Below are 56662 nucleotides of genomic sequence, written 5' to 3'. Positions count from 1 at the left end.
CATGTGGCGCTCGGTATGGAAACGGTTGCCGTCGAAGGCGGCGATGCCGCAGGCCTCCTGGCCGCGGTGCTGCAGGGCGTGCAGACCCAGGGCCGCGATGGCCGCCGCGTCCCGCGCGCCGAACACGCCGAACACGCCGCATTCGAGGCGGAGGGTGTCGTCGTCCGCGTCACGGTGCGGCGGCGTCGAATAGCGGTCGGTCGATTGGCCCAGGAAGCTCATCGCGATTTCTCCACCAGGTCGTCGAGCTGGCGACGCTGGTCCTCATCATAGCCCTGTCCGCGCGATTTCTCGCCGGACCGATTGTCGCCGTTCGTCTTGGTTCCGTCGTGGACGGCCTCGGTGATCGCGGGCGCCAGCTTGCCGGCCAGCGCCTTGCCCTTCGGCGCGAAGACCTTCAGCACGGTCCCGCTGACTTCGGACACGGGATAGAACATCGAGTTCTCGACCCAATGCGGCATCCGGTCCGGCGGCGTCGCCAGATGCAGCAGCAGGTTGAAGACGCCCAGCACCACGCAGGCGCGGATCAGGCCGAACGTCGCGCCCACCGCGCGATCCAGGGTTCCGGCCGAACTGTCCTGCAAGGTGGCGGTGATCCGACCGCCGATCAGGCGGAAGATCAGGAAGAAGATCACGAACACCACCAGCACCGCCGAGGCCGTGGCCGCCCAGTCGGGGTCCATGAGCTTGCGGAAGATCGGGCCCGAGATCCGCAGGCCGAACAGGGCGATGGCGGCGGCGAAGATGAACGACAGGGCCGAGGTCAGCTCGCGCGAGGCGCCGCGCATCCAGCCGGTGACGCCGGAAATCAGCAGCAGAAGCCCGGCGATGATGTCGAACGGCGTCACGCGTGACTGCTCCAGATCTCGTCGCCGATGCGCCGCACCGCGTCGGTCAGACGCGCGACCCCCGCCACGGGCAGGGCGCCGCCGCCTTCCGGGAGGCCGGCCAGCGGACCGAGCGCCCGGCCAAATCCCAGTTTCGCGGCTTCCTTCAAACGCGTCTCCATCCGACTGACGGGCCGAACCTCGCCCGACAGGCTGAGCTCGCCGAACACGACGCAGTCCTGGGGCAGGGCCACGTCGAGGGCGGAAGAGGCCAGGGCCGCCGCCGCCGCGAGATCCGCCGCCGGCTCCGTGATGCGCAGACCGCCAGCGACGTTCAGATAGACGTCCTTGTCGCCAAAACCAAGGCCGCATCGGGCCTCGAGCACGGCGAGCACCATGGCCAGGCGGCCGGAATCCCAGCCGACGACCGCCCGGCGCGGCGTTCCGTAGGCGGACGGCGCGACCAGGGCCTGGAATTCCACCAGCACGGGCCGGCTGCCCTCGATGCCGGCGAACACCGCCGCGCCCGCCGCCCGCTCGCCGCCTTCGTTCAGGAACAGGGCCGAGGGGTTCTTGACTTCGCGGAGGCCGACATCGCCCATCTCGAAGACGCCGATCTCGTCGGTGGCCCCGAACCGGTTCTTCGCCCCGCGCAGGATCCGGAACGGATAGCCGCGCTCGCCTTCGAAGCTCAGCACCGCGTCGACCAGATGCTCGACGACGCGCGGCCCGGCGATCTGGCCGTCCTTGGTGACGTGGCCGACCAGCAGGATCGCCACGCCCTTCTTCTTGGCCAGTCGCACCAGCTCGGTGGCGCAGGCGCGGACCTGGGTGACGGTGCCGGGCCCGGCCTCGTGGGCGTCGCTCCACAGGGTCTGGATCGAGTCGATGACCACCAGGTCGAAGCTGTCGCGCTTGAGCCCGTCGAGGATGTCGCGCAGCGAGGTCTCGGCGGCCAGGCTGACATTGGCCTTCGCGAGCCCCATGCGGTCGGCGCGGCCGCGGATCTGCTCGACCGCTTCCTCGCCGGAGATGTAGGCGCAGGAGACGCCGCGCGCGGCGGCGCTGGCGCAGACCTGCAGCAGCAGGGTGGACTTACCCACGCCCGGATCGCCGCCGATCAGCAGGGCCGAGCCCGGCACGACGCCGCCGCCGCAGACCCGGTCGAACTCGTCGACGCCGGTCAGCAGACGCGGCGGCGGGGCCGTCTCGCTTTCCAGGCCGGTGAATTGCAGGCCGCGCACGCGCGTCGCCTTGGTCGTGGCCAGCGCGCCCGGCGGCCGCGAGCCGACCTCCTCGACCAGGGTGTTCCAGCTCTGGCAGGCGGGGCACTGTCCCGACCACTTGGTCTGGACCGCGCCGCAGGACTGGCAGGCATAGACGGCGCCGTCGCGGGCCATGGGATCTCCTGATTCTCGGATGCGTGGAGACTACAGGCTGCCGGCCCCCTGCGCCAAAGCCGGACGTGCATCCTAGCGAAGGACGCGGGTGGCTCGGGCCGAGGTTCGCGTCAGCAGCTCATAGGCCGAGGTGCCCGCCGCCTCGGCCGCTTCGTCGACCGGCAGGTGGGGGCCGATGAGCTCGACCATGGCCCCAGGAAGCGCGGCGTCGCAGTCGGTGATGTCGACGGCGATCAGGTCCATCGAGACGCGACCCAGCATCGGGCGCCGCGCGCCGTCGAACCACACGGCGCCCTTGGGGTAGGCCGCGCGCGGCACGCCGTCGGCATAGCCGGCCGCGACGATGGCCACCCGCGTGGTGTCCGGCGCGGTCCAGCCCGCGCCATAGCCGATGCTTTCGCCGCGCGGCACGACCCGCACCTGCAGGATCGGGGCCTCGACCGTGGCGACGGCGCGGATCTCAGGGTGGGGACGCCCTTCCGGTCCGCCGCCATAGAGGCTGATCCCCGGCCGCGCCTGGTCGAAGCGATAGGCTTCGCCGAGGAACAGCCCCGCCGAATTGGCCAGGCTGCGCCGCGCGTCCGGCAGCAGGGCGACCGCCTCCTGAAAGCGCTCGAGTTGGCGCGCGTTCAAAGGATGATCGGGCGTGTCGGCGCAGGCCAGGTGGCTGACCACCAGATCGATCTCCAGGCCCTTCAGACGGTCGACCGCCCCGACCAGCACCTTCAGTTCCTCGAGCCGAAGCCCCAGGCGGTTCATGCCGGTGTCGATGTGCAGGGCCGCCTTCAGCCGGCGTCCGCGCGCGCGGCTGTTCCAGGCCTCGACCTGTGGCAGGCTGTTGAGCACGGGAACCAGGTTCGCGCCCTCCAGCGCGTCGCCAGAGCCCGGCGTCGCGCCGTCCAGTACGTGGATCGTCGCCGCCCGATCGCCCAGCGCCGCGCGCAGCGCCACGCCCTCGGAGAGCCGCGCGACATAGAAGCTCCGCGCGCCCTCGGCCCACAGCCGATCGGCGACCGCCGCGGCGCCGAGCCCGTAGCCGTTGGCCTTCACCGCCGGCGCCACCTCGGCCCCGCCGGCCCGCGCGCGCAGCGCCGCGTGGTTGGCGGCCAGGGCGTCGAGATCAACGAGGATGCGACTGTCGGTCATGGGGCCGACCTAGCGGACCCCGGCGGGCCGTTCAATGGCCTAGCCGTGATGCGCCGCCAGGAACCGCGCCACCAGGTTCTCGGCGCCCGACGCGATGATCTGGACGCCGATGCACAGCAAGAGGAACGCCACCAGGCGCGACAGCACCCGCGCGCCGGCGGGCCCCAACAGGCGCATCACGCGCTCGGAGGCGCTGTAGAGCAGCCAGACCATGATCGCGACCAGGGCGGCGGCCAGGCCCGCGCCGATGAAGAACGGCGCGACGGCGTCGCCCTCGGTGGGGCGTTGCGAGGAGAGGGCGATCGCCACCGAGATCGAGCCCGGTCCCGTCGTGAACGGCATGGTGAGGGGAAAGAACGCCACGTCCTCGTGGGTCTGGGCCGGTTCGGTCTGGCTGGTCTTGCGCTCCTCGTTCTCCTGCGGGTCCATCAGGAGGCCCCAGGCGCGGATGGCCACGACCAGGCCGCCGGCCACCCGCAGGGCGCCCAGGCTGACGCCGAAGAAGTTCAGGATGTAGCCGCCCAGCAGCAGCGACCCCAGGAGCACCAGGAAGGCGTAGAAGCCGATCTGGCGCGCCAGCTTCAGCCGCTCCAAGCGCGGTCGTCCTCCCATCGCCTGATGGAAGATCAGCGACGCCCCGACCGGATTGACGATCGAGAACAGCGCCGGGAACGCCAACAGGAAGGCGCCGACCAGGCTGGAGGTGGGCAGGGGGCCGAAATCCATGCGACTCGTCTGGGCTAGGGGAGACTTTAAGCGTGGCCCGAGGCGGCGGGGCTCGTCAAACCGTTCGTCCCAAGGCGCGATCCGCAATGTCGGCGTCGCTCACGCCGAAAGCATCCCGATCGTCCGCAGCCATGTCTCGACCAACCGAGGCCACGCGGATACGGGAAGCTTCTTCTCCCGCAGGCCGAAGGCATGGCCGCCTTGGGCGTAGGCGTGCAGTTCGACCGGAACGCCCGCCTTCTTCAATCCCATATAGTAGCTGAGCGCGTCCTCGACCCTGTCCACGGGGTCGTCCTCGTTCTGCAACAAGAAGGTCGGCGGCGTGCGGCGCGTGATGGCTTTCTCGATATTGGGATTGAGCGCGATGCTGTTCTTGGCCATCGCCAGGTGCCCTGGATAGACGGCGATGGCGAAGTCCGGGCGGGCGCTTTGTCGGTCGGCCGCGTCCACGGGCGCATAGAGGCGATCGTCGAAATGGGTGCTGGCCTCGGCGGCCAGATACCCGCCGGCGGAGAACCCGATCACCCCGATCTTGCGCGGATCGATCTTCCACTCGGCGGCCCGAGCCCGCGTCAGCCGCACGGTCCGCAGCACGTCCTGCAGCGACGGTGTCGAAATCTCCTTATTCTGCGGGCGGCAGCGGCACTGCCAGCGGTACGGGATGCTCGGCACGCGGTATTTGAGCAGCACGCAGGTGACTCCCTTGGAGGTCAGCCAGTCGCAGATCTCCGTGCCTTCCAGATCCATGGCCAGCAGCTGAAAGCCGCCGCCGGGGATGACGATGACCGCGGCGCCGCTGTTCACGCCCTTGGGCGAATAGACCGTCATCGTCGGCCGGGTGACGTTGGTCACGCCCCCATCCTTCGCGGTCTCCGGCCCTGGGACAGGCGATAGGCCTGGGGCCGCTCCCGGCCAGATCAGCGTCTGGCTGTGGCCGGGAGACGGCCGCCAAGCGGCCGGCGCGGTGTCAGGCGTCGCCGCCCGCGCCGCCGAGGCGAGAAGCAGCGCGGCCAAGGCCGCGGCGCGAACAACTCTCATGATGTTCCCCTAAGACGTGACCAAGGCGCCCGCGACACATCGTTTTTCCTCATGTCGGGACGACGCGTTAGAGGGTCATCGCAGCACGTCCGCGTCGCAAGCGATCAAAATTGGCGATAGCAATAAAACGAACTAATGCTTTCTGATGGAAAGATCGCGGCTGCCGCTCAACGCCCTGCGCGCCTTCGAGGCGGCCGCGCGGCACCTCAATGTGACGCGCGCCGCGCTGGAGCTGCGCGTCACCCAGGCCGCCGTCAGCCACCACATCAAGCTGCTGGAAGATCAGCTCGGCGCGCTGCTGTTCCGCCGGCTGCCTCGGGGCCTCGCCCTGACCGACGAAGGCGCCGCCCTCGCGCCCATCGTCAGCGACACCCTCGATCGCCTGACCGCCACGCTCGACCGCTTCGCGGGCGGACGTCTTCAGGAGACCGTCAGCATCGGCGTCGTCGCAAGCTTCGCCACCGGATGGTTGCTGCCGCGCCTGCCCGATTTCACCGCGCTCCACCCCGGCGTCGACCTTCGGATCATGACCAACAACAACCGGGTGGACCTCGCGGGCGAAGGGCTGGACCTAGCGATCCGCTACGGCGACGGCGCCTGGCACGGAACCGACGCCGTTTCAATCCTAGAAGCGCCGCTGACGCCGCTGTGCGCGCCGAGCCTGGCGCGGCGGTTGCGGACGCCGGCCGACCTGCCAAGAGAGATCCTGCTGCGGTCCTATCGTCGCGACGAATGGAAGGTCTGGTTCGACGCCGCCGGCCTGACCCTACCGGCGATTCGGGGCCCGGTGTTCGACGCCTCGTCCAGCCTAGCGGCAGCGGCGGCGAGCGGCCTGGGCGTCGCCCTGCTGCCCGCTCGGTTGTTCGAGCAGGACCTCGCGAGCGGCCGACTGGCTCAGCCCTTCGGTCTTAGCGTCGACGCCGGCCGCTATTGGCTTACCCGACTGAAATCACGCCCCGAAACGCCGGCGATGGCGGCGGTGAGGCAATGGCTTCAGGACGGCGGCTGACTCGATGATGAGGCTGTTTGGTTTCAGAGGACCAGGGCCAAGCGCCGCTCCCCGAACGCCGCCTTCACTCGCTGGACGGAATGTTCCGCGCCTGGGCGAAATAGTGGTCCTTGGCCAGGTTGCCGAAGCGGGTGGTGTCGCTGTTGAACGACAGGCGCACGGTGCCGATCGGGCCGTGGCGCTGCTTGGCGATGATCACCTCGGCCAGGCCCTGCAGGCGATCCATCTCCTCCTGCCAGGTCAGGTGCTCGGGCGTGCCCTCGCGCGGCTCGGCGCGGCCCACATAGTAGGCCTCGCGATAGACGAACCACACCATGTCGGCGTCCTGCTCGATCGAGCCGGACTCGCGAAGGTCCGACAGCTGCGGCCGCTTGTCCTCGCGGGCTTCAACCTGACGCGACAGCTGCGACAGCGCGATGACCGGGCAGGAGAGCTCCTTGGCCAGGGCCTTCAGCCCCATGGTGATCTGCGAGACCTCCTGCACGCGGTTGGCGTTGGCCCCGAGGTCGGAGCCGGTGACCAGCTGCAGGTAGTCGACAACGATCAGGTCCAAGCCCACCTGCCGCTTCAGGCGACGCGCGCGGGCGGTCAGCTTGGCGATCGAGATGCCGCCGGTGGCGTCGATATAGAGCGGCGCTTCCTGCAGCTCCATGGCCGCGTCGCGCACCCGGCCGAACTCGCTGGCGTCGATCTCGCCCTTGCGGAGGCGGTCGCCCGACACGCCCGAGGCGTCGGCCAGCATACGCAGGGCCAGCTGCTCGGCGCTCATTTCCAGCGAGTAGAAGGCCACCACGCCGCCCTGGACGGTCTTCTTCGTGCCGTCCGGCTGGATCTCGTAGGCGTACTTCTTGGCGATGTTGAAGGCGATGTTCGTCGCCAGGGCGGTCTTGCCCATCGACGGGCGGCCGGCCAGGACGATCAGGTCGGAGGGGTGCAGGCCGCCGATCTTCTGGTCGAGGTCGATCAGGTCGGTGGCCACGCCCGACATGCCGCCGTCGCGGCTGTAGGCCTCGGCGGTCATCTCGACCGCGCCGCGCAGGGCGTCGCCGAACGAGACGAAGCCCGACGAGGCCGCGCCGCTTTCGGCCAGGCTGTAGAGCTGCTGTTCGGCGGCCTCGATCTGGTCGCGGGCGGCGCGCTTCTCGTCGCCGCCGCCCTGGGCCGCAGTGGCGATGTCGCCGCCGATGCGGATCAGTTCGCGGCGCAGCGACAGATCAAAGATCACCCGGGCGTAGTCGCCGACATTGGCCGCCGGCGGCGCGCGGTCGACGAGGTCGGCCAGGTAGCGCAGGCCGCCCAGCTCCTCGAACGCGGGGTCCTTCTTGAACTCGTCGGCCAGCAGGATCGGCTCGGCCAGCTGGCCCTTGCGGACGTGGGTCTCGATCGCCTGGAACAGGCGCTGGTGGAAGGGCTCGTAGAAGCAGCGGGCCTGCAGGTTGTCGCTCAGCCGCTCATAGGCGGCGTTGTCGTACAGCAGGATGCCGAGCAGGGCCTGTTCGGCCTCCATGTTGTGCGGCGCCACGTTGATCGTGGGCTCGGGAGGGGCAGGCGAAATCAGATCGAGCGCGGGTACGAGGGACATCGGCATAAGTTAACGCGACGGGCGGGCGGAGGCTTGGGTCAGATCAACGCGGGGGTCAGATGAACGGGGATATTCTGTGTATGTTCTCGCCGCCGCCGCGCGCAAGCGCCGGGGCGCCTGCCTGCGTCCGCTTCTGACGCAAAAGGGCCCGGAGTTGTGCTCCGGGCCCCCGCTTTTCACGTGGTTTTCGTCCGCGGTCCTACCAGTTGTAGGCCAGACGCGTGTAGAGGAACCGGCCGTTGAAGCCGAACGGCGAGAAGCTCGAGAAGGCGGTGACGCCGGTCGTGTTCACCGCCGCCGGCGCCTTGTTCGGATAGGTGTCGAACAGGTTGCTGACGCCCACCGCCCAGGTGACGTTCCGGGCGAACGCGTAGCGGCCCTCGAGATCCCAGATCGACTTGGCGCCGGTGCGGTAGTCCAGCGTCTGGTTCGAGTTCGGAACCAGCACCGAGCCGTAATAGGCGCCCTTCAGGGTGGCGCTGAAGGGACCCTTCGACCAATCGCTGCTGGCCACGAACTTCTTGTCCGGCGTGCCTTGCTCGAAGATCGCGACATTGACGCGCGAGAACAGGGCTGGAGGGACGGGCAGGGACGAGATCGTGCTGGTGGTGGGCACGCGCTCGACCTTGGTGTCGTTGAAGTTCGCCGCCAGAGTGAAGTCGAAGCGGCCGGCCGCCTCGCTGTCCAGGCGGTAGCGGCCGACGACGTCGACGCCCTTGGTCTTGGTGTCGACGCCATTGATGAAGAACCGCGCCGTGGTCACGCCGAACGGCTGCAGCAGACGGTAGATCGCCTGCTGGGTCGCCGTGCCGGTGGCCGAGCCCTGGATGTTCTCCGACAGAACGATCCGGTTGTTCAGATCGATCTGGTAGGCGTCCACCGTCAGCTCGAACGGACCTTTGTGGAAGACCGCGCCCAGCGAGTAGTTCTTGGACTTTTCCGGCTCCAGCGGCTTGGCGCCCAGGGCGCTGGCCGTGGCGCTGGTGGCCGGGAAGGTGCCGACGTCCACCGCCGCCCCGCCGATGATGTTGATCGAGGTGGTGGTGAAATACTGCTGCTGCAGGGCCGGGGCGCGGAAGCCCGACGAATAGGCCCCGCGGATGGCGAAGCTGTCGGTCAGGTCATAGCGCGCGGCGATCTTGCCGGTCGTGGTCGAGCCGAAGTCCGAATAGTCCTCGTAGCGGACGGCCAGATCGACGTCGAACTTGTCGGTGATCTGGTTGTCCAGGTCGGCGTAGAGGCTCTTGGAATTCCGGCCGACGTCCACCTCGTTGGACGGCCGGAAGCCCGGGAAGCCCTGCGCGCCCGCGCCCTTGCCGTTGCCGCCATTGGTCCAGGAGGCCGTCTCGCCAGCCCGGATCCTGTAGCTCTCGTCACGGTACTCGGCGCCGAAGGCCAGGGTGCTGGGCTTGGCGAAATGGAACAGCTCGAGCGGGCGGGTGAAGTCGAGGCTCGCCACCCACTGGCCGTACTGCATCGACCCGTCCTTGAACGCGGTCGGCGAGCTCGGGCCGAGCGAGGCGTTGAGGGAGTTGATGGTGCCGTAGGCGACCTTGTTGTTCCCGTAGTTCACCGAAGCGTCGACCGTGAAGCCGGCCACATCGCCCTTGGCGCCGAGCGCCAGGTTGTAGTCGTCGATGTCGGTGGTGATCTTCGGCACGTAGCCGTTCGGGTAGACGGATGTGTAGTTGTTGGCGTTGTCGGCCAGGCGCGGGAAGGCGGCGCTCTCGCCCTTGCGGTTCTGGTAGCCGGCCAGGCCGTACAGCTTCCAGGAGTCGTTCAGCGGCAGGCCGAAGTTGGCGTAAAGCGTCTTGGTCTCGACCTGGGGGTCGCCGAAGATGCCCGTGACCTTGTTGGGCGTGACGCGCGGGTCGAGGTCGGCGCGGTTGGTCGGGTTGCGGTACGAATACTCGCCCGTCACGGTCAGGAAGCCGTCGTTGGGCAGCGCGAAGCCTTGCCAGACCGAGGCGCTGTAGACCGGGCCGTCGTGCGCCGTGCGGCCGTCGGGATTGCGGGTGGTCTTCACCTTGGTGTTGTAGACGCCGTAGGTGGCGGTCGCGCCGCCGCCGCTGCTGGCTTCACGAAGGCGCAGGTTGATGACGCCGGCGATGGCGTCCGAGCCGTACTGAGCCGCCGCGCCTTCGCGCAGGATCTCGACGCTGGACAGGGCCGCCGTCGGAATGGTGTTCAGGTCGAACGGCGCCGAGCCGCGGCCGATCGAGCCGTTGATGTTGACCAGCGCCGAGGTGTGGGCGCGGTGGCCGTTCAGCAGGACCAGGGTCTGGTCGGGAGCCAGGCCGCGCAGGGTCGCCGGACGCACCGAGTCGGTGCCGTCGGTCACGGCCGGGCGCGGGAAGTCGATCGACGGCGCCAGATTGGCCAGGGCCTGGGCCAGTTCCGGCGTGCCCTGGCGGGTCAGCGACTTGCTGTCGACCACGTCGACCGGCGAAACGGTTTCGAGGCGCGAGCGCGCCACGCGGGTGCCGGTGACGACCACCTGTTCGACCGCGGTGGTGTCGCCAGCCGGCGCCGTCTGGGCGTGGGCCGTGGCGGAAAAGGCCGTCAGCGATGCCGCGGCCAGAAGCAAGCTCTTGTAGTTCATGCGAAATCCCCTGTTGTGACCAGGGCGACGACACGTGCGCGCGGCCCCGGGGCGGGGGTCTTCAGCGCCCCCGACCGTTACATGGGCGCTCGTCACAAAACCTACAAGCTGAGCATTTCTATAGCAGCGATGCAGAAAAAAACGGCGCGGATCGCTCCGCGCCGTTCTCTGGAAACCGTAAGGTCCCTGACGGGATCAGGCTTCGGCGTAGTCGCCTTCCTGCGAGCCGGCGCCGCCTTCCAGGAGGTCCTGGGCGGCTTCGGCCTCGGCCAGACGCTCTTCCTCGAACTGCGAGGCGATGACGTTCTCGCCGCGCGCTTGGCGTTCGGCTTCGTCCTGGCTGCGCGCGATGTTGAGGGTGACCGTGATGGTCACTTCGGCGTGCAGCTTCACCTTCACTTCGTGGACGCCGAGCGTCTTGATCGGCTTGTCCAGGACGACCATCGAACGGTCGACCTTGCCGCCTTCGGCCTTGATGGCGTCGGCGACGTCGCGACCGGCGACCGAACCGTACAGCTGGCCGCTTTCGCCGGCCTGACGGATCAGGACGTATTGCGTGCCGTCCAGCGACTCGCCGTTCTTGGCGGCGGCTTCGCGGTTCTTGACGTTGCGGGCTTCGATCTCAGCGCGCTGAGCGTCGAAGGCGTCCAGGTTCGCCTTGGTGGCGCGCAGGGCCTTGTGGCGCGGCAGCAGGAAGTTACGGGCGAAGCCGTCCTTCACCGTGACCACGTCGCCGAGGACGCCGGTGCCTTCAACGCGTTCGAGCAGAATGACTTTCATCGTGGCGTCTCCCTTACTTCACGACGTAGGGGAGCAGAGCCAGGAAGCGGGCGCGCTTGATGGCCTTGGCCAGTTCGCGTTGCTTCTTGGCCGACACCGCGGTGATGCGCGACGGCACGATCTTGCCGCGCTCGGAAACGTAGCGCTGCAGGAGCTTGACGTCCTTGTAGTCGATCTTCGGCGCGTTGGCGCCCGAGAACGGGCACACCTTGCGGCGGCGGAAGAACGGGCGGCGGGCGCCGCCGGCGGCGGCCGGCGCGCCGGCTTCGGGAGCAGTCGTATCGGTCATGATCTCTCTTCTCCCTTACGCCGCGAACTCGTCGCGCGGACGCTCGGGGCGGTCGCCGCGATCGCGACGGGCCAGCACCGGCGACAGCTCGAGGTCCAGCTCTTCCACGCGGATGGTCATGAAGCGCAGCACATCTTCGTTGATGAGCAGCTGGCGCTCCATTTCCTTCACGGCCGGCGCCGGGGCGTCGATCGCGAGCAGGGAGTAGTGGCCCTTGCGGTTCTTCTTGATGCGGTAGGTGAGGTTACGCAGGCCCCAGTACTCGATCTTGGCGATGTGACCGCCATTCTCTTCGATCAGGGCTTTGAGTTGCTCGTTCAGAGCTTCGGCCTGTTGCGGCGAGATGTCCTGCCGCGCGATGACCACGTGTTCGTAGAATGCCATGTTTTCCTTCTTCCGTTGTGGAAGGCGGCGCGGGCGACGACGGAAGTCCGTCGACCACGATGGATCCTGCGCGCCGAGCGGGGAAATCCCCGGTCCCGGATGGGTGCGTGCAAGACCGCCTTCCGTGAGAACGCGCGCTACTACAGGAGACGGCGGCGAAAGGCAAGGAAGCTTTGGTCTTGCCGCTTGAGGTTGAGCCCCGGTAAAGCTTGCGACAGCTCATGGGAGACGGGGTGATGCGGAAGATCCTGACGTGCTTCGCGCTGGCGTGCGCCTTGGTCGCCTCGACCGCTCACGCTGAGCCCTCGGCCAAGGCGCTCGCCCTGACGCGCCGCATGGTGGCGGCCATGCATATCGAGGAGACCATGACGCCGGTCATGCGCTCGATCGTCGCCCAGGAATACCAGATGGCCGTGGCGCAGGAGAAGGGCCTGACCGAGCAGCAGCGCTCGCAGCTAAGCGGCGCGATGATCGAGACCATGGACGAGATCCTGGCCGGCGGCCTGATGAGCGACATCATGGAGAAGCTCGTCCCGGCCTATGCGGCGGTCTACACGGAGGACGAGCTCCAGGCGCTGGTGGACTTCTATGAGAGCCCGATCGGCCAGCGGGTCTTGCGCAAGATGCCTCAGCTGGGTCCGGCGGCGACCAAGGCGATGGCCGAGATCACGCCGAAGCTGCAGGCCGAGATGACCGAGAGGCTCACCAAGAAGCTCGAGGGCCTCAAGGCGCTGGGCAAATAGTCGGCCGTCTTGCCGTTGTATGTGCTTATGGTAGGAAGGCCGGGATGAAGGGCGGCGCTCTGATTGCTTGCGGGATTCTGACGGCCGTGGCGCTGGGCGGGGTCGCGCGCGCCGAGCTCGTCCAGAAGCCGGCCATGTCGGTCTCGGCCAAGAACGGCCGCTTCGCCGGCTATTCGGCGGCGCTGCCGCTGGATCTCTCCACCGACACCGAGAGCGTGACCCTGACGGCCAAGTCGTCGGGCGCGCTCCAGAACCCGACCTACGACCTCGACCTGCGTCTGCTGGAAAAGCCCGACGAGGACCGCGTGGGCCAGCGCTCGCTGGCGCTGGGCGCGTCGTGGAACGCGCGCGAGGCCAAGCTGCGCTCATCGATGTCGCGGATGTTCGGCTTTGGCCTGACGCCGCGCGCCAGCTATGTGCGCCTATCGATGGACGTCGACGCGAGCCAGCCGATCGCCATCGCCGGCAAGCCCCCCGTGGCCCGCGCCAACCTCCGCTCGTCCCTGACCCTGGAAGGTCGGCCGATCGGCTCGATCGCCTTGGGCGGCGGTTCGACGGGGGACGAGGGGCTGGATCTATCCCTGACCCGCCCCTTCGACCTGCCCGCCGAAGTCACGGTCAGCGTGCGGGTCGCCGCCGCGCGAAGCATGGACTCGCGCGACGAGTGGCGACTCCGCGACGCCCGCGCCATGGTCAAGCTGGTGAAGGCGAACTGGTAGCGGCCAGCTTGCGGTCCTTCCGCGCGACGACGGCCGCGAAGCGATCCAGATACGCCGGGTGCTCGGTGCCCATCAGCTTGTCCCACCAGGTGAAATAGAGGCCGTAGTTCCAGCCGGCCTGGGCGTGATGCAGGTCATGGTGCGTCACGGTGGTCAGGAACGGGATCAGCGGCCGGCCGTCCTTGCGGGCGGGGAACAGCTCGTAGCCCGAGTGGCCGATCGTGTTGCGGACGATCTGGTGCAGCATGAAGATCCCGACGACCGGCCACTGGGTCGGGACCAGGATCATCCATAGCGGCACGAAGATCCCGTTGATCAAGGCCTCGCCCAGATCGAAGCTGTAGGCCGTGAACGGCGAGGGATTGTTCGACCGGTGATGCCGCCGGTGGAAGGTCCGGAACAGCCGCCGGTCGTGGATCAGCCGGTGGGTCCAGTAGAACCAGGCGTCGTGGGCGACGATCATCAGGACAAGGCTCGTCCAGAACCACATCGGTCCCCAGCTCTTGGCGATCAAGGGGCCGGGCAACCAGCCGGCGCGGAACAGGGCGAAGGTCAGAAGACCCACCGTCGAGAAGATCGCGATCGAGCGGATCGACGTCAGGAACTCGATCAGCAACTGGCGGGCCGGCGGGCGGCTGTCGCGGATCTTGCGTCCGGCCAGGGGCGCGGCCAGCACGACCCACAGGGTCAGCCAGACGCCGACCGAGAAGATCACGTAGCGGGTGACGTCGATCTGCATGCCGCCCAGCCAGTGTCGGGCGAAGGCGAGAAGGGTGTCGAGCATGAGGGGCTCCTGGAGGTAAGAGACCCGGTCAGGAATAGGACGGGCCCTCCGCGCGTCTCGCCGAAGGTGAAATCACGCCGACTTGCCCGATTTCGGCGCGCCTTCGCGGGTTTCGATAAGCCTCAGGCGCGGATGCGCCGGGGTCGCCTGCTGCCGCCAAGCCGTGGGCGTGACGCCGGCGGCGGCGCGGAAGGCGCGGTTGAACGGGCCGAGCGAAGCAAAGCCCAGTTCGTAGGCGATGGTCGAGACCGACTTCAGCGCCTGTTCGGGATCGGCCAGCGCGATCTTGGCCGCCTCGATCCGCCGGCCATTGACGTAGTCGGCGAAGTTGCGGTGGCCCAGCGTGCCGTTGATCAGCTTGCGCAGCCGGTGTTCCGGCGCGCCGACCAGGGCGGCCAGGGTCCCGATCGAGAGGTCCTCGCCGCGCCAGACCTCGGTCTCGTTCATCGCCTTGTCGAGGCGCGCCAGCACCAGGCGGTCGGCGGGGGTGAGGTCGAGAGGCGTGTCGATGGGCTTGGCTGTATCAAGAGCGGGCCCGGCCGGCGCCGCCATCAACAGCGGTTCGGCGCGCAGGAAGGCCAGGGCCGAGCCAAGGCCCAGCCCCGCCATCACTAGCGCCTGCATCAGCGGCGGCAGGGGCGGGTGGCCCAGGACGCCGAAATTGCACAGGGTCTGGATCAGCATATAGCCAGCGGCCGCGGCGGCGAGGGGGGCGCGCAGCCGTCGCCGCTGGTCGACCAGATCGCTGCGCCAGCCGCGCCAGGCGGTCAGCAGGATGTGGCCGACCAGGCCGGCCGAAAGCAGGGCGTAGGCTTGCCAGATCGGCATCCGCGCCGGGGTGTCGCGAAGGGCCACGGCGGCCGCCCACAGCGCCAGGCAGGCGGCCGGGGCCGCGTAGCGCCAGGCCGGGATCGCGGGCTCGTCCTCGAACAGCACCGCGCAGAACAGCCACAGCACACCTGGCGCGCAGACCGAAAGGGCCCAGAGGAGGGTGAAGGGGTGGCGTCCGCCATAGGCGCTCTCCACCCCGTGGGCCACCGCGCAGACGAACAGAGCCACACCAGTCCAGCGCGCGGGCGTCAGTCGGCGGCTGGCGGCCATGGCTATGCCGGTCGCGGCGAAGGCGCCTATGGCGACGCCCCGCGCGATGGTCTCAAGGTCGATAGGATCGGTCATGCCCGATCATGAGCGCCAGCGCGCGCGAGCCTCAACCCGCGCGGCTGGTCGAAAACGCAAAAGGCTGGCTACTTCGTCTTGCCGGCCTTGAACGCCTTCACCGCGTCCATGGTCTGGGTGACGTGGCCCTGGAAGTTGCCGTCGGTGTAGCTGAGCAGGATCTTGTGATCCGGGGCGATCACGTACGAGGTGCGGTTCGACCAGTCCGGCTTCACCATCAGCGCCACGTCATAGGTCTTGATCAGCGCCTTGTCGGCGGCGGCCACCGCGAACTTGTCGCGGCAGTGCTCCTTGGAGAAGTCCTTGATCCGGTCGACATTGCCGGCGGTGACGCCGATCACCGTGGCGCCCAGCTTCTCGAACTCCGGCGTGGCCTCGGCGAACTCGTGGGCCTCGGCCGTGCAGCCCGAGGTGTAGGCGGCGGGGAAGAAGTACAGCACCACCGGACCCTTCTTCAGGGCCTTGGCCAGGTTGAAGTCGAAATCCTTGCCGGCCAGGGCGGCCTTGGCCGAGAAGTCGGGCGCCTTGTCGCCGACCTTCAGGGCGGCGAAGGCGGGGGAGGCGGCCGCGAGGGCCAGGGCGGCGGTGGCGGCAAGAACGGTCTTCATCGCGCGTCTCCAGAGGCAATGGATGGCTTCGATACGGGATCGCGGGCACTTTGGACGCGGTGACGCTGATTGCAAGCCCTGGCCGCGAACCGGCGCCCTTGCCGGGAAAGAGCCTTTCCCCTAACCCTCGCGGCCCTGAATCTAAAAACACGGAGCGGGCTTCGATGAGCATCGCCTTCATTTTCCCCGGACAGGGCAGCCAGGCGGTCGGCATGGGCGTCGATCTGGCCGAGGCGTTCGGCGCGGCGCGCGAGGTCTTCCAGGAGGTCGACGACGCCCTGGGTCAGAAGCTGTTCGCCCTGATGAAGGACGGTCCCGAAGGCGACCTCACCCTGACCGAGAACGCCCAGCCGGCCCTGATGGCCGTCAGCCTGGCCGTGACCCGCACGCTCGAAAAGGAGTTCGGCGTCGGGATCGACAAGGCCGCCTTCGTCGCGGGCCACTCGCTGGGCGAATATTCGGCCCTGGCCGCCGCCGGCGCCCTCAGCCTGTCGGACACCGCGCGCCTGCTGAAGCTGCGCGGCCAGGCCATGCAGCGCGCCGTGCCGGTGGGCGAGGGGGCCATGGCCTCGCTGATCGGCCCCAAGACCGATCTGGCCCTGGCCGAAGCCGCCGCCCAGGCGGGCTCGGAGGTCGGGGTCTGCGTCGTCGCCAACGACAACAACAACGGCAATGTCGTGATCTCCGGCGCCAAGGCCGCCGTCGACAAGGCCATCGAGAAGGCCAAGGAACTGGGCGCGCGGGCCATCCCGCTGAACGTTTCGGCCCCCTTCCACTGCCCGCTGATGCGGCCGGCCGCCGACGAGATGGCGGAAGCCCTGGCCAAGACTACGATCGTCGCCCCGCGCGCCCCGCTGGTCGCCAATGTCACCGCCGCGCCGGTCCATGACCCGGACGTCATCCGCGAGCTGCTGGTCGAGCAGGTCACCGGCCGCGTCCGCTGGCGCGAGAGCATGGCCTGGCTGGCCGGCGAGGGCGGCGTCACCCGCTTCGCCGAGGCCGGCGCCGGCAAGGTGCTGTCGGGCATGGCCAAGCGCATCGCGCCCGACGCCGAGGCGGTTCCGCTGAACACGCCCGCCGACCTCGAAGCGTTCGCCAAGTCGCTGTAGACGTCGCGCGACGCCCTCGCCCTTCGACAGGCTCAGGGTGAGGGCCATGGCCCGGCGGCTCGTCCGAAAGCCTCATCCTGAGCTTGTCGAAGGACGAGGATTTCACCCACCTTCCTCCGAAATGGAGATCTCGGAATGTTCGACCTCACCGGCAAGACCGCCCTCGTCACCGGCGCCACCGGCGGTATCGGCGGCGCCATCGCCCGCGCCTTGCACGCCCAGGGCGCCCACGTGGTCCTCTCGGGCACCCGCGAAGCCGCCCTGGCCGAGCTGAAGGCCGAACTCGGCGAACGCGCCTCGACCGTCGTGGCCAATCTCTCGGACGCCGAGCAGGTCGACGGCCTGGTCGCCAAGGCCGAGGAAGCCGCCGGCGCGCCGCTGGACATCGTCATCGCCAATGCCGGGGTCACCCGCGACGGCCTGATCGTCCGCATGAAGGACGAGGACTGGGAGACGGTGATCAAGGTCAATCTGGAAGGTTATTTCCGCCTGGCCCGCGCCGCCGCCAAGGGCATGATGAAGCGCCGCGCCGGGCGCATCATCGGCATCACGTCGGTGGTCGGCGTCACCGGCAATCCGGGCCAGACCAACTATGCCGCCTCGAAGGCCGGCATGATCGGCTTTTCCAAGGCCTTGGCTCAAGAGCTGGCCAGCCGCGGCGTCACGGTCAACTGCGTCGCGCCGGGCTTCATCGCTAGCCCGATGACCGACGCCCTGAACGAGCAGCAGAAGGCCGGCATCCTGTCGACCATTCCCGCCGGCAAGCTGGGCGAGGGCGCAGACATCGCCGCCGCCTGCGTCTATCTCGCCAGCGACCAGGCCGGCTATGTCACGGGCCAGACCTTGCACGTCAATGGCGGCATGGCCATGATCTGACCCGGGCGCACGGATCGCGCGGCGCGCCTTCTGGAGCGCCGAATGCCGTCTGTGGTGCCTTGGTTTGGACGATCCGCCCGCGAGACCGCGCGGGCGGAGGATGCGGTCGCTCAAGAGACCCGCGCCCTGGCCGCGCGGCTCGAGAAACTGGAAGCGCAGGTCGTCATGACCGAGCGCTATTTCACGGAAGCCTTCTGGACCGCGCTCGACGCCGCCTACGAGGCGATCCTCCCCGAGCGGGTCCTCGCCTGCATCGTCTGCGGCCGTCAGGGCCGACGGGACGCCTTCGAGGTTCGCGTCGATCACTGCCTGTTCGGCGGCGGCAGGCTCGAACGGTACGTCTGTCCCGACTGCGACTGCGTCTTCGGACCCCAGAAGTATCTGGATCTGGGCGAGGCCTTCGTCGGCCGCGACTATCAGGTGCTCTATTCACGCTATTCCGAGGCCGACTCCACGGCCCGGGAGCTGCGCGCGTTCCGGTCCCTGGAGCCCGAGAAGTCCGGTCGCTATCTGGACTGGGGGGCCGGCGGCGGATGGAATCGCACGCTCGAGACCCTGCGCGCCGAAGGCTGGGACGTCGCCGGACACGAGCCGCACGCGCTGGAGCCCGATCCCTCGCGGCCGCCGCTGACCGGCGGCGCGTTCGACGGTCTGTTCTCGAACAATGTCATCGAGCATTTCCGCGACCCGATCACGCAGTTCCAGCAGTTTCACTGGCTGTTGAAGCCAGGCGGCAAGATGGCTCACGCTTCGCCCTGCTACGACTACTGCTTCGCCTACACCCGATTTCACACGGTATTTCTGCTGGGCCGCTCCCCATTTGTTTTGGCGGAGCGAACCGGGTTCGCCGTTGTTGCCGACGAGCGTGACGGCCAATACATCAATTACGTCTTTCAACGCCTGTGAAACGGCGGTTCGCCGCCGGTCTCCGGCGACCCGGCGGGCGGCGGGCTCCGGCGCCGCTGGTCACCCGAAAAAGAACGTGATAGGCGGTGGCCGACGAACCATCGACGACCTCCGCGAGAGGCGTCGGGTTTAAGAATTTGATCAAGAGGGACTGAACAGAATGTCCGACATTCTCGAGCGCGTGCGTAAGATCGTCATCGAGCATCTGGATGCCGATCCCGAGAAGGTCACCGAGAAGGCTTCCTTCATCGACGACCTGGGCGCCGACAGCCTCGACAACGTCGAGCTGGTGATGGCGTTCGAAGAAGAATTCGACATCGAAATCCCGGACGACGCCGCCGAGCACATCCAGACGGTCGGCGACGCCGTGAAGTTCATCACGGAAAAGACCGCCTAAGAGGCGCGGTTCGCACTCCATTGGCGAACCGATCTTATCCGCCGCGCCGCACGGGCTCTTGCCATCGTGCGCGCGGCGGTTTTCGTTTGAGGCCAAGATTCGCGGCTGGCGCTGGCGCGGGGAAATGCCCACGTACCGCGTCCCGCATCGAAGGTTGGGAGTGATCCATGCGTAGAGTCGTCGTCACGGGTATCGGCCTGCTGACCCCTCTGGGCCAGGGCGTTGACATCACCTGGAAGAACATCCTGGCGGGCAAGTCCGGCGCCAATCGCATCACCGCCTTCGATCCGACCGACTATTCCTGCCAGGTCGCCTGCGAGGTGCCGCGCGTCGACGGCCGCGGCGGCGGCGGTCCGGATGTCGAGGGCAGCTTCGATCCGGACCAGACCATGAGCCCGCGCGACCAGAAGCGCGTCGACGACTTCATCCTGTATGGCGTCGCCGCCGCCGACGAGGCCGTCAGGGATTCGGGCTGGGTCCCCCAGACCGACGAGGACCGGTGGCGCACGGGCGTCATCATGGGCTCGGGCATCGGCGGCCTGTCGACCATCGCCGACACGGCCCTCGAGCTGGAGGCCAAGGGGCCGCGCCGCGTCAGCCCGTTCTTCATCTCCTCGGCCCTGATCAACCTGATCTCGGGCCAGGTGTCGATCAAGTACGGCTTCAAGGGGCCGAACCACGCCGTGGTGACCGCCTGCGCGACCGGCGCCCACGCCATCGGCGACGCCGCGCGGCTGATCAAGTACGGCGACGCCGACGTGATGGTGGCCGGCGGCGCCGAAGCCGCCGTCTGCAAGACCGGCATCGCCGGCTTCATGGCTTGCCGCGCCGTAGCCACCGCCTTCAACGACACGCCCGAAAAGGCCTCGCGTCCCTATGACAAGGACCGCGACGGCTTCGTGATGGGCGAGGGCGCCGGCGTCCTGGTGCTGGAGGAGTACGAGCACGCCAAGGCGCGCGGGGCCAAGATCTACGCCGAGGTCGTGGGCTACGGCCTGTCGGGCGACGCCTATCACATCACCGCCCCGTCGGAAGACGGCGAGGGCGGCGCGCGGGCCCTGGCCGCGGCGGTCCGCGACGCGGGCCTCAAGCCGTCCGACATCGACTATGTCAACGCCCACGGGACCTCGACCATGGCCGACGGCATCGAGGCCAAGGCCGTGGAACGCTTCCTGGGCGACCACGCCAAGAATGTCGTCATGTCCTCGACCAAGTCGATGACCGGCCACCTGCTGGGCGCGGCCGGCGCGATCGAGGCCGCGTTCTCGATCCTCGCCATCCGCGACCAGATCGCCCCGCCGACCATCAATCTCGACAATCCCGACGTCGAGGTCGCCATGAACCTGGCTCCGCACAAGGCCGTGCCGATGAAGATCGACGTGGCGGTGTCCAACAGCTTCGGCTTCGGCGGCACCAACGCCTCGGTCGTGTTCAAGAAGGTCTCGTGAGCAAGAAGCCGTCGCCCTCTCGCCGTCCCCGGGCGGCCCGTCGCGAGACCGCGTCCCTGGGACGACGGCTGTTCCGCGCCTTGTTCGGCGCCGCCCTGACCCTGGTCGTGGTGGGCGTGGTCGCCGTCCTGGGCGCGGCCTTCGTCTATAACGGCCCCGGTCCGGCCGCCAAGGACGGCGACAAGACCACCGTGGTTCTGCGCAAGGGCGCCAGCCTGCCCGAGATCGCCGCCAGCCTCCAGCGAGGCGGCGTGATCCGCTCGTCGTCGGTCTTCATGACCGCCGCCAAGCTGACCGGCGCCGCGCGGGGCCTCAAGGCGGGCGAGTACGAATTCAAGTCGCGCGCTTCGATGGCCGCCGTGCTGGACGCCATCCGCCACGGCCGCATCGTGCGCCACTGGATCACCGTGCCCGAGGGCCTGACCTCGGACATGGTCATGGACATCCTGAACAAGTCCGACGTCCTGACCGGCAGCGCCGCCACGCCGCCCGAGGGGGCCATCCTGCCCGAGACCTACGAGGTCCAGCGCGGCGAGGACCGCGCCGCCGTCCTGCAGCGCATGATGGACGACCGCGACAAGCTGCTGAATCAGCTGTGGGCCCATCGCCAGTCGGGTCTGCCGTTCAACACCAAGGAAGAGGCCGTCACCCTGGCCTCGATCGTCGAGAAGGAGACCGGCAAGGCCAACGAGCGTCCGCACGTGGCCTCGGTGTTCATCAACCGCCTGCGCACCGGCATGCGGCTGGGCTCGGACCCGACGATCATCTACGGCATCTCGCGCGGGCGCCCGCTGGGACGCGGCATCCGCCTGTCGGAGCTGCAGCGCCCGACGCCGTACAACACCTACCTGATCTCGGGTCTGCCCCCGACCCCGATCGCCAATCCCGGCCGCGCGGCCCTGGCGGCGGTGCTGAACCCGGACAAGACCGACGACCTCTATTTCGTCGCCGACGGCACCGGCGGTCACGTCTTCGCCGCGACGCTGGAGCAGCACAACGCCAATGTCGCCAAGTGGCGGCAGATCGAGCGCGACCGCGCCGGCGCCGGCGCGCCGGTGGTCCCCGCGCCGCCCGCCGCCAAGCCGCTGGCCGGGGGCTGAGCCCGTGCCGCTGTCGGGGATGACGGGCTTTTCCCGGGCCGAGGGCGCGCACGGCGCCTGGACCTGGGCGGTCGAGGCGCGCAGCGTCAACGGCCGCAACCTCGAGGCCCGCTTTCGCGGCCCTCCCGGCTTCGAGAGCTTGGAGCGCGTCGCGCGCGACGGCGCCCAGGCCCGCTTCCAGCGCGGCCAGCTGACGATCAACCTGCAGGCCAAGCGCGCCGAGGTCTCGGGCGAAACCCGGGTCAATATCGCCGTGCTCGAACGTTATCTGACCGCCGGCGGCCCCTATGTCGCCACCGGCATGGTCGCCAAGCCCAGTCTCGACGGTCTGTTGGCCCTGAAGGGCGTGATCGAAGCCCGCGAGGACGAGGATGACGCCGAGACCCGCGCGGCGGTGGAGGCGGCGATGGCCGCCTCGATCGTCCAGGCGCTCGACGCGCTGAAGGCGGCGCGACTGGAGGAGGGCGCGGCGCTCGATCCGGTGCTGCACGGCCTCGTCGGCCGTATCGCGGACCTGACGGCCGACGCCGAGCGCGAGGCCGCCGGCCAGCCCGCCGTGCTTAAGGAGCGCTTCGCCCGCCGCATGGCCGAGCTGGTCGGCGAGGGCGCCGGCGAGGAGCGCGTCGTCCAGGAAGCCGCCGCCCAGGCGGTCAAGGCCGATGTCCGCGAGGAGCTCGACCGTCTGACCAGCCACGTCGCCGCCGCACGGTCGCTGCTGGCGGGCGAGGGCGCCTCGGGCCGCAGGCTGGACTTCCTGTCCCAGGAGTTCATGCGCGAATCCAATACCCTCTGCTCGAAGTCGGCCCTGACCGCCCTGACCGCGATCGGTCTGGAGCTGAAGGCCGTGATCGAGCAGTTCCGCGAGCAGGTTCAGAACGTTGAATAAGCCCCATCACCCCACGCGCGGCCTGCTGCTGATGGTCGTGGCGCCCTCGGGCGTCGGCAAGACGTCCCTGACCCGTCGCCTGGTGGCCGACCACAACGACCTGCACCTCTCGATCAGCGCCACGACCCGCGACCCGCGCCCCGGTGAGCATGACGGCCGCGACTATCACTTCGTGACCAAGGACCGCTTCCAGGAGATGATCGAGGCCGACGCCTTTCTCGAATGGGCCGAGGTCTACGGCAATTTCTACGGCAGCCCCAAGCCGCCGATCATGCAGGCGCTGGAACGCGGCGACAGCGCCCTGTTCGACATCGACTTCCAGGGCGCCATGAAGGTCCACGCCCAGGCGCGGGAAGACAGCGTGCTGGTCTACATCCTGCCGCCGTCCCTGGCCGAGATGAGCCGACGCCTGCACGCGCGCAGTCAGGACAGCGAAGAGGTCATCCACCGCCGGCTGTCCCGCGCCAAGGACGAGGTCGCCGACTGGGAGCGCTTCGACTACGTCATTCTGAATGATGATTTCGACCGCGCTTACGCGGACCTGGCCCACATCTATCACGCCGAACGGCTGAAGCGGGCGCGCAACCCGTGGATCGGGGATCTGGTGGGCGATCTTCTGAAGGAAGAGATTTGAACCTGAAAGCGCTCATCCCCGCGAAGGAGATGAGCGCTTCGGAGACGCCAAGCGATGCTGGGCGCTGCTTTCCTAGACCGCGCGGCGGCCGAAGATCAGGTGGTACAGCGCCAGGATGACGATGGCGCCGACCGTGGCGACCAGCAGGCTGTACAGGTTGAAGCCCGAGACGCCGCTGTTGCCGAACTGGTTGAACAGCCAGCCGCCGACGAAGGCGCCGACGATGCCGAGCACGATATCCAGCAGGACGCCGCTGCCGGTGCGGTTGACGAGTTTGCTGGCGATGAAGCCGGCGATCAGGCCCAGAAGAAGCCAGGCGAGAATGGACATCGTAAGGACTCCATGAGCGGTGGTCGCCCTGCGCGACCTGCCCAATCAAGGCCTGAACGCTGCCGTTAGTTCCCGCGAATTCGCTCTTGGACCAGAGTGATCAGCTTCTCGGCCGGCGCGCGGCCGAACGTGATGAACAGGCCCGAGCCCAGAACGGCCCCGATCAGGAAGGTCAGAGTCATCGTCATATCCCCTACGACTGGCGGGGAGCTATTGCAGATCGACCATGGCCAGGCCAAGGCGACAAGAGGGCGCTGCGACGATCGGTCTTGCCTTGCCGGCTCAGGCGGCGCCGCGCGCGGGGGCGATGATGCTGAGCACGCAGGTCAGGCCCTCGGGCGCGTAGTCGAAGGTCGCCGAGCCGGCGAGATCGCCCCGCAGGCTGGCGGCGATCAAGCGCGAGCCGAAGCCGCTGGTGGCCGGCGGCGTGACCCGCGGGCCGCCGCGCTCGCGCCATTCGATGGTCAGAAGGGCGCCGGCGCCCAAGCTCCAGGACACCGTGACGCGACCGGCGTCGGTGGACAGCGCCCCGTATTTCGAGGCGTTAGTGCCCAGCTCGTGGAAGATCATCGTCAGGGCCACCGCGGCGTTGGGCGACAACGGCACCGGCGGCCCCTCCAGCTTCACCTGGCTGGCGTAGGGTTGCAGCGCCTCGGCGAGCAACTCGCCCAGATCGGCGCCTTCCCAGTTTCGGCGCGTCAGCAGGTCGTGGGCGCTGGCCAGGGCGAAGATCCGCTCGTTGAACTGCGAAAGGCCCCAGTCGCCGCCGCTACGCAGGCTGTGTCGCGCCAGCGACTGGACGACGACCAGCGTGTTCTTCACCCGGTGGTTCAGCTCGTTGATCATCAGCTGCTGGCGCTCGGCGGCGCGCCGCGCTTCCTCGTCCCGCGCCCTGAGAATGTCGGCGGCGGCCCGCAGCGAGCCGCGCACCTCGGCGATTTCCTGCAGGTGCGAGGCGGCGGGTTCCAACGGGCGTCCAGCGGCGAGCGCCTCGGCCTCGCCGACCAGGCCGCGCACGTCCCGGGAGATCGGCCGCGCGAAGGCGAGGGCGGCCGTCACGCCCAGGGCGACGAGCAGGGCCGCGCCGGCCAGGGCCGGCCACAGAGATCCCAATACCGCCCGATAGAGCTCGTCCCGCGGCACGCCCACGATGAAGGTCCAGCGCGACTTCTGCGACCGGCTGAAGGCCGACAGGGTTTCGATGCCATCCAGGGTGTGGGTGTAGACGACCCCCTCGGCCGCCCGGGACATGGCCTCGCGCATGTCGGGGCTGGCGTGCTTGCCCATCATCGCCTCTTGATCGCGCGAGCGGGCCACCAGGGCGCCGTTGCGATCGACGATGCTGGCCGTCCAGGTGCTAGGGAAACCTTGCGCGGCCATCAGGGCGTGGAAGGCCTCTGGCGACTGGATGTAGCCCAGCACGTAGAGCTTGCCGTTGACCAGCACCGGCAGGTCGAAGCCGACGATCGGTCCCAGGCCGCCGGGCCGGGGGATCAGGTCTGACACGGTGGTGCGGCCGCTGCTCATGTCGGCCCAGTCGGAGTCGGGCAGGTTCGTCGCCGGCAGCGGCTGTCCGTCGGGGATGCGGGTATTGAGCAACTGCCGATGCTGGCTCATCAGCACGATCCAGGCGTCGCGCCCCTTGACGGCCTCGCGGGCCTGCTGCTCGAACGTCTCGATGTCGCCCTGGGCCAGGGCTGGGGACACCGAAAGGCCTTGCAGGATGCTCTGGCCCTGGCCGATCTGACGGTCGGTGGCCAGCGACAGGGCCCGGGTCATGGCCGTCAACTGGGTGGCGAAGCGGCGCTGGCCTTCGGAAAACTGCACGGCGACCAACGCCGCCATGAGCAGAATGGCGGGGGCGGCCAGGGTCAGGGCCATGAAAAGAAGGCGCCGCGCCACCGTCGAGGGCGACTTCACCGCACTGTTGGTCACGTTCGCCCCACCCATCCGGAAAGCGACTGGAAGGCCGCGTCCGCAGCGTCAATAGACAGACCGGCGTTCGGCGGTCAACGGCCTGGCTTGCCGCGACGCCAGGCGCCCGGCGCCTCCAGAACGCGTCTAGGCCTCAGCCGCGCTTGCGCAGGGCGCGGACGAAGCGGGCTCCGGCTGGCGCGAAGCCGGTCGCCTCGCAGAAGGCGCGCAGATCACTGGCCTCGGGTGGGACGTCGAGGGAGAGTTCGCCGCAGCCCGCCGTCCGCGCCGCCTGCGAGGCGGCCTTGAGCAGCAGCCGCGCGATGCCGTTGCGGCGCCGTTCGGGGGCCACCAGCAGGGTCGAGATCGTTCCCTGCTTCAGATCGGCGGTGAGAACCGAGCGCCAATGCGCCGCGATCAGGCCGGCGGGCGGTCCCCACTCGTCGGCCAGGAGCAGCGCGCCGGGCTGATCCAGGCTGGCGGCCAGACGAGCGGCCATCGCTTCCCGCGTGACCGACGCCCCCGCGCTGGCGAACAGCGCCGCGACGCCTTCGGCGTCGCTCGGGTGAGCGGCCCGGATCGCGAGGCCGTAGCGGTTCGACATGGGCCTCAGGCCATGGACGCCCTGGCCAGGGCCAGGAAGCCCGCCAGGTCGATCACCTCGGCCCGCGCGTCCGGGTTCACGCCCGCCCGCTCGCACAGGCTCGCGCCGCCCAGGGCCTTGAGGCTGGACCTCAGCATCTTGCGCCTTTGACCGAAGGCTGCGGCGGTGACGCGTTCCAGGGCGGCGATCACCTCGGCGGGCGGCGGATCGGCCTTGGGGACCAGCCGAACCACGGCCGAGGCGACCTTGGGCGGCGGGGTAAAGGCCTTGGCCGGCAGGTCCATGACCGTCCGCGCCTCGCAGAGGGTCTGGGCGATCACCGCCAGCCGGCCATAGGCCTCGTCGTCGGCCTGGGCCACGATCCGGTCGGCGACCTCCTTCTGGAACATCAGGGTCATCGACAGCGGCCTGAACGGGCCGGTCAGCCAGTTGATCAGCAGCTGGGTGCCGACATTGTAGGGCAGGTTGGAGACCACGTGGGCCGGACCGCCGGCCGCCTTCGGGCCGTCGACCTTCAGGGCGTCGCCTTCGACCAGCGTCAGGCGACCGTCCGCCACCTCGGCGACCTCGGCGAGCAGGGGCAGGAAGCGGCTGTCCTTCTCGATCGCCACGACGCGGGCGCCGGTCTCCAGCAGGGCTCGGGTCAGGCCGCCGGGACCCGGACCGACCTCGACCACCGTGTCGCCTTCGCCGACCTGGGCCAGGCGCGCGATCTTCCGCGTCACGTTCAGGTCCAGCAGGAAGTGCTGACCGAAGCTCTTGCGCGCCATCAGGTCGTGGCGCTCCAGGGCCTCGCGCAGGGGCGGCAGGTCGGCCAGGCTCATCGTCTACTTTCTCAGGGTCTACTTTCTCAGGCGGCTCGGCGGGCGGCGATCTCGGCCGCGAGACGGATCGCGGCGATCAGGCTATCGGGCCGCGCGAGCCCGCGTCCAGCGATGTCGAAGCCGGCGCCGTGGTCGGGGGAGGTCCGCACGATCGGCAGGCCCAGCGTGACGTTCACCCCGCCCCAGAAGTCGAGCATCTTGACCGGGATCAGGGCCTGGTCGTGATACATGCAGAGCACCCCGTCATAGCGCGTCCGCGCCTCGGGGTGGAACAGGGTGTCGGCGGGGCTTGGACCCGAGGCCTCGACGCCCAGGTCGCGCAGCGCGCGGACGGCCGGCTCGATGATCTCGATCTCCTCGCGGCCCAGCGCGCCGCCTTCGCCCGCGTGCGGGTTCAGCGCCGCGACGGCCAGGCGCGGGCGGGCGATCCCGAAATCCTTGCGCAGCGCCTGGGCGGTCACGAGGCCGCTGTTGACGATCGCCTCGATCGACAGCGCCCCGGGGACCTTGGCGAGCGCCGTGTGAATGGTCACCAGCGTGGCGCGCAGATCGCCGGCCGTCAGCATCATCACCGGCCCCCGCGCCCCTTCGTAGGTTTCGGCGGCGGTGAGTTCGGCCAGGAATTCGGTGTGGCCCGGAAACTTGAACCCGGCCTCGTAAAGCGGCGCCTTTGCGATCGGCGCGGTGACCAGGCCGCTGACCGCGCCGGACAGGGCCAGGCCCACACCGGTCTCGATCCAGCGGATCACCTGTGGCGCGTAGGCGGGCGAGGGTCGTCCGGCCACGACCGGGGCGAGCAGGGGAATGTCCAGGACCGGCAGCGCCTCGGCGAAGGCCGATAGCGCGTCCTGCGGGCGCGTCACCACGCGGGTCTTCACGCCGCCGCCGGCCGAGGCCAGCGACTGGGCGTCGCCGATCGCCACGAACGGCGGCCCGTCATGCCGCAGCGCCGCCCAGGCCTTGGCTATGATCTCCGCGCCGACGCCGGCCGGATCGCCGGCGCTGAGGGCGAGCGGGCGGATCACCGGGTCTCGATGGTGGCCTGGTTGCGCAGGTCGCGCAGATACCGCTTGGAGATCAGCGCCAGCTGCTGGCCGCGCAGGCGGTTCTCGATCTGGTCGTGCGTCGGGGCGTTGGCGCCGCCCTGGCGCTTGCCGCAGACGGCGATCAGGTGCATGCCCGCGTCGGTGCGGATCGGGTCGGAGACCTGACCGACTTCCAGCTTGTTGGCCGCGTCCTGGAAGGCGGGGGCCAGATCGGTGATCTCGGCCTCGCCCAGGTCGCCGGCGACCAGACCCTCGACCTTGCCGGCGGTGGCTTCCAGCGACTGGCAGCTGGTGATCTTGGGCTTCAGGTCGGTCAGCAGCTTGGTGGCCGCGGCGACCTGCGCCTCGCTGGCGTCGGCGGCCAGGGGGGCGGCGACCTGCTTCAGGTCGACGATGGCGGTCTTCGAGCCGGCGCGCTTGTCGCGCAGATAAATGATGTAGACGCCGTCCTTGACCTGGATCGGGCGCGACAGCTGGCCTGGCCGCAACTGCTCCAGCGCGGCGTCGACCTCGGGCGGCATTTCGCCCTGGTTGACCCAGCCCACGTCGCCGCCATTGGCCGCGGTGGCCGAGCCCGAGAACTGCCGCGCGACGGCCGCGAACGGCGCGCCCTGCTGCATTTGGCCGATCAGTTGGTTGGCGCCGTTCAGCGCGGTCTCCATGCCGCCGACGCGCGAGGCGTCCAGGAACACCTCGCTGATCTGGTACTGGGGCTTAGCGGCCGAGTCGGCCAGGCGCCGCTGATAGGCCTTGATCTGGTCCTCGCCGATCCGCAGACGCGAGCCGTAGCGGCCCTGGATCCACGACTGCCAGCTGGAGTCGGCCCGCAGCTGGGCGCGCCAGGTCTCCAGGCCGATCCCCTGCGAGACCAACTGCTGCTTCAGCTGCTCGGGCGGCAGCTTGTTGGCCTGGGCGATGTCGGCGATCTGCTCGTCGACTTCCTTGTCGGTCGAGATGATCGTGATCTTCTGCTGCTTCTCGACGCGCTTCAGCTCCTGCATCTGCAGACGCTCGTCGATCAGCGAGCGCAGGGCCTCCTGCTCGATCTGCGGCAGGTTCTCCTGAGTGGGCTGCATGCCCGAGGTGGCCATCAGCAGGCGCATGCGCTGCATCAGGTCGTAGCTGGAGATGATGTCGTCATTGACGACCGCGGCCACGCTCTCCGACAGCGGATTGGCCGGCGCCGCGGGCGCGGCCGGCGCGGGGGCGGGAGCCGCCTGAGCCGGAGCCGCTTGAGCCGGCGCGGCCGTCCGGGCCTGGAAGGCTTGCGCGGGGAGGCCAAGGCTCGCCACGGTCAGGGCGAGAATGGACGCGGCGCCGGCCGCGAAAGTCGTCACGCTACGCGCAGACCGCATGGATAGTGTCGTTCCTCTAGACCTGGCCTCGAACGAGGCGCGCGGTCGATTATCACGTTTTCGGAAGCGACGGTCGCCAAAACTCGATTGGCCTCGACCGCGGCGTCCATGAACGCGCCGAGGGGCATGCGGCCAGGGCCGCACGCCCCCAAGCGCGGCTAGTACTTACCAATCCCGTATCTTCTATCGCCCAATGTGGCGAGCGTTAGGCCCACCGCGATCGTGCGATCCGGCTGCAGGCGCAGGCCCGTCGCCGTGGAGGCGTAGCGGTCTTCCTGCTGATAGACCACGTCGATGCGAATGCAGTCGTCGATATAGGCCACGCCCAGGTCGCGGCGGCGCCAGACGTTCTGCACCATGTCGCGCTGGCCAAAGGCGGTCAGGGCCCACTTCTTGGTGATGTTCAGTTGGCCGCGGGCTTCCAGGTTCTCCTGGCGGTTGCCGTTGGCGTCCACCTCGTCCTTCAGGTACCGCAGCGAGCCGGAGATGCGCTTGGTGTACGCGTCGACGCCGGTCTCGATCCGATGGATTTCCTGGCTTTTCGAGTCGAGGCGCGTGCGGGCGAAGGCCGTGATCCCGACGATCGGGGTCACGGTGGCCGAGACGATCCAGTCCGAGGACCGGCTCTGCAGGCCCGTGCGCGCCGGCAGCAGCGGGTCGAATTGCGAGCGGAAGCTGCGGCCCACCAGAATGCTGCCCCCGCGGCCGTCGGCCGTGGCCATGGTCGCCCGCCCGCCGACGTTCACCCGTGTTCCGCCCTCGTAGAGGTCGAAGCCCGGCGACTTGTTGGCCTTGAACAGGTTGGTCTCGTCGAACTCCAGCGTCGCGCTGTCTTCGTTGTAGAGGTAGGTCTTGGTCCCGTCGCGGGCGACGATCACCGGCACGCGCGAGCTGTCCGACCCGCTGGCGATCTGAGCCAGCGGCTCCAGCACGACGCTGCCGCCGTTCTTGAGCGGCTTGTAGAAGGGCAGGCTGAAATCGACGCCGCCGACGCCCAGGGCGCGGGTGTAGGTCTGCTTGGCGTCATCGCCGAGGGCGGCCGCCGCGGGCGTCAGATACGTGTTGATCGAATAGGCGTCGCCGCGCGCCTGGGCGAAGGGCGAGACCTTCAGGCCGGGGCCGACGATCGTGCTGGAGCGCCAATCGGCCTGAAGGCTGGCGCGGCTGGAGTCGACGCCGCCGCGTCCCTTGTAGGCGCCCAGGAAGTAGGGCGCTTCGCCGAACTGGGACTCCGAACGGGTCAGGACGACGCCCGAGCCTTGCAGGCGCACGCGACCGCCGAGCACCGGCGAGGCCGGCTCCCAACGGCCTTCCACCAGCGGGCCGATCAACGGAAAGGCGCCGCTGTTCTCGAAGGCGTTGGCCGACTTGGTCGTCGGATCGATGCCGACCACGCGCAGGCCCTGCACGGAGACGGCGGACACCGACAGCCACGACCGCGCGTCCTGCCGGGTGGCGTAGATCTGCGACATCAGGCGGTGGTCGTCGCTCGTGAACAGGCCGCGCTGCTGATAGACGTCGTTGACCTTGTACTTGTCGAACAACAAGGCGTCCGAGACACGCTCGGCCGAGAAGCCCCACTTCCACTTCCGATCGATATCGAACCGCCCGTCGGCCAGCAGGTAGCTGCGGAACGTGCCCTGTCCGAAGCGATCGCCCCGGATGTCGAAGTCCTTGTCATAGGTGAAGCCGCCGCGCGCCTCGAGCACGCCCGAATAGAAGCGCTTGCGATAGTTGGCGTTCAGAAAGGGGTTCACCTTGGTGTTGATCTGCGGGGTCACCACCACGTCGGACGAGGGCGAGATCACATAGAGATAGGGTTGGCTGTACGAGATCCCGCGACCCTTGGAGAAATCCAGCTTGGGCGCCAGGAAGCCGGAGCTGCGCTCGGCCTTGGGGTCGGGGTGCCAGAAGATCGGCAGGTACAGCACCGGCGCGCCCCACATGTGGATCACCGCGTGCTTGTAGTAGATCAGCTGGCGCTTCTTATCCTCGACGATCTTGTCGGCGGAGACGGACCAGGTCGGGGTCGGCTTGGTCGCGCACACCTCGCAGGGCGTGTAGATCGCCTGGTTCAGTTCCTGGATATTGGCGTTGCGCTTCACCGCGGTGACCGCCGCCACCTTGATGTTCTTGTCCAGACGGGCCGAGAAGTTGCGGGCGAAACCCGCCTTCATGTCCTTGTCCAGCTCCAGGTGGTCGGCGAACTCGGCCGTGCCGTCGGGATCGATCAGCTGCACGTGGCCGTTGGCCGTCACCGCGCCGGTGGCGCTGTTGTAGACCACCTCGTCGGCGCGCAAGGTGCGGCCCTGATAGCGCGCCTCGACCGAGCCGCGGGCGGTCATGATCTTGTTGACGTCGTCCCGGATCAGCAGGTCCGACTCCAGATAATACCCGTCGTCGCCCAGGCCGTCGGACGGCGCGGCGGGAACGACCGGCGCGGGCGGCACGGCGGCGAGGCTCTGCGCGTGGGCCGCGCCCGCGCCGGCGAGCGCCAGCCACGTCGCGCCGCTCAGGAGCAGCGCGCGACAAGCGGTGCTGGAACGCGTTTCAGGCATGAACGACCTTGGCAGCAATGACTCACCCATCTTCCGTATAGCAAAGCAAAGTGACGCCGGCCAAAAGCGCGATCGTCGGTGGGATCCAGGCGGCGATGAACGGGGCCAGAACGTCCGCCTTGCCCAACGTGCTGCAAAGCTCGTTGAAGAAAAAGAACCCGAAGCCCAGCGCCACGCCCGAACCGGCGAGCGCCGCCAGGCCCCCAAGCCGCATCAGGCGGAGGGAGAAGGCCGCCGCCAGCACGGACATCGCCGCGAACAGCAGCGGCGTCGCCAGGTCCTGCTGCAGGCGCAGCTTGAACGGCGCGGCCGAGAAGCCGGCGTCCTCGGTGCGCTTGATCGTGGCCGGCAGCCGCCACAGCGCCACGGCCTGGGGCGTGTTGAAGCGTTCCGAGGCCGTGCGGTCGTCGAGGTTCGACGGGATCGACAGGCTGTCGGAGCGGATCGCGCCGGCGCCGGGCGTGGCCTCGCGCACGCCGGAGAGGCGCCAGAAGCCAGGCTCCAGCCGCGCCTCGTTGGCCTCGATCCGGCGGGTGAAGTCCATAACGCCCTTGGCGTTCAGGCTGTAGACGAACAGCGACACGCCTTTCAGCCGCACCGAGCCGTCGATCACGTCGCGGGCGCGGGCGCGGATGACGATCTGGGTCTTGTCGTCGCCCTGACGCAGCCAGATGCCCTTGGGAGCCTCCTTCAGATAGCCGTTCATCAGCGCGTCCCGCTCGCTCTCGAACTTGGCGGTCATGGCCGTCGTCAGCGGGTTGAGGAGGGTGATGGTCAAGAGGCCGATGAAGAAGGCGGCCACCGCCGCCGGCGTGATGAAGCGCCAGGCCGAGACCCCGGCCGCGCGCATGGCGATCAGCTCGCTGCGGCGGTTCAGCTCGACGAAGGCCCACATGGTGCCGAACAGGAAGACGAACGGCGCCAGCACCAGGATGGTGGCCGGGGCCTGCAGCAGGGTCAGATAGAGCAGTTGCAGGAAGGAGGCGTCGGCCCGCGTGCCGACATTGCGCGCGATGTCGACGAAGGCGATCAGCATCACCATCGCCGCCAGCACCGACAGCGCGCCGATCAGGGCGCTCATCGTGCGTCGCAGGACGTAGCGCTCCAGCATGCCCATGGTCAGCATCAGGCCGCTCCCGTCCAGGCCGGGCGGGCCTTGGCCAGCTTGGCCCCGCGGCGGGCCGAGACCTTCTGACGGAAGATCTGGGCCATGCCCCACCAGGCGGCCGCCAGGGGCGTCGCGTACTGGATGATGTTCAGCCACGGCGTGTCCTCGCACGCGGCCTGAACGCCGAAGCCGACGATGCGGACGATGGCCGCGGCCGCGCCCACGGCGGCGATGCGCTTGACGTAGCCCATGCGGCTGAACGGACCGCCGATCACGGCCGCCAGGGCCATGGCCATCAAGGCGATGTTGTAGAGGGGGCTGGAGAACCGCGAATGCCCCTCGGCCAGCAGCTTGTTCTTGTTCCGCTGCTCCCAGTCCTGGGTCAGGTCGGGAAAGAACAGCTCGTGCGGATAACGGTCGGCGATCTTGTAGTGCAGCAGTTCGTCGGAATGGAACAGGCTGGACAGATCGAAGGTGTATTCGTCGAACGAGGTGTACTGCAGCACGCCCTCGCGCGAGAACTGCTGGTTGGAGCCGTGCCGCATGATCAGCACCGGCTCGCCCCTGCGGGTGGCGATCTCGGCCTCGCGCGACGAGTAGGTCGAGGCGGCGCCGTTGGGCAGTTCCTGGTGGATGAACAGGTTCTGGATCTTGTTGTCGCGGTCGATCGACTGGGCGTAGACGGTCAGGCCCGGGCCCGGCTCGGTGAACTGCCCCGGCTGCACCAGGGTCGAGGCGACGTCGGTCTTGATGGTGAAGGCCGTCTCGCGCAGCTGACGGGCGCTCCACGGCTGCAGCCACAGCCCCGAGATCAGCGAGATCAGCGCCGCCATCACCGCCAGGCGCATGGCCGGCGAGATGACCTTCCAGCGACTCATGCCGCCGGCGAAGCAGACGACGATCTCTTGCTCGGTGTGCAGACGGTTCAGCGCCACCAGCGCGGCCACGAACAGCGCCAGCGGCATCATGATGCCCAGCAGCTGCGGCAGGGCCAGCAGGATGATCTTCAGGAACACCAGCGCGCTCTGGCGCTGCTCCACCAGCACGTCGAACTCCGACAGGCTACGCGCCAGCAGGGCAAGCGCCACCAGGGCCACCGTCGCCAGAAGCGTCGGACCCAGCAACTGGCGGAAGAGATAGCGTTCGATGAGGCGCATGAAGAAACGTTCGGGGCGGATGGACTCGTGGGACGAACCCCGAAGATGCGCCGTTCTACACGGGCCGTTCGCATCGGCACAACCGGGGACCTGACTTGGCCGTCCCGACTGGGGCCGAACGGAGCCTTTTCTATGGCGCGGCATTGGACTATGCCGCCTAGTCGAAGCAAGCGGTCGCGCCGTCGCGACGCGTCCGCGAACGGTCGAAAAAATCAGGAGCGCGGCATGCGTATCGAGTTCGTCCCCGTCGACACCCAGGCCGGCGCCAACGCCGCGCTGGCGGTCCTGGCTCACGAGGGCGCGGCCCTCTCGCCCGAGGCGCGGGCGGCCAACGAGGCCACCGGCGGGGCCCTGGCCCGCGCCATCGCCGGGGGGCGTTTCACCGGCGCCAAGGGCCAGACGCTGGACCTCGTCGCGCCGCACGGCCTGGAAGCCGCGCGCGTCGTGCTGGTCGGCGTCGACGGCTCGGGCGCGGTGGAGCCAGAGGCCGTCGAGACCGCCGCCGCCGCCGCCTACCAGGCCGTGAAGACCACGGGGGTGTCGGAACTGGTGCTCAAGCTCGGCGCCGACGCCGAGAGCGCCGCCCGCGCCGCCTTCGGCGCCCGCCTGGCCGCCTATCGCTTCGACAAGTATCGCACCACCGAAAAGGCCGAGAAGAAGCCGTCGGTCACCCTGGTCAAGATCGCCGCCGCCGATCCGGTCAAGGCCCAGAAGGCCTATGAGCCCTTGGCGGCCCTGGCCGACGCCATCGTCTTCAGCCGCGACCTCGTCTCCGAGCCCGCCAATATCCTGCACCCGGAGGAATTCGCCGCCCGCGCCAAGAGCCTCGAAAGCCTTGGCCTCGAGGTGGAGATCCTGGGCGAGGCGGAGATGGCCGAGCTCGGCATGGGCAGCCTGCTGGGCGTGGGGCAGGGCAGCGTTCGCGAGAGCCAGCTCGTCATCATGAAGTGGCTGGGCGCGCCCGACCCTTCGGCCCAGCCCGTCGCCTTCGTCGGCAAGGGCGTATGCTTCGACACCGGCGGCATCTCGATCAAGCCCGCCGACGGCATGGAGGACATGAAGTGGGACATGGGCGGCGCCGCCGCCGTGACCGGCGTCATGCACGCCCTGGCCGGCCGCAAGGCCAAGGTCAACGCCATCGGGATTCTGGGCCTGGTGGAGAACATGCCGGACGGTAACGCCCAGCGCCCCGGCGACGTGGTCACCTCGATGTCGGGCCAGACGATCGAGGTCATCAACACCGACGCCGAGGGCCGCCTCGTGCTGGCCGACGCGCTCTGGTACTGCCAGGACCGCTTCAAGCCCAAGTTCATGATCGACCTGGCCACCCTGACCGGCGCGATCATCATCTCGCTGGGTCATGACTACGCCGGTTTGTTCAGCAATAACGATGGCTTGTCGGAAAAACTTCTCGCTGCGGGCAAGGCCGAGCGCGAGACTCTGTGGCGACTGCCGCTGCCGGCCGCCTACGAGAAGCAGATCGAAAGCCCCATCGCCGACATGAAGAACATCGGCGGCCGTCCGGCCGGTTCGATCACGGCGGCCCTGTTCCTGCAGAAGTTCGTCAACGGCGTGCCGTGGGCGCACCTCGACATCGCCTCGGTCGCCTGGAAGAAGCCGTCCGCGGATCCGACCGTCCCGGACGGCGCGGTCGGCTTCGGCGTGCGCCTGCTCAACCGCCTCGTGGCCGACGCCTACGAAGGCTGAGCATGACCGCCGCCGCGCCCTGCGAGGTCTGGTTCTATCACCTGGAGCGCTCGTCGCTGGAACAGGTGCTGCCCGAGCTTCTGGAGAAGACCTTGGGGCGGGGCTGGAAGGCGCTGGTGCGCGGCGGCGACCCGCGGCGGCTGGAGGCTCTGGACCAGCACCTGTGGACCTGGCGCGAGGACAGCTTCCTGCCGCACGGCCTCTCGAGCGAGCCGATGGCCGAACGGCAGCCGGTGCTGCTGACCGCCGAGGCCGGGAACCCCAACGCCGGCGACGCGCTCTTCCTCATCGACGGGGCAGAACCTGGCGATCTTTCAGGGGTTTCGCGCTGCATCCTGCTGTTCGACGGCAAGGACGATCAGGCGCTCGCCCAGGCGCGCGGTCGGTGGTCCCTGTTCAAGAAGGCGGGTCATCCGGTGTCCTACTGGCGCCAGGGCGCCGAACGCGGTTGGGAGAAGCAGGCATGAGGCGCGCGGCGCAAGGTCTTGTTTTAGCGGTGCTCTTGGCCGGCTGCTCGAGTTCGCCCGCGCCCGAGCCCGCGCCGCCTCCGCCGCCGACCACCCCGACCGCGCCGCCCGCCATCGCGCTGCCGCCCGCGCCGCCGCGCGGCGTCAACGAGGAGCCCAAGGACCAGTGCGGCCTCAAGGAGGCCCGGGCTTTCGTCGGCAAGCCGCGCACCAGCCTTCCGGCGCCGGTCGACCCGTCGCGCTGGCGGGTGGCCTGCACGACCTGCCCGGTGACCATGGACTATCGCGCCGATCGCCTGAACATCCTGTTCAACGCCGACACCGGCGTCGTCCAGGAGGTCAAATGCGGCTGAGGCCGCGCCATGCTCAAGCTCTTCTGGCCTCTCGCGCGGTGAGGTGAAATAAAGACTCGGCCGGCCGCTTCCGACCGGCTGGTTTGAAGCATGGACGACGACCCGATCGGATTCGCGCCGCGCGAGGACTGGGCCAAGACGCTGTCGATCGGCGGCGCCGCCGCCGTCGGCGTCGCCTTGCTGGCCTATCTGTGCGTCGAGGTTCCGAGAGCCTACGGCCAGGTGACGCCGATCTGGCTGGGCAACGGCTTCCTCGCCGCCTTGCTCCTGGCCTCGCCGGGCCGCCGCTGGCCCGTCCTGCTGATCGCCGGGCTGGTGGGCGGCGTCGCGGCCGCGGCCCACGCGGGCGACGCGCCGGCCACGATCGCGCTGCTGGTGCCTGCCAACGTGATCCAGGCCTGGCTCGCCGCTTACGCCGTTCGACGCGTCACCGGCGAGGCGATCGACCTGGGGCGTCCGCGCGACATGCTGGCCTTCGTCATCGTGGGCGGCATCGCCGCGCCGCTGATCGCCGCGCCGCCCGCCGCGCTGATCCATACGCTCTTGCGGGGCGGGGATCCGCTGGCGAACGCGGTCAACTGGACGCTCGGCGACCTGCTGGGCATGCTGACCGTCACGCCCTGCCTGCTGGTGCTGATCCGCGCGCCGGCCTATCTGCGCGAACGTCCGTTGAAGCGCGACGGCTTGCTGTCGATCCTGTTCTGCGGCCTGGTCACGGCCCTGGTGTTCGGCCAGAGCCGCTATCCGCTCCTCTTCCTCGTGCCGCCGGCCATGCTGCTGGCGGCCTGGCGTCAGGAGGTCGTGGGCGCGGCCCTGGCCGTGGTCCTGGTGGCGATGATCGCCGTGCCGCTGACCATGGCCGGAACGGGACCCATTCAACTGATCGGGCCCGACGGCGGCGCCCAGTCGACCGTGCTGCAGATCTTTCTGGCCTTGTCGATCTTCGTCAGCCTGCCGGTGGCCGCGATGCAGCGTCAGCGCCGCGCCATCATGGCCGAGCTGGTCGACACCGGCGCGGCGATGAAGCGCAGCGAGGCCCGCTATCGCCTGCTGGCCGAGAGCGCGCTGGATATCATCGCCCATAGCGATCTGCGGGGCCAGATGACCTACATCTCTCCGGCCGCGCGCGCGATCCTCGGCTATGCGCCGTCGGAGCTGCTGGGCGAGGGCTATGTGAAGACCTTGCATCCCGAGGATCGACCGGCGATCCGCGCGGTCGTGGACGCGCAGCGCGCGGCGATCAAGGGCTCAACGCCGCCGCCGGCCAAGATCATCGAATTTCGCGCGTTCCGCCAGGACGGGGTCATGATCTGGCTCGAGTCGCGACCCACCCTGGCGTTCGACCCCGTCTCGGGCGAACCGTCGGGCATCACCGACATCATTCGGGACATCACCGCGCGCAAGACCTTGGAGATGGACCTGCGCGCCGCGCGCGCCGAGGCCGAGGCGGCCGCCGCCGTCAAGAGCGAGTTCCTCGCCAATATGAGTCATGAGCTGCGCACGCCGCTCACCGCCGTGATCGGCTTCGCCAACCTCGCCGCCGAGGAGCGGGACCTGTCGCCGCGCGCCCGACGTTATCTCGGCCGCATCGCCGCGGGCGGCCGGACCCTGTTGACCACCATCAACGACATTCTGGACTTCTCGCGCCTGGAGGCCGGGCGACTGGACTTGAACCTTCGGCCGACGGCGATCGCCGAGCTCATCGCCGAGGTGCTGGAGATCGTCGAGCCCGAGGCCCGCGCCAAGGGCCTGATCCTGGCCGCCGAGGACCTGTCGGCCCTGCCGCCCTTGCTGATGCTCGATCCCGAACGCGTGCGGCAGGTGATCGTCAATCTGATCGGCAACGCCGTGAAGTTCACCGCGGCGGGCAGCGTGGGGGTGATCGCCGCCCACCAGGAAAACCGTCTGCGGATCGCCGTCACCGACACGGGACCGGGCGTCGCCGCCGAGGATCAGGCGCTGATCTTCGGCCGCTTCTCCCAGATCGACGCCGCTCTCAATCGTCAGCACGGCGGCACGGGGCTGGGCCTGGCCATCTCGCATGGTCTCGTCGAGCTGATGGGCGGCGAGATCGGCGTCGAGAGCGAGGCGGGCAAGGGCGCTCGCTTCTGGTTCGATATACCCGCGCCGGCCCCGGCGGAGGAGCGCGACGACGAGGGCGGCGACCTGGCCGAGGTTCCGCTGCCGCCTCCCGGCTGCCGCGTTCTGGTCGTCGACGACAACGCCGGCAATCGCGAGCTGGTCCGGTCGGTGCTGGAGGCGGTCGGGGTCGAGGTCGTCGAGGCGCGGGATGGGGAGGAGGGCGTCGCCGCCGCCGCGGCCGCGTCCTATGACGCCATTCTGATGGATCTTCGCATGCCGCGCCTGGACGGCGTCTCGGCCGCCCAGCGCATCCGCGCCGAGCGCGGACCCAGCGCCGACGCCCCGATCATCGCCTTCTCGGCCGACGTTCGCCTGGGTCCCTTGGATCCGGTGTTCAGCGGCGCGACGCCCAAGCCGCTGACGGTGGCGTCGCTGTTGTCGACCTTGGCCGAGGCCCTGGAGGCGCCGAGCGCGGCGACGGCCTAAGCAGTCTCCCGGATGGTCGGGCGGGCCGCGCGGGCGCATCCTGACCGCGATGGAGGCGACCATGCGGCGATGGATCCTGACCCTGACGATCACCACGATGCTGGCGGGCTCGGCCGTCGCCCAAACGGCGGAACGCCCCGGCGGCTTGTCCGGAAATCCGGCGGCGGGCGGCGCCTTCGCGCGCAAGGAATGCTCGACCTGCCACGCGGTCGCCAAGGATGGGGTCAGCCCTCGGCTCGGCGCCCCGACCTTCGGCGAGGTGGCGCGCAAGTACGCCGATTATCGCCTGGACTGGGAATTGGAGGCGATCGCCAAGGTCGGCCACTACGCCATGCCGCCCAAGACCATGACCTCGACGCAGATCGCCGACGTCACCGCCTACATCCGCTCGCTCGACGACGGGGGCGAGCGCCGCAAGCGGGGCTCCTAGAGCCTGTCTGTCTCGAATGGGATCATTCGAGACAGATAAAAAGGCTCGATTTCAAACCTTTAGAGCGCCCTGGACGCTGAAACCGCTCACACTTCCGGCTATCACGGTCTAGCGCTTGCCCAGGCCCGGGAACATGGCCACGCCGTCCTCGAACACGCCCAGATAGCCGAGCTCGCCCATCAGCGGCGTCAAGTCCTCGACCAGATCGCCCGATTGGGGCAGGCGGGCGGGGCGGTCCACTTGATCATGCAGGCGATAGACGGTCCACATCTTGCCTTTCGGCGCGGCGGCGCCGGGCTGGATGAAGCGGTGCTCCCAACCGACCAGAGCCGGCTGGCGCCCCACCTCGATGTCGAACGGACGGTCGCGGAACGCCAGGTCCATCTCGATGCGCATGGCCTCGCCGATCCGGGCGTTCACCCAGGTGGCGAACGACTCCAGCACGACCTGCGCGGACAGGCCTTCCGGATTGGCCACGACGTGGTTGCGAGGGTGGGCGGGCGTACTCATGACGCCCATCCTGCGCCCCGACCTGTCGCGGAAGCGCTAAGCGACATGGTTTAGCGGATGTTCACCGTAAACCTTGGGGCGGCGCCATTCCGATTTCCCGGCGAATGCCGGGACCCAGATCCCAGGGCGCTGGGTTGGCGGGAAGAGCGCCATGTTCTTTGGCGTTCATCGCCGCGCTTTTCCATCTGGGCCCCGGCATTCGCCGGGGAGGCGGGAGTCTAAGCTAAGCCTCCGCCTCCGCCAGTTCCTCGGCCAGCGCCATCCAGGCTTCCTCGGCCTCGTCGAGCTTGGCGCGGGCGTTGTCGCGCCGCTTGGTCAGCTCCGGAACCTTGGCCGGCGTCTTCACATAGAGGTCCGGATCGTTCAGCAGGGCCTCGAGCTCGGCCAGGTCGCGCGTCCGCCGGTTCATCACCTGCTCGGCCGCCTCGACCTTGCGGCGCAGCGGCTCCACGGCCGTCTTCCTCGGGGCCGGGGCGGCGGCGACGTGCTCGCGCGCCACCTGGGTCGGCTTGACCGCCTGCTTGGCCCGCTCCAGCACGAAGCGGGCATAGTCGTCCATGTCGCCGTCGAACGGCTTGACCATCCCGTCGGCCGCCAGCCACAGGCGGTCGGCGACCAGCTCCATCAGCGAACGGTCGTGGGTGATCAGGATCACCGCGCCCATATAGTCGTTCAGCGCGTCCAGCAGCGCCCGTCGCGAGTCGATGTCCAGGTGGTTGGTCGGCTCGTCGAGGATCAGCATGTGCGGCGCGTCCATCGCCACGAGGTTCAAGAGCAGGCGCGCCCGCTCGCCGCCCGACAGGCTGTCGACCTTGGTCTCCTGCTTCTCGAACCCCAGGCCGAACTGGGCCAGCTTCGAGCGCCGCGAGCTTTCCGAGGCCTCGGGCATGGCGCGGCGGATGATCTCCAGCGGCGTGTCGTTGGGATCCATCGCCTCGATCTGGTGCTGGTGGAACCAGCCGACCTTCATCTTCTTGTCGCGGTGGAATTCGCCGGCCTGCACGCCCAGGGCCCCGGCGATCATCTTGGCGAAGGTCGACTTGCCCGCGCCATTGACGCCCAGCAGACCGATGCGGTCGTCGAGGTCCATGCGTAGGTTCAGGTTCTTCAGGATCGGTCGGCCCGGCTCGTAGCCGACGCTGGCCTTTTCCAGCCGGATCAGCGGCGGGGGCAGGGGCTTGGGCGGCGAGGGCAGGGTGAAGGGCGCGACGCGCTCCTCGATCGTCGTGGCCACCGGCTCCATCTTGGCCAGGCGCTTCATCCGCGACTGGGCCTGGGCGGCCTTCGAGGCCTTGGCCTTGAAGCGGTCGATGAAGGCTTGCAGGTGGGCGCGCTCGGCGTCCTGCTTGGCCTTGGCCGACAGCTGCAGGCGGGCCTTCTCGGCCCGGCGCTTTTCGAAGTCGTCGTAGCCGCCCACATAGAGCTCCAGCTTGCCGCCGGCCAGGTGCAGCATGTGGGTGCAGCTGTTGTTCAGCAGTTCGCGGTCGTGGCTGACGATCAGGGCGGTGTGCGGATATTTCTGAAGGCGGGCCTCCAGCCACAGGGCGCCTTCCAAGTCGAGATAGTTGGTCGGTTCGTCCAGCAGCAGCATGTCGGGCTCGGCGAACAGCGCCGCGGCCAGGGCCACGCGCATCCGCCAGCCGCCGGAGAACTCGCTCATCGGCCGGGAAAGGTCGTCCTGCGAGAAGCCGAGACCCGCCAGGATCTCGGACGCCCGGGCCGGGGCGGAGTCGGAGTCGATCTCGATCAGCCGGGCCCAGATCTCGCCCATCTCCTCGGGATTGGCGGTTTCCAGCCGGGTCATCAGGGCGTGACGTTCCTCGTCGGCCTCCAGCACCGTGTCCAGCAGGGAGACCGGCGTGGCCGGATGCTCCTGATCGACCGAGCCGATCCGCGCGGTCTTGGGCAGGCTGATCTCGTCGTCGCCGACGGGCAGGTGGCCCAGGATCAGCTTGAACAGGGTCGACTTGCCCACGCCGTTGCGGCCGATCAGCCCGACCTTGGCGCCGGGCGGCAGGCTGACGCTGGCGTGATCGAAGAACCGCCGGCCCCACGCGTCGAAGGTCAGGTCGTTGATCTGCAGCATTTTGTGAAGGTTACGCGTCGGGGTTGGCGGGGGCGGGGCGCCCGGCTATAAGCCCGCAACCTTCCAATTCACAACTCTTCTGTGAGACCTCTCGTGACCGAACGCACCTTCTCGATCATCAAGCCGGACGCCACCCGTCGCAACCTGACCGGCGCCATCAACGCGGTGATCGAGGCCGCCGGCCTGCGCATCGTCGCCCAGCGTCGCGTCAAGCTGACGGAAGCTCAGGCCAAGAAGTTCTACGAAGTCCACGCCGAGCGTCCGTTCTACGGCGAGCTGGTCTCGCAGATGACCGCCGAGCCGGTCGTCGTGCAGGTCCTGCAAGGCGACAACGCCGTGGCCAAGTACCGCGAAGTCATGGGCGCCACGAACCCGGAAAACGCCGCCGAAGGCACGATCCGCAAGCAGTTCGCCCTGTCGATCGGCGAGAACTCGGTCCACGGCTCGGACAGCCTCGACAACGCCAAGATCGAGATCGAACAGTTCTTCACCGAGGACGAGATCGTCGGCTGATTTCAGCTCGACTTTTCGAGTGACGAAGAGCGGCCGGATCGGTGACGATCCGGCCGTTTTCTTTTGTCGCCGGGGCGCGCGGTGAACCAGTACCAGAAGCAGGAGGTCATCCTCGCGGTCGCGCTGTCGGGCGTGGCTGGCTATGTCGACGCGATCGGCTTTCTGAAGCTGGGCGGGTTCTTCGTCTCGTTCATGAGCGGCAATTCCACGCGTCTGGGCGTGGCGGTGGCGACGGGCCGCTGGGTCGCGGCGGCGACGGCCTTGAGCCTGGTGGTGTCCTTCGTCGGCGGCGTCGTCCTGGGCGCCTTGACCGCGCGGGCTTTCGGGGAGAACCGGCGATCGCCGGTTCTGCTGCTCGAGGCGTGTCTGCTCGCCGCGGGCGCGACCTTGCTGGCGCTGGGTTTCGACACCGCGGGGGTCACGGCCGTCGCGCTGGCCATGGGGGCCGAGAACGCGGTCTTCCAGCGCGGCGGCGACGTGGCGGTGGGGCTGACCTACATGACCGGCGCCCTCGTCAAGGCCGGCCAGCGTATCGCCGGCGCCTTGGCGGGCGGCCAGCCCGCCGACTGGGGGCGCTATGTGCTGCTGTGGATCGGCTTGGCGTGCGGCGGGGCCTTGGGGGCGCTCGGCTACTTGCGGATGGGCGCCTTGGCGCTGTGGCCGGCGGTGATCGTGGTCCTGGGCGCGGGGCTCTGGACCGAACGGCGGTGGCGATCGGTCTGACCGTCGCGCCCCTCGCCCTCCGGCCGTCGCGCCCAGGCGTCATCCCGCGCGATTTCAACCCCTCCTTGTTTTCGCGTGGCGCCTTTCAGGCCGTGGGGCGTTTCGTCGACACGCAGCGGAAGCTCCTGGTGATGCGAAGGTTTCGTCTCGAGGTCGTGTCTCCCGAGCATTTCCCCGATCCGGAGGGCGTTCTGGCGCGCGACCTCGGCGAGGCCACGCGGGAAGCGGCGCGCTTGGGCGCGGCCCTGATCCGCGACTATCCCGAGGCCTTCGACAAGCCCGGACCGTGGCGGATGCGGATCATCGACGAGGTCGGCCAAGTCTTGGCCGAGTTGGACCTACGGGCGGGGGCGCGGCTTATGGCCGAGGACATGGGGACCGCCTCGACGCTGACGATCCTCCCCGGCGCCGACCTCGGGGCTCGGACCCTCGCCGGCGGCCAGCCGGATCTGGGCCAACGATCGCGCAAGAAGCACTGACAGCTGGTCCAGCTCCGCGCGCGACAAACCCGCGAAGACGCTGGCGTGGGTCTGGGCCAGATCGGCCTGCACCGCTTCCGTCAGCGTTCGGCCCGAGGGGGTCAGGTCGACCAGCACCAGCCGGCGATCCCGCGCTGGCGTCGCCCGCGCGACATGACCGGCGGCGACCAGACCGTCGATCGTGCGGGTCAGGGTGGTGCGGTCGACGCCGACCATCGCCGCCAGGGCCGTCATCGACGACAGGCCCTCCTTGTGCAGCGCGTCCAGCGCGAGCCATTGGCCGAACATCAGGCCATGCGGGCTCAGGCGGTCGCCCACCAGCAGCCTTCGCGCCTGTTCGGTCTGGAACAGCAGTCGGTTCAGATCGTCGATGTCGAGCGGCAAGGTCGCGGTCCGGCAGGCCCCAGTGCAGGCTCAACGCGGCAACCTTGAATTCAGACGACGACGGTCGGCGACTTTATGCGCGAGGGCGCGGTCAGAGCGTCCGTACGAACGCCGCCAGCGTCTCGGCGTAAAGCCTGTGCTCCTGTTCCAGCACCCGCGCGGCCAGGGCGTGTTCATCGTCGCCGGGCAGGATCGGCACGCGGGCTTGGCCAAGGATCGGCCCCTCGTCGACGCCGGCCGTGACCAGGTGGACCGTGCAGCCCGCCTCGACCTCGCCAGCGGCGATGGCGCGGGCGTGGGTGTCGAGGCCCGGATAGGCGGGCAACAGGGACGGGTGGATGTTCAGCATCCGCCCCGTCCAGGCGTCGACCAGGAACGGCGTCAGGATTCGCATGTAGCCGGCCAGGGCGATGACCTCGATCCCGCGCGCGCGCAGGGCAGAGTCGATCGCCCGCTCGTGGGCCTCGCGGTCCTTGCCGAAGAGCTTCTGGTCGACGCACAACGCCTCGACCCCGGCCTCGGCGGCGACGGCGAGGCCCGCCGACTCGGGTTTGTTGGCGACGACGAGCGCGATCTCGAACGGGCAGTCCGGCGCCTGGGCGGCGCGGACCAGCGCCTCCATGTTGGAGCCTCGGCCGGAGATCAGGACGGCGACCTTGGTCTTGTGAGTCACGCGAAATTCTTCCGGGGAGCCGCCCTCGTCCTTCGACAAGCTCAGGGTGAGGGCTATTGACGCTCGGGTGAATTCCTCACCCTGAGCTTGTCGAAGGGCGAGGAATTCAGGCGCTAGGCCTTCACCAGCTGCCCGCAGATGAACGCCTCCTCGCCCGCGTTCAGCAGGGCCGCGAGCACCGGCTCGGCGTCGGCCTGGGCCACGATGATGATGAAGCCGACCCCGCAGTTGAACGTGCGGCGCATCTCGTGCTCGGAGACGCCGCCGACCTTCGCCAGCCATTCGAACACCGGCGGCAGGGCCCAGGCGTTCCAGTCGAACTCGGCGACCAGACCCTCGGCGATGGCGCGCGGCGGGTTCTCGATCAGGCCGCCGCCGGTGATGTGCGCCCCACCTTTCACACGCCCCGACTGAAGGAGGGGCAGTAGCGACTTCACATAGATGCGGGTCGGGGCCATCAGGGCCTCGGCCAGGGTCTTGCCGTCCTCGCCGGGAACGGGGAACGGGCAGGGGGCGTCCCAGGCCAGGCCCGAGCGCTCGACCACCCGGCGCACCAGCGAATAGCCGTTGGAGTGCGGACCGGAGGACCCGAGGCCGATGATGATGTCGCCGGCCCGCTGCTTGTCGAGCTTGGGCAGGACGTCGTCGCGATCGACGGCGCCGACCGAGAAGCCCGCCAGATCATACTCGCCGTCGCCGTACATGCCCGGCATCTCGGCGGTCTCGCCGCCGACCAGGGCCGCCCCGGCCAGCTTGCAGCCCTCGGCGATGCCGGCCACCACGCTCTTGGCGGTCTCGACATCCAGCTTTCCGGTGGCGAAATAGTCCAGGAACATCAAGGGCTCGGCGCCCTGGGCCAGCAGGTCGTTGACGCACATGGCCACGAGATCGATCCCGACCGTGGCGTGCATGCCGGTGTCGATGGCGATCCGCAGCTTGGTGCCGACGCCGTCGGTCGTGGTGACCAGCAGCGGATCGTCGTAGCCGGCCGCCTTCAGGTCGAACAGCGCGCCGAACCCGCCCAGGCTGGCCTCGGCGCCGGGGCGGCGCGTGGCCTTGGCCAGCGGCTTGATCGCGTCGACCAGGGCGTTGCCGGCGTCGATGTCGACGCCCGCTTGGGCGTAGGTCAGGCCGTTGGGCAGATCGCTCATTCGCTCGCTCTGAATCTATCGGAGGTCGCCACGATCCTCCGAACACGCGGAAAAATTTGCTTTCCGGTCACGCTACGCGCGTCTTGACGCTTGCAGACTCGGGGGTGCGCGAGGCTATTAGCAGCGGATGAAGCCGATCACCACCACCGCCGAGCTGGCGGCGTTTTGTAATGCGCTTACGGGCGAGCCTTTCGTCGCGGTGGACACCGAGTTCATGCGCGAGACGACCTACTGGCCCAAGCTGTGCCTGATCCAGGTGGCGTCGCCGACGCACGAGGCGGTCATCGACCCCCTGGCCGACGACATCGACCTGGAGCCCCTGCTGGCGGTCATGCGCGACGAGCGTATCCTGAAGGTCTTCCACGCCGCGCGTCAGGACGTCGAGATCTTCAACAACCTGAAGGCCATGCCGAGGCCGCTTTTCGACACCCAGGTGGCGGGCATGGCGGCGGGCTTCGGCGAGCAGATCGCCTATGACGCCCTGGTTCGCCAGATGCTGCGGATCGAGATCGACAAGTCCAGCCGCTTCACCGACTGGGCCCGCCGGCCGCTGACCGACGCCCAGCTGTCCTACGCCCTGGCCGACGTCACGCACCTGGCCAAGCTGTTCCCGACCCTGCGCGAGCGCTTGGAGACCTCGGGCCGCCTGGCCTGGGTCGAGGAGGAGATGACCGCCATCTCCGATCCGTCGGCCTATGACGTCGATCCGGAAAAGGCCTGGCGCCGCCTGCGTCCGCGCAAGACCGCGCCCAAGTACCTGGCCGTGTTCAAGGCGGTGGCCGCCTGGCGCGAGCGCACCGCCCAGAACCGCGACCAGCCGCGCGGCCGCATCCTGAAGGACGAGGCGATCGACGAGCTGGCCACCCAGGCCCCGACCTCGCTGGAGGCGCTGAACAACCTGCGCGGCGTGCCCAAGGGCTTCGGCGGCAGCAAGTTCGGCCCCGACCTCTTGGCGGCGATCAAGGAGGCCCTGGCCGATCCGGAAGGCTACGCGCCGGTTGTCGACAAGCCCGGTCCGCCGCCGCCCCAAAACGCGGGCGCGGTCGTCGAACTGCTCAAGGTGCTGCTGAAGGCGCGGGCCGAGGAGGCGGGCGTCGCCTCCAAGCTGATCGCCACGGTCTCGGATCTCGAGAAGATCGCCGCCGACGACAACGCCACCACCCCGGCCCTGGCCGGCTGGCGGCGCGACGCCTTCGGGGCCGACGCCCTGAAGATCAAGCGCGGCGAGCTGGCCCTGGTGCTGGACGGCGCCAAGGTCCGCGTCGTCGAGGTCCGTCGCGCGCCAAAAGCGGGCTGACGGTCGACGCCGGCCTCTTTTTCGGCGCCTCCGGGCGATGAACTCCTTTAGAACCAAGACGGCGGGTCGGGTCGACTCGCCGTCTTCCGTTTCAGGTTCGGTTTCAAGAGTTTAAGCGCCGTGTCGGGCATCGCGGAACACAGCCGGTGGGAGAGGCGTCGTCGCCTGAAGTGGCTCGCCGTCGGCGCGGTCGGCGTCGTGCTGGTCGGCGGCGTCTTCGCGATCACCCAGACCAAGAGCGTGCCCAAGGTCGTGGCCTCGGCGGTCCAGCAGGTGACCCAGCCCGTCCCGGACAAGCCGTCGGACTGGCATGGCGACATCGACTACGCGGCTCTGGACGCCCGTCTGCGCGAGATGATGACCGACCGCTCGATGGAGGGGCTCGCCGTGGCGGTCGTCGATCATGGCCGGCTCGCGTTCGTCCGCGGCTATGGCCTGACGTCCAGCGACGGCGGTCAGCCGGTCGACGCCCACACGGTGTTCCGCTGGGCCTCGCTGTCCAAGACGGTGTCGGCGACGCTCAGCGCGCGCCTGGCGGCCAACGGCGCCTTCTCGCTGACGGAGCCGCTGGCCGACTTCCACACCAGCCTGCGCCTGCCGGGCGACGCCCAGAACACCCTCACCGTCGAGGATTTGCTCGCCCATCGCACCGGCTTGGGCAAGAACGCCTATGACGGCCAGCTTGAGGACGGCGTCGATCCCGCCAGGATCCGAAGTTCACTGGGAACTCTGAAGCCGGTCTGCCCGCCCGGCACCTGCCACAGCTACCAGAACGTCGCCTACGACACGATCACCGAGATCATCGGCGCCCGGACGGGCCAGCCCTATGCCGAAACCGTCGAATCCAAGCTGTTCGAGCCCCTGGGCATGACCGGCGCCTCCATCGGCCAGGCCGGCCTCACCTCGGCGGCGCGCTGGGCCAAGCCCCACGACCGCAACCGCCGGCCGCTCAAGTTGTCCGAAGCCTACTACCGGGTGCCGGGCGCGGCGGGGGTCAATTCCACGATCCTGGATCTGGCGGCCTGGATGCGGGCCCAGATGGGCCTGATGCCGCGGGTGCTGCCCGCCGACGTGCTCGACGCGGTCCAGCGGCCGCGCGTCGCCACGGGCCGTCCCTATGGCCGCCTCAACATCGCCCGCGAGCTGAAGGACCCGGCCTATGGCCTGGGCATGCGCAGCTTCACCTACAGGGGCCACCGCCTGATCGGCCACAGCGGCGGGGTCTCCGGCTATCGCTCGACCATGATGTTCGACCCGGCGACCAAGACCGGCATCGTCATGCTGTGGAACAGCGACGGCAATCTGCCTTTCCGCTTCCAGGGCGAGTTCTTCGACCGCGTCTACAAGCTGCCCTTCACCGACTTCCTGGACCTCAAGGCCAGCGAGCGGGCCGGCGAGGAGTCGCTGTCGGATTGACGCGCTCGAGGGCGTGCGAGCGCGCCGACGACGCGTCAGCCCGCCAGGGGTGAGCGGAGCCTTCCGAGGCCTACCGGTGCGCCAGTTCGGTGAGCGCGCCGCCGGCGGCCAGGCCCAGGGCGCAGAAGACGCCGAGGTGGAAGACCACGCCGATCGCGACGGTGCGACGGACCGACCAACTGCTCTCCTGGGCGAAGACGCGGCCCAGTTCCGACTGCAGGGTGCGCGCGGCGCTGGTCACCGGCGCGTCGTGATCGTTGGCGACGTGCAGCTCGGGGCGCTTGCGGGCCCGAGGGGCCGGGGCGATCGCGTCCAGATAGTCGAACTTGCGCTTCAACATCACTGACCTCCACTTGTTGTTGGAGATCACGCTAGGAAAGCAAGGCTAACAAACCGTGCGCAAGCGCCGAGAAAGATCAGTAGAAACCCGTAGTCCACTCAAATCGAGGAAATTCAGCAGCCGTTAAGCATGTCGATTGGGCTGGGAATACCTGTATTTACTCGGCGATAATTCTTGGCTTCAAGCCCAGATGCTGCGCCGCGGTCGTCGCCCTTTTGCTCGTCTGCTCGCCGAGCAAGAGGTCGGCGAAGCCGGGCTCGGCGGCCAGGGTCAGGTGGGCTTTGTCCAGTGTCAGCCGCGAGCGCGCCAGCAGGCTGGGGCTGCGCCCGGAGAGGTCGCAGGCCAGGCGGATGGTCGCCCCCAGGGCGCGCGCGCGTCGCAGCTGGGTCGGGCTCAGGAGCCGTTCCAGGGTGGCGGCCTCGGGCGGATTGAAGCTGGTGGCGTGGCGGGCATGGGCGGCCACCGCCAGGAAGCAGCGCTCGGCGTGGCTTTGGCCCGAGATCGGGGCGCGTAGCACCTGCTCATAGACCAGGTCGGCGCGATGGTCCGGGTGCAGGCGCGCGCCGACATCGGCCAGGCGGCAGGCGGCCGAGACCAGCACGCCGTCGCGCTCGCCGAACAGCGGCGGCAGGTCGCGGAAAGCCGGCGTGATCCAGGCGTCCAGGGCCGGCCCCAGGTCGTCGGCGACGCCCTGGCGGTGGCCCAGGGCCCAGCAGCCCTCGATCAGCGGGTCCAGGCTGCGCACACGCGGCGGCATGGCCTCGAACAGCAGGCCCTCGCGGACCCCGAACGCCGAGATCTCGATGCGCTTCAAGTGAAGCTGCTCGATCAGGCTCTCCAGCACCACGGCGGCGTAGGGCAGGGTCTCCGAGCGCTTCTTGCTCATGCCCTCGATGCGTTCCAGCGAGCTCTTGGACTGGTGGGCCACCAGGCGGGCGGCCTCCAGGGCCTCGCCAGCGCCGATCTGGTACTGGTGGACCACGTGCAGCGGATAGCCCGACAGCCGCATGTGCAGCAAAGCCAGGTTCCGCCAGGCGCCGCCGACGGCGTGGAAGGTGTCGGCGCGGAAGGCGGCGGCCACCGGGGCGATGCGCTCGCGGGCCAGGCGGCGCACGCGCTCGCCGTCGAAGCCGCCCGGTCCGGCCAGGCTGAACGGGCCCAGCGGCAGGGTCACGCCCTTGCCGGCGCCGGTGGCGCTGAGATGCACGAGCTCCAGGCTGGCCCCGCCCAGGTCGCCGACCACGCCCTCGGCGTCCGGCGCGCCGGCCAGCACGCCGACGGCGGCGTAGTGGGCCTCTTCCTCGCCGCTGAGGACCCGGACGGTGAAGCCCGTCTCGTCCCGCACGCGGTTGATGAAGTCTCGGCCGTCCTTGGCCTCGCGGGCGGCGGCGGTGGCCACCACGAAGGTCTCGGCGGGATTGACCGCCTCCAGCACGGCGCGGAACCGCTTGAGGGCCTGCAGGGTCTGGATCACCCCGTCCGGCGACAGGCGGCCGCTGGCTCCCAGGTCGCGGCCCAGACCCGCCAGCACCTTCTCATTGAAGACCGTCCAGATGGCGCGGCCCTCCAGCCGGTACACCACCAGGCGGACCGAGTTGGAGCCGATATCGATCACGGCCGCGTCGCGCGGCGCCGGGAAGACCATGGGCTGGGTTTAGCCTATTCGAGCGACGGGGGAAGCGGCGGCGACAACCCCCGGGACGTTTTCCATGGGGATGAACGCGAAGGGCGCCGCCTTCGCCGCCTAGCGCTTGCGCTTGGGTCCCACGTGGTCGAAGGCGCGCGGCAGGTCGCGCGCCCCGTGGCCGCGGCCCGACAGGCTGGGATTGGTCATGAAGTAGTCGTGGGCCGAGAAGGCGCCCTTGCTGTTCCAGCCGGCGTCGCGGGCGTAGTCGCCCTCGCTGTTCAGCTTCCAGCTCTGGGCCTCGTCATTGAGGTTGGCGACCATGATCTGGTCCAGCACCTGCTGGTGCACGGTCGGGTTCTCGACCGGGACCAGGGTCTCGACGCGGCGGTCCAGGTTGCGCGGCATCCAGTCGGCCGAGCTGATGAACACCCGCGTCTGGGCGCTGGGCATCACCGCGCCGTTGGCGAAGGCCACGATCCGAGCGTGCTCCAGGAAGCGGCCGACGATCGACTTGACCCGGATGTTCTCCGACAGCCCCTTGATCCCCGGCCGCAGGCAGCAGATACCCCGCACCACGAGGTCGATCTGCACGCCGGCCTGGCTAGCCGCGTACAGGGCGTCGATGATCTGCGGGTCGACCACCGCGTTCATCTTGGCCCAGATGCCCGCCGGCTTGCCCGCCCGGGCGTTGTCCGCCTCGGCCGCGATCATCTTCAGGAGATCCGGCTTCAGGGTCATCGGCGAGAACGACAGCTTCTCCAGCCTTCCTGGCTGGGCGTAGCCGGTGATGAAGTTGAACAGCTTGCCGCCGTCGCGCCCCAGGGCCGGGTCGCAGGTGAACAGCGACAGGTCGGTGTAAACCTTGGCCGTCTGCGGGTGATAGTTGCCGGTGCCGAAGTGGCAGTAGGTCCGCAGGGCCTCGCCCTCGCGGCGCACGACCACCGACAGCTTGGCGTGGGTCTTCCAGTCGACGAAGCCGAACACCACGTGTACGCCCGCCCGTTCCAGGTCGCGCGCCCACTTCAGGTTATTCTCCTCGTCGAAGCGGGCCTTGATCTCGACCAGCGCCGTGACGTTCTTGCCGTTGTCGGCCGCCTCGATCAGGGCCGCCACGATCGGGCTGTCCTTGGAGGTGCGGTACAGCGTCTGCTTGATCGCCAGCACGTTCGGGTCGCGCGCCGCCTGGCGGATGAACTGCACCACCACGTCGAAGCTCTCGAACGGGTGGTGGACCAGGATGTCCTTCTCGCGGATCGCCGCGAAGCAGTCGCCGCCGTGGTCGCGGATGCGCTCGGGGAAGCGGGCGTTGAACGGCGGGAACTTCAGGTCCGGACGGTCCGGCGGGATCAGTTCCGACATCTGGGCCAAACCGAGCTTGCCGTCGACCAGGATCACGTCCTCGGGCTCGGCGCGCAGGCCCTCGATGATGAACTCGCGCAGGTCCGGCGGCATGGTGGTCTGGATCTTGACCCGCACCACCCGGCCCAGGCGCCGCTTCTTCAGCCGCGCCTCGAACTCGCGCACCAGGTCCTCGGCCTCTTCCTCGACCTCCAGATCGCTGTCGCGGATCAGGCGGAACAGGCCCCGGCCTTCCACCTCGTAGCCGGGGAACAGGTGCTCCAGGAACAGGATGATCAGGCTTTCCAGCGCCGCGATCTTGCGCTGGCGCTTGCGGCCGCGCGTCACCACCGACGACAGCTCCCAGAACCGGCGCACCTGCGAGGGGATCGGGGCCAGGGCGTAGAGGTGCTTGTCGTCGGCGATGCGCCGCAACTTCAAGGCCAGACAGAAGCCCAGGTTCGGGATGAACGGGAACGGATGGGCCGGATCGATCGCCAGCGGCGTCATCACCGGGAAGATCTGCGACAGGAAGATCTCCTCGGCCCGCTTGCGGTCCTCGCCCTCGATGTCCTTGGCGTCGAGCAGCTTCAGCCCCTCGTCCCACAGCTCGGTGCGCACCTGGCGCCAGATCTTCTGCTGCACGCCCATCAGCTCGGCGGCCGAGGCGTTCAGCCGCGCCAGCTGCTCGCCCGGCGTCATGCCGTCCTGGCTGATCACCCGCACGCCCTCGCGCACCTGGCCCTTCAGGCCGGCCACGCGGACCATGTAGAACTCGTCGAGGTTGTTGGCGCTGATCGACAGAAACCGCAGCCGCTCCAGCAGCGGGTGGCGCGGATTGGCGCTCTCCTCCAGCACCCGCTCGTTGAAGGCCAGCCACGAGAGCTCGCGGTTGAAGAACCGCTCGGGCGAGGCCATCAGCTCGGGGTTCAGCACCAGGCCCGGCGGCGAGGCGGGCATCTCGGGCGCGGCGGGAACCATCGAGGCGGTCGGCAGGGCGGCGGCGGCGTCAGTCATGCGAACCAGTCTAGCGCGGAAATCTTCCGGATGGTGAACGAAGCCGGTGACGCGGTGACGACAGGGATTTCTTCTTCCGTTCTCCCCGGCGAATGCCGGGGCCCAGATCATGGTCTGGACGCCTGGCGCCCCGGGCGCGGGCGAAGAGCGCGATCACCCCAATTGTTCGGGATGAATCTGGGTCCCGGCATTCGCCGGGAAGACGGCGCTTGGAGGCGGGCGCCTTACCCGACACCCCCGCGCCTAGTCCTCATCCCCCTCGAAATCCCCCAGCACCTCGCGCGCCAGGGCCTTGGTCATCGCCCGCCGCCCGTCGGCCGCCGCCTCGATCAGCAGCGCCGCCATCGCCTGGACCTCGGCCGCCGAGCGCGGCAGGCGCGACAAGAGGTAGGGGTAGAAGTCCGGCTCCGGCTTCCAGTAGTCGGCCGCGAAGGCTCGTTGCAGCACCGCCGTCAGCACCGCGTCGTCCGGCTCGGCCAGGGTCGCCACGGGCAGGGCGTTCAGCCGCGAGCGCAGGTCCGGCACCGCCGTCCCCCAGCCCACCGGCGCGGTCCGCCCGGTCAGCAGCACGGTCCCGCCGTCGACCCCGGCCATGTTGAGGATGTGGAACAGCGTCTCGCCGAACGGCCCCGCCGCCCGCTGGTCGGCGTCCTCGACCAGCACCGGCCGGCCGCGCAGGGCGGGCAGGTCGACCACCGCGTCGCCCTCGATCACCAAGCCGTCGACGGCCCGCGCCCAGGCCCGCGCCAGATGCGTCTTGCCGCACCCCGCCGGCCCGACCAGGGCCAGCCTTCCCTCGGGCCAGTCCGGCCAGGCGTCGACCGCCGCGACGGCCTCGGCGTTGCTCGGCGAAACGACGAAGTCCTCCCGCGCATAGGTCGGCGCGGCGGCCAGCGGCAGTCTGAACTGGGTGGACAAGCCTGGAAGGGTCCGAAGCGTGGTGAAGGTCAGCTCAAGGATATAGGGCGCTTCGCGGCGGCTGGGGAGGCGGGGCGGTTGGGGATTGCGGGGATGGATGGGGCGGGGAGTGGGGGGCGGAAGATTCTAGGGTTGAGCTTTAGGGAAGTGATCGTTACGCATGTAGCAATAAACTCTCGCTGCAGGGACCGGAGCAACAATGGCGGATCTCGCTGCCCAACCGACCTCCATACAGTCCGTGTACAACTGGTTCCGAGAAAATCGACTTTTCGTTAATCGTCGTTATCAGCGAAAATTAGTCTGGACCCTGGAAGAGAAGCAGAAGCTGATCGACTCTATCCTCAACAGATACCCTATTCCCGCTATTCTCATTGCTGAGAAAGAGGACGCGGCGGGTTCTTACGAGATTATCGACGGCCTTCAGCGCCTTCACGCTATACTCTCATTCATAGAGACGTCATTCTCAACAGAAGAGGGCTCGCTCTTTAACTTAGAATTTTTTCCAACTGCCAAAGGATATGCGGCTTCAGGGGTATTTATGGCCGAATTGGGGGAAAAATATTTAAATCAAAAGCAGGTATCAACAATATTAGATTATTCGCTCGCGCTTTCAGTCATGAGAAATGCGTCTGAAGCTGAAGTTAATGATGTCTTTGATAGAATCAACACGTATGGTCATCGATTGAGTGATCAAGAACGGCGTCAAGCTGGCGTGCAAAATGAATTTTCGACGCTTGTGCGTGATATCGCTTGTAAGCTGCGCGGCGACGTATCGTCGGATATTCTTCCGCTGAGCTCAATGCCATCCATAAGCATCGACCTTCCGAAGACTCGTCATGGATACGAGGTCAAGGCTGATGAAGTCTTTTGGGTAAATCAGGGTGTTTTGAGGTCTACGGACCTTCGGGATAGCATGGATGAGCAATGCATCGCTGACATCGCTGCTTGTATCGTCGGTGGCGTAATGATCGAGCGGGCGAAAGACGCCCTTGATGAAATATATCTTGAAGGCAGTAAGGAGGCTGACCGAGTTCTCACTGCTCTAGAGGTCTACGGTAGTGAGAAACTTACGGATGAATTTGGTTTTTGCGTGCAGGAAATTCTCAAAGTTTCTAATGTGAATGGCGGGGAGAAGCTACGTGATATAATTTACGGAAGAAAGAGCACCAATGCGTTTTCGTCTGTATTTGCGATTATAATGATCGCTTTCCATGAAATGTTCATCAAGGAACGTAAGAAGATATCCGACTATGCCGGTATCCGTAAGGCGTTGGATATGCTTTCTGGGCGTATCAACACCGATAGGAGTTCCACATCTGTCGAAGAGCGGCGTAAGAACGTGGACGCTATTAAGGGTCTTATTGCGCCGTTCTTCTCCGCTTCTACCGACCTCGCTAAGGAGATTTACGCCAATCATACTGTGGTCGATATCGATGCAGTTATAAGGCGCTCAGAGATCGAGCTCGCAAATTACGAACTTAAACAAGGCCTGTTAACACTCGCACCATCGGGCGGCGAAGAGCCTAATATGATCCAAAAGGTTGTTCGCACGATTAGCGCAATTGCAAACAACGGCCCAAAATCAATGGGCAAGATCATAATTGGCGTCACCGATAAGGAGGAGCACGCTAACCGCGCTAAGGAAGTAGATGGGGTAGAGCCCGTAAAAATAGGTGCCCGATACGTTGTTGGAGTAAATAGAGAAGCTAAGCGGCTCGGGATTTCTACTGAATCATATTTTTCAAAATGGAAAGATGGAATAAAAAATAGCCAACTCTCAACCGCTTTGAGGGACTCGGTTCTTTCCAGTATTGATTACAATACATATTACGGACTTGGTCTCATTGTCATCACTGTGCAGCCTCAGGCTGAACTATCGTATGTAGGTGAGGACCTTTACTGGCGGGAAGGGGACTCGACGGTGAAGGCTGAAGGGGCTCGGAAGGCGGCTGAGCTTGCTAGGCGATTTATGTAGACCTTCGATCTAATCAATCGCTATCCGGTCACCTGCGTCGTCTGCCCGCGCCCCCGCGCGGACCCGTCCTTACATCTCTCGGAGGCTGCAGCGTGCAGGGCTGACCAAGTCAGTCAAGGACCGGCTCCGCCGGCCGCGTCGCGGCGACGCGAAGCGTCGTCCTTGAGTGACTTGGTCAGCCCTGCGATCGTCTCGCCGTGAGATGAAAGGATGGCTCCCGTCTCGGGGCGAGAAGGCGCGTGACGGCCTCCCCGAAAATCCTCCGTCATCCCGCGCTTTATGCGCGGGACCCATTTGTCCGCCGCAAGAGCGGAGATCACCTTCGCGCTCGCGTGGAAGCTGAACCATGGGTCCCGCGCATAAAGCGCGGGATGACGGGGTTCGCGTGGGGGAACCGGAGCCCTTCTCCCACGAGGGGGAAGGGAATTGGGCGGCGTCTATCCTCGGCGTTGGCGATCCAGAACCCAACGACGTCAACCGCTTCTCACTTTTCCACGTCGCCCAATCCACCGCGCCGAATTCGCCCGCACAATCGTCCCACCTCGTCGCGAGGACAGGGCGCGTTGGCCAGCGACCGGACGTGGCGGCGAGGGGCGGTCGAGCGGGCGCGCTCGTCGGCGCGGGG

General features: G+C 68.3%; 53 protein-coding genes and 1 pseudogene (1 of these 54 cut by a window edge). 21 read left to right on the top strand and 33 right to left on the bottom strand.

The features are described 5' to 3' along the window. The 6 genes from purF to Q0V34_RS10650 form a co-directional block, all read right to left on the bottom strand. Positions 1-222 carry the start of an amidophosphoribosyltransferase gene (gene purF, locus Q0V34_RS10675; protein WP_297511515.1) on the bottom strand. The gene continues 1281 nt to the left of window position 1, outside the view, so only the first 222 of its 1503 coding nucleotides appear in the window; the start codon lies at positions 220-222; its stop codon lies off the left edge, out of view. Continuing rightward, complete coding sequence (locus Q0V34_RS10670) at positions 219-848, bottom strand: CvpA family protein (RefSeq protein WP_297511513.1); 630 nt, start codon at positions 846-848, stop codon at positions 219-221. Before Q0V34_RS10670 ends, purF begins: the two co-directional genes overlap by 4 nt. Then, positions 845-2227: a DNA repair protein RadA gene (radA, locus tag Q0V34_RS10665; RefSeq protein WP_297511511.1), complete on the bottom strand. Its 1383-nt coding sequence runs from the start codon at positions 2225-2227 to the stop codon at positions 845-847. The genes Q0V34_RS10670 and radA overlap by 4 nt, the downstream gene beginning before the upstream one ends. Positions 2228-2299: 72 nt before the next feature. Next, positions 2300-3373, bottom strand: a complete 1074-nt coding sequence (alr, locus tag Q0V34_RS10660) for an alanine racemase (protein WP_297511509.1) — start codon at positions 3371-3373, stop codon at positions 2300-2302. A gap of 39 nt (positions 3374-3412) precedes the next feature. Further along, entirely contained in the window at positions 3413-4099 is a 687-nt protein-coding gene (locus Q0V34_RS10655; RefSeq protein ID WP_297511507.1) for a MarC family protein, read from the bottom strand. 99 nt (positions 4100-4198) lie between these two features. Beyond that, the gene (locus tag Q0V34_RS10650; RefSeq protein WP_297511506.1) at positions 4199-4951 is read right to left on the bottom strand and encodes an alpha/beta hydrolase; all 753 of its coding nucleotides are present in this window, start codon (positions 4949-4951) and stop codon (positions 4199-4201) included. 331 nt (positions 4952-5282) lie between these two features. Between Q0V34_RS10650 and Q0V34_RS10645 the strand changes: the two genes are divergently transcribed. Continuing rightward, entirely contained in the window at positions 5283-6146 is an 864-nt protein-coding gene (locus tag Q0V34_RS10645; protein WP_297511504.1) for a LysR family transcriptional regulator, read from the top strand. Between the two features lie 64 nt (positions 6147-6210). Here Q0V34_RS10645 and Q0V34_RS10640 read toward each other — a convergent pair whose 3' ends face one another. The 5 genes from Q0V34_RS10640 to rpsF all read right to left on the bottom strand — a co-directional run bounded on the left by Q0V34_RS10640 (position 6211) and on the right by rpsF (position 11783). Beyond that, entirely contained in the window at positions 6211-7734 is a 1524-nt protein-coding gene (locus Q0V34_RS10640) for a replicative DNA helicase (protein ID WP_297511502.1), read from the bottom strand. A 193-nt stretch (positions 7735-7927) separates the two neighbouring features. Further along, on the bottom strand, positions 7928-10330 hold the full coding sequence (locus tag Q0V34_RS10635; RefSeq protein ID WP_297511500.1) for a TonB-dependent receptor: 2403 nt from the start codon (positions 10328-10330) through the stop codon (positions 7928-7930). 195 nt (positions 10331-10525) lie between these two features. Beyond that, the gene (rplI, locus tag Q0V34_RS10630; RefSeq protein ID WP_297511498.1) at positions 10526-11110 is read right to left on the bottom strand and encodes a 50S ribosomal protein L9; all 585 of its coding nucleotides are present in this window, start codon (positions 11108-11110) and stop codon (positions 10526-10528) included. Positions 11111-11123: 13 nt separating this feature from the next. After that, the gene (rpsR, locus tag Q0V34_RS10625; RefSeq protein WP_297511496.1) at positions 11124-11399 is read right to left on the bottom strand and encodes a 30S ribosomal protein S18; all 276 of its coding nucleotides are present in this window, start codon (positions 11397-11399) and stop codon (positions 11124-11126) included. Positions 11400-11414: 15 nt separating this feature from the next. Continuing rightward, on the bottom strand, positions 11415-11783 hold the full coding sequence (rpsF, locus tag Q0V34_RS10620) for a 30S ribosomal protein S6 (RefSeq protein ID WP_297511494.1): 369 nt from the start codon (positions 11781-11783) through the stop codon (positions 11415-11417). Between the two features lie 236 nt (positions 11784-12019). Between rpsF and Q0V34_RS10615 the strand changes: the two genes are divergently transcribed. Further along, a complete protein-coding gene (locus Q0V34_RS10615; protein WP_297511492.1) occupies positions 12020-12526 on the top strand; it encodes a DUF2059 domain-containing protein in 507 nt (168 codons plus the stop codon). 44 nt (positions 12527-12570) lie between these two features. Continuing rightward, entirely contained in the window at positions 12571-13245 is a 675-nt protein-coding gene (locus Q0V34_RS10610) for a hypothetical protein (RefSeq protein ID WP_297511490.1), read from the top strand. On the opposite strand, the gene Q0V34_RS10605 is transcribed toward Q0V34_RS10610, so the two are convergent. The 3 genes from Q0V34_RS10605 to Q0V34_RS10595 all read right to left on the bottom strand — a co-directional run bounded on the left by Q0V34_RS10605 (position 13220) and on the right by Q0V34_RS10595 (position 15813). Continuing rightward, on the bottom strand, positions 13220-14029 hold the full coding sequence (locus Q0V34_RS10605) for a sterol desaturase family protein (protein ID WP_297511488.1): 810 nt from the start codon (positions 14027-14029) through the stop codon (positions 13220-13222). The two genes, Q0V34_RS10610 and Q0V34_RS10605, sit on opposite strands and share 26 nt — an antisense overlap. A gap of 72 nt (positions 14030-14101) precedes the next feature. Then, complete coding sequence (locus Q0V34_RS10600; protein WP_297511486.1) at positions 14102-15205, bottom strand: AraC family transcriptional regulator; 1104 nt, start codon at positions 15203-15205, stop codon at positions 14102-14104. Between the two features lie 68 nt (positions 15206-15273). After that, on the bottom strand, positions 15274-15813 hold the full coding sequence (locus Q0V34_RS10595; protein ID WP_297511484.1) for a peroxiredoxin: 540 nt from the start codon (positions 15811-15813) through the stop codon (positions 15274-15276). 164 nt (positions 15814-15977) lie between these two features. On the opposite strand from Q0V34_RS10595, the gene fabD reads away from it, so the two are divergent. The 8 genes from fabD (at position 15978) to gmk (ending at position 23169) form a co-directional block, all read left to right on the top strand. Next, positions 15978-16922, top strand: a complete 945-nt coding sequence (gene fabD, locus Q0V34_RS10590; protein ID WP_297511482.1) for an ACP S-malonyltransferase — start codon at positions 15978-15980, stop codon at positions 16920-16922. Positions 16923-17057: 135 nt separating this feature from the next. Continuing rightward, positions 17058-17798 carry a 3-oxoacyl-[acyl-carrier-protein] reductase gene (fabG, locus tag Q0V34_RS10585; RefSeq protein WP_297511480.1) on the top strand — a complete coding sequence of 247 codons (741 nt, stop codon included), beginning with the start codon at positions 17058-17060 and terminating at the stop codon, positions 17796-17798. Between the two features lie 42 nt (positions 17799-17840). Further along, a complete protein-coding gene (locus Q0V34_RS10580) occupies positions 17841-18704 on the top strand; it encodes a methyltransferase domain-containing protein (RefSeq protein WP_297511478.1) in 864 nt (287 codons plus the stop codon). A gap of 160 nt (positions 18705-18864) precedes the next feature. Beyond that, positions 18865-19101: an acyl carrier protein gene (locus tag Q0V34_RS10575; RefSeq protein WP_004615098.1), complete on the top strand. Its 237-nt coding sequence runs from the start codon at positions 18865-18867 to the stop codon at positions 19099-19101. Positions 19102-19268: 167 nt separating this feature from the next. After that, positions 19269-20549, top strand: coding sequence for a beta-ketoacyl-ACP synthase II (gene fabF / locus Q0V34_RS10570; RefSeq protein ID WP_297511476.1), 1281 nt, complete (start codon positions 19269-19271; stop codon positions 20547-20549). Continuing rightward, positions 20546-21649 (top strand): endolytic transglycosylase MltG, encoded by a 1104-nt coding sequence (mltG, locus tag Q0V34_RS10565; RefSeq protein ID WP_297511474.1) that lies wholly within the window; start codon positions 20546-20548, stop codon positions 21647-21649. The genes fabF and mltG overlap by 4 nt, the downstream gene beginning before the upstream one ends. A 4-nt stretch (positions 21650-21653) precedes the next feature. Beyond that, a complete protein-coding gene (locus tag Q0V34_RS10560; protein WP_297511473.1) occupies positions 21654-22535 on the top strand; it encodes a YicC/YloC family endoribonuclease in 882 nt (293 codons plus the stop codon). After that, positions 22528-23169, top strand: a complete 642-nt coding sequence (gene gmk / locus Q0V34_RS10555) for a guanylate kinase (RefSeq protein ID WP_297511471.1) — start codon at positions 22528-22530, stop codon at positions 23167-23169. Before Q0V34_RS10560 ends, gmk begins: the two co-directional genes overlap by 8 nt. Positions 23170-23241: 72 nt before the next feature. On the opposite strand, the gene Q0V34_RS10550 is transcribed toward gmk, so the two are convergent. From Q0V34_RS10550 to lptF, 9 genes are all read right to left on the bottom strand, one after another. Further along, entirely contained in the window at positions 23242-23499 is a 258-nt protein-coding gene (locus Q0V34_RS10550) for a GlsB/YeaQ/YmgE family stress response membrane protein (protein ID WP_297511468.1), read from the bottom strand. A 282-nt stretch (positions 23500-23781) separates the two neighbouring features. Further along, complete coding sequence (locus Q0V34_RS10545; protein WP_297511591.1) at positions 23782-25380, bottom strand: HWE histidine kinase domain-containing protein; 1599 nt, start codon at positions 25378-25380, stop codon at positions 23782-23784. A gap of 187 nt (positions 25381-25567) precedes the next feature. Beyond that, complete coding sequence (locus tag Q0V34_RS10540) at positions 25568-26017, bottom strand: GNAT family N-acetyltransferase (protein WP_297511467.1); 450 nt, start codon at positions 26015-26017, stop codon at positions 25568-25570. A gap of 5 nt (positions 26018-26022) precedes the next feature. Then, positions 26023-26841 (bottom strand): 16S rRNA (adenine(1518)-N(6)/adenine(1519)-N(6))-dimethyltransferase RsmA, encoded by an 819-nt coding sequence (gene rsmA, locus Q0V34_RS10535; protein ID WP_297511465.1) that lies wholly within the window; start codon positions 26839-26841, stop codon positions 26023-26025. 26 nt (positions 26842-26867) lie between these two features. After that, positions 26868-27866 carry a 4-hydroxythreonine-4-phosphate dehydrogenase PdxA gene (gene pdxA, locus Q0V34_RS10530; protein ID WP_297511463.1) on the bottom strand — a complete coding sequence of 333 codons (999 nt, stop codon included), beginning with the start codon at positions 27864-27866 and terminating at the stop codon, positions 26868-26870. Then, complete coding sequence (locus tag Q0V34_RS10525; protein ID WP_297511461.1) at positions 27863-29224, bottom strand: peptidylprolyl isomerase; 1362 nt, start codon at positions 29222-29224, stop codon at positions 27863-27865. Before Q0V34_RS10525 ends, pdxA begins: the two co-directional genes overlap by 4 nt. 176 nt (positions 29225-29400) lie before the next feature. Beyond that, on the bottom strand, positions 29401-31830 hold the full coding sequence (locus Q0V34_RS10520) for an LPS-assembly protein LptD (protein WP_297511459.1): 2430 nt from the start codon (positions 31828-31830) through the stop codon (positions 29401-29403). Next, positions 31823-32929: an LPS export ABC transporter permease LptG gene (gene lptG / locus Q0V34_RS10515; RefSeq protein WP_297511589.1), complete on the bottom strand. Its 1107-nt coding sequence runs from the start codon at positions 32927-32929 to the stop codon at positions 31823-31825. The genes Q0V34_RS10520 and lptG overlap by 8 nt, the downstream gene beginning before the upstream one ends. Further along, positions 32926-34065, bottom strand: a complete 1140-nt coding sequence (lptF, locus tag Q0V34_RS10510; protein WP_297511457.1) for an LPS export ABC transporter permease LptF — start codon at positions 34063-34065, stop codon at positions 32926-32928. The genes lptG and lptF overlap by 4 nt, the downstream gene beginning before the upstream one ends. Positions 34066-34290: 225 nt before the next feature. On the opposite strand from lptF, the gene Q0V34_RS10505 reads away from it, so the two are divergent. The 5 genes from Q0V34_RS10505 (at position 34291) to Q0V34_RS10485 (ending at position 39590) form a co-directional block, all read left to right on the top strand. Further along, positions 34291-35772, top strand: coding sequence for a leucyl aminopeptidase (locus Q0V34_RS10505; RefSeq protein WP_297511455.1), 1482 nt, complete (start codon positions 34291-34293; stop codon positions 35770-35772). 2 nt (positions 35773-35774) lie between these two features. Next, on the top strand, positions 35775-36239 hold the full coding sequence (locus Q0V34_RS10500; protein ID WP_297511454.1) for a DNA polymerase III subunit chi: 465 nt from the start codon (positions 35775-35777) through the stop codon (positions 36237-36239). Further along, on the top strand, positions 36236-36592 hold the full coding sequence (locus Q0V34_RS10495) for a peptidase inhibitor I78 (protein ID WP_297511452.1): 357 nt from the start codon (positions 36236-36238) through the stop codon (positions 36590-36592). The genes Q0V34_RS10500 and Q0V34_RS10495 overlap by 4 nt, the downstream gene beginning before the upstream one ends. Positions 36593-36682: 90 nt before the next feature. Beyond that, positions 36683-39160, top strand: coding sequence for an MASE1 domain-containing protein (locus tag Q0V34_RS10490; protein WP_297511450.1), 2478 nt, complete (start codon positions 36683-36685; stop codon positions 39158-39160). 61 nt (positions 39161-39221) lie between these two features. Further along, complete coding sequence (locus Q0V34_RS10485) at positions 39222-39590, top strand: cytochrome c (RefSeq protein ID WP_297511448.1); 369 nt, start codon at positions 39222-39224, stop codon at positions 39588-39590. Positions 39591-39698: 108 nt separating this feature from the next. On the opposite strand, the gene Q0V34_RS10480 is transcribed toward Q0V34_RS10485, so the two are convergent. Together Q0V34_RS10480 and Q0V34_RS10475 are read right to left on the bottom strand one after the other, a co-directional pair. Continuing rightward, on the bottom strand, positions 39699-40100 hold the full coding sequence (locus tag Q0V34_RS10480) for a hypothetical protein (RefSeq protein WP_297511446.1): 402 nt from the start codon (positions 40098-40100) through the stop codon (positions 39699-39701). A gap of 223 nt (positions 40101-40323) precedes the next feature. Further along, positions 40324-42186 carry an ABC-F family ATP-binding cassette domain-containing protein gene (locus Q0V34_RS10475; RefSeq protein ID WP_297511444.1) on the bottom strand — a complete coding sequence of 621 codons (1863 nt, stop codon included), beginning with the start codon at positions 42184-42186 and terminating at the stop codon, positions 40324-40326. A 93-nt stretch (positions 42187-42279) separates the two neighbouring features. Between Q0V34_RS10475 and ndk the strand changes: the two genes are divergently transcribed. Further along, the gene (gene ndk, locus Q0V34_RS10470) at positions 42280-42699 is read left to right on the top strand and encodes a nucleoside-diphosphate kinase (protein WP_297511442.1); all 420 of its coding nucleotides are present in this window, start codon (positions 42280-42282) and stop codon (positions 42697-42699) included. A gap of 81 nt (positions 42700-42780) precedes the next feature. Further along, the gene (locus Q0V34_RS10465) at positions 42781-43422 is read left to right on the top strand and encodes a YoaK family protein (RefSeq protein ID WP_297511439.1); all 642 of its coding nucleotides are present in this window, start codon (positions 42781-42783) and stop codon (positions 43420-43422) included. Positions 43423-43760: 338 nt separating this feature from the next. Here the strand turns inward: Q0V34_RS10465 and Q0V34_RS10460 are convergent, their stop codons facing one another. The 3 genes from Q0V34_RS10460 to purM form a co-directional block, all read right to left on the bottom strand. Continuing rightward, the gene (locus Q0V34_RS10460; RefSeq protein ID WP_297511437.1) at positions 43761-44285 is read right to left on the bottom strand and encodes a MarR family winged helix-turn-helix transcriptional regulator; all 525 of its coding nucleotides are present in this window, start codon (positions 44283-44285) and stop codon (positions 43761-43763) included. Between the two features lie 91 nt (positions 44286-44376). Beyond that, the gene (purN, locus tag Q0V34_RS10455; protein WP_297511435.1) at positions 44377-44958 is read right to left on the bottom strand and encodes a phosphoribosylglycinamide formyltransferase; all 582 of its coding nucleotides are present in this window, start codon (positions 44956-44958) and stop codon (positions 44377-44379) included. A gap of 113 nt (positions 44959-45071) precedes the next feature. Continuing rightward, positions 45072-46109, bottom strand: a complete 1038-nt coding sequence (purM, locus tag Q0V34_RS10450; RefSeq protein ID WP_297511433.1) for a phosphoribosylformylglycinamidine cyclo-ligase — start codon at positions 46107-46109, stop codon at positions 45072-45074. Between the two features lie 127 nt (positions 46110-46236). Here purM and rnd point away from each other — a divergent pair, with 127 nt between their 5' ends. Both rnd and Q0V34_RS10440 read left to right on the top strand, forming a co-directional pair. After that, positions 46237-47406, top strand: a complete 1170-nt coding sequence (gene rnd, locus Q0V34_RS10445) for a ribonuclease D (RefSeq protein ID WP_297511431.1) — start codon at positions 46237-46239, stop codon at positions 47404-47406. 120 nt (positions 47407-47526) lie between these two features. Then, a complete protein-coding gene (locus Q0V34_RS10440; protein WP_297511429.1) occupies positions 47527-48822 on the top strand; it encodes a serine hydrolase in 1296 nt (431 codons plus the stop codon). 70 nt (positions 48823-48892) lie between these two features. Here Q0V34_RS10440 and Q0V34_RS10435 read toward each other — a convergent pair whose 3' ends face one another. From Q0V34_RS10435 to Q0V34_RS10420, 4 genes are all read right to left on the bottom strand, one after another. Beyond that, the gene (locus tag Q0V34_RS10435) at positions 48893-49165 is read right to left on the bottom strand and encodes a hypothetical protein (protein ID WP_297511427.1); all 273 of its coding nucleotides are present in this window, start codon (positions 49163-49165) and stop codon (positions 48893-48895) included. Between the two features lie 154 nt (positions 49166-49319). Continuing rightward, a complete protein-coding gene (locus tag Q0V34_RS10430) occupies positions 49320-50807 on the bottom strand; it encodes a Ppx/GppA phosphatase family protein (RefSeq protein WP_297511425.1) in 1488 nt (495 codons plus the stop codon). A gap of 99 nt (positions 50808-50906) precedes the next feature. Further along, positions 50907-53144: an RNA degradosome polyphosphate kinase gene (locus tag Q0V34_RS10425; RefSeq protein WP_297511423.1), complete on the bottom strand. Its 2238-nt coding sequence runs from the start codon at positions 53142-53144 to the stop codon at positions 50907-50909. 243 nt (positions 53145-53387) lie between these two features. Beyond that, complete coding sequence (locus Q0V34_RS10420; protein WP_297511421.1) at positions 53388-54062, bottom strand: chromosomal replication initiator DnaA; 675 nt, start codon at positions 54060-54062, stop codon at positions 53388-53390. A 199-nt stretch (positions 54063-54261) separates the two neighbouring features. On the opposite strand from Q0V34_RS10420, the gene Q0V34_RS10415 reads away from it, so the two are divergent. Further along, a complete protein-coding gene (locus tag Q0V34_RS10415; protein ID WP_297511419.1) occupies positions 54262-56037 on the top strand; it encodes a DUF262 domain-containing protein in 1776 nt (591 codons plus the stop codon). A 258-nt stretch (positions 56038-56295) separates the two neighbouring features. Here Q0V34_RS10415 and Q0V34_RS10410 read toward each other — a convergent pair. Further along, positions 56296-56385, bottom strand: a pseudogene (locus tag Q0V34_RS10410) (hypothetical protein); the annotation flags it as partial. Between the last annotated feature and the right edge of the window lie 277 nt (positions 56386-56662).

It is taken from the genome of uncultured Caulobacter sp., from assembly GCF_947036865.1.
Classification (GTDB): domain Bacteria; phylum Pseudomonadota; class Alphaproteobacteria; order Caulobacterales; family Caulobacteraceae; genus Caulobacter.
Note: the sequence above shows the minus strand (reverse complement) of the source record. Positions and strands in the feature narration are given on the sequence as shown.

Excerpts from the sequence above, each read along its gene's own strand:
- radA (WP_297511511.1), bottom strand. The coding sequence starts at position 2,227 with ATGGCCCGCGACGGCGCCGTCTATGCCTGCCAGTCCTGCGGCGCGGTC.
- alr (WP_297511509.1), bottom strand. The coding sequence starts at position 3,373 with ATGACCGACAGTCGCATCCTCGTTGATCTCGACGCCCTGGCCGCCAAC.
- Q0V34_RS10655 (WP_297511507.1), bottom strand. The coding sequence starts at position 4,099 with ATGGATTTCGGCCCCCTGCCCACCTCCAGCCTGGTCGGCGCCTTCCTG.
- Q0V34_RS10645 (WP_297511504.1), top strand. The coding sequence starts at position 5,283 with ATGGAAAGATCGCGGCTGCCGCTCAACGCCCTGCGCGCCTTCGAGGCG.
- Q0V34_RS10640 (WP_297511502.1), bottom strand. The coding sequence starts at position 7,734 with ATGCCGATGTCCCTCGTACCCGCGCTCGATCTGATTTCGCCTGCCCCT.
- Q0V34_RS10635 (WP_297511500.1), bottom strand. The coding sequence starts at position 10,330 with ATGAACTACAAGAGCTTGCTTCTGGCCGCGGCATCGCTGACGGCCTTT.
- rplI (WP_297511498.1), bottom strand. The coding sequence starts at position 11,110 with ATGAAAGTCATTCTGCTCGAACGCGTTGAAGGCACCGGCGTCCTCGGC.
- rpsR (WP_297511496.1), bottom strand. The coding sequence starts at position 11,399 with ATGACCGATACGACTGCTCCCGAAGCCGGCGCGCCGGCCGCCGCCGGC.
- rpsF (WP_297511494.1), bottom strand. The coding sequence starts at position 11,783 with ATGGCATTCTACGAACACGTGGTCATCGCGCGGCAGGACATCTCGCCG.
- Q0V34_RS10615 (WP_297511492.1), top strand. The coding sequence starts at position 12,020 with ATGCGGAAGATCCTGACGTGCTTCGCGCTGGCGTGCGCCTTGGTCGCC.
- Q0V34_RS10610 (WP_297511490.1), top strand. The coding sequence starts at position 12,571 with ATGAAGGGCGGCGCTCTGATTGCTTGCGGGATTCTGACGGCCGTGGCG.
- Q0V34_RS10605 (WP_297511488.1), bottom strand. The coding sequence starts at position 14,029 with ATGCTCGACACCCTTCTCGCCTTCGCCCGACACTGGCTGGGCGGCATG.
- Q0V34_RS10600 (WP_297511486.1), bottom strand. The coding sequence starts at position 15,205 with ATGACCGATCCTATCGACCTTGAGACCATCGCGCGGGGCGTCGCCATA.
- Q0V34_RS10595 (WP_297511484.1), bottom strand. The coding sequence starts at position 15,813 with ATGAAGACCGTTCTTGCCGCCACCGCCGCCCTGGCCCTCGCGGCCGCC.
- fabD (WP_297511482.1), top strand. The coding sequence starts at position 15,978 with ATGAGCATCGCCTTCATTTTCCCCGGACAGGGCAGCCAGGCGGTCGGC.
- fabG (WP_297511480.1), top strand. The coding sequence starts at position 17,058 with ATGTTCGACCTCACCGGCAAGACCGCCCTCGTCACCGGCGCCACCGGC.
- Q0V34_RS10580 (WP_297511478.1), top strand. The coding sequence starts at position 17,841 with ATGCCGTCTGTGGTGCCTTGGTTTGGACGATCCGCCCGCGAGACCGCG.
- Q0V34_RS10575 (WP_004615098.1), top strand. The coding sequence starts at position 18,865 with ATGTCCGACATTCTCGAGCGCGTGCGTAAGATCGTCATCGAGCATCTG.
- fabF (WP_297511476.1), top strand. The coding sequence starts at position 19,269 with ATGCGTAGAGTCGTCGTCACGGGTATCGGCCTGCTGACCCCTCTGGGC.
- Q0V34_RS10550 (WP_297511468.1), bottom strand. The coding sequence starts at position 23,499 with ATGTCCATTCTCGCCTGGCTTCTTCTGGGCCTGATCGCCGGCTTCATC.
- Q0V34_RS10545 (WP_297511591.1), bottom strand. The coding sequence starts at position 25,380 with ATGGCCCTGACCCTGGCCGCCCCCGCCATTCTGCTCATGGCGGCGTTG.
- Q0V34_RS10540 (WP_297511467.1), bottom strand. The coding sequence starts at position 26,017 with ATGTCGAACCGCTACGGCCTCGCGATCCGGGCCGCTCACCCGAGCGAC.
- rsmA (WP_297511465.1), bottom strand. The coding sequence starts at position 26,841 with ATGAGCCTGGCCGACCTGCCGCCCCTGCGCGAGGCCCTGGAGCGCCAC.
- Q0V34_RS10520 (WP_297511459.1), bottom strand. The coding sequence starts at position 31,830 with ATGGGTGAGTCATTGCTGCCAAGGTCGTTCATGCCTGAAACGCGTTCC.
- lptF (WP_297511457.1), bottom strand. The coding sequence starts at position 34,065 with ATGCGCCTCATCGAACGCTATCTCTTCCGCCAGTTGCTGGGTCCGACG.
- Q0V34_RS10505 (WP_297511455.1), top strand. The coding sequence starts at position 34,291 with ATGCGTATCGAGTTCGTCCCCGTCGACACCCAGGCCGGCGCCAACGCC.
- Q0V34_RS10500 (WP_297511454.1), top strand. The coding sequence starts at position 35,775 with ATGACCGCCGCCGCGCCCTGCGAGGTCTGGTTCTATCACCTGGAGCGC.
- Q0V34_RS10495 (WP_297511452.1), top strand. The coding sequence starts at position 36,236 with ATGAGGCGCGCGGCGCAAGGTCTTGTTTTAGCGGTGCTCTTGGCCGGC.
- Q0V34_RS10490 (WP_297511450.1), top strand. The coding sequence starts at position 36,683 with ATGGACGACGACCCGATCGGATTCGCGCCGCGCGAGGACTGGGCCAAG.
- Q0V34_RS10485 (WP_297511448.1), top strand. The coding sequence starts at position 39,222 with ATGCGGCGATGGATCCTGACCCTGACGATCACCACGATGCTGGCGGGC.
- Q0V34_RS10480 (WP_297511446.1), bottom strand. The coding sequence starts at position 40,100 with ATGAGTACGCCCGCCCACCCTCGCAACCACGTCGTGGCCAATCCGGAA.
- Q0V34_RS10475 (WP_297511444.1), bottom strand. The coding sequence starts at position 42,186 with ATGCTGCAGATCAACGACCTGACCTTCGACGCGTGGGGCCGGCGGTTC.
- purM (WP_297511433.1), bottom strand. The coding sequence starts at position 46,109 with ATGAGCGATCTGCCCAACGGCCTGACCTACGCCCAAGCGGGCGTCGAC.
- rnd (WP_297511431.1), top strand. The coding sequence starts at position 46,237 with ATGAAGCCGATCACCACCACCGCCGAGCTGGCGGCGTTTTGTAATGCG.
- Q0V34_RS10430 (WP_297511425.1), bottom strand. The coding sequence starts at position 50,807 with ATGGTCTTCCCGGCGCCGCGCGACGCGGCCGTGATCGATATCGGCTCC.
- Q0V34_RS10425 (WP_297511423.1), bottom strand. The coding sequence starts at position 53,144 with ATGACTGACGCCGCCGCCGCCCTGCCGACCGCCTCGATGGTTCCCGCC.
- Q0V34_RS10415 (WP_297511419.1), top strand. The coding sequence starts at position 54,262 with ATGGCGGATCTCGCTGCCCAACCGACCTCCATACAGTCCGTGTACAAC.